The following is a 55,492-nucleotide window of genomic DNA, read 5'->3' on the forward strand; positions in this document are numbered from 1 at the left end:
GCGCGTGTTTGGAGCAATCTTCTCTTGGTCAAACTTAGTCGTCGCACTCATGTAGATGAGTTGGTGGTCACGAGGTGCGTAGTGAGTGATTTTCTCGACAAAGTGAATCTGAGAATCATCGAGCAATTGGTCAAATTCATCTAGAATGATGGTTTCGACATTCATCATCTTGATTTTTTTCAATTTAATCAACTCAAAGATACGGCCAGGAGTTCCAATTAGAATTTCTGGTCCTTTTTTGAGGCGTTCAATCTGACGTTTCTGACTTGAACCTGATAAGAAGAGCTGAGCAGTCAAACCGATAGCTTCTGCCCACGCTTTACATACATCAAAAATCTGTCCAGCCAGTTCTGTATTTGGTGCTAGTATCAAGAGTTGCTGGGCTTTTTTCTTTTGCAGTTTGAGAATACTTGGCAGGAGGTAAGCGAGGGTCTTACCAGTTCCTGTTGGGCTCACTCCTAGGAGGTTTTCTCCAGCAAGAATAGGTTCAAATAGTTGGGTTTGAATAGGCGTGAATTCTTGGAAACCGAGCTGGTCACTCAATTTCTGCCATTCAGTGGGTAGTTTGGTTTTCATTTTTTTGCCTCAAATCTAATGCCAGCAGTCTGGCGCATGGTATAGAGTAAATCATGAACAGAGCCTGCATCATCCAGCCAAGTCTGGTAGAGCGTCTGATCTGGTTGTTGGATCATCTGTGCAAATGCAGCGACTTCCTCAGTCATCGTATGAGGAGCCTGTTGGATAGGGAGTTGAGCTTGATTTCCTTGGTTGTCGGTAAAAATAGCTGAGCGGATATGCTCAATCGTGTTGAGGGTCAAGGTTCCATCTGCTGTGTAAATCTCGCAAGGAAGATTGGAAGTGATGTTTTTTCCAGCCTTAATGTGGATTTGAAATTCTGGGTAGAAGAGGATACCATCACCATTTAGGTCAATGCTATTGTCAAGCTGTTGAGCTTGATAAGTCGCGTCTTGAGCCTTTCCAAAGAGGCGAATAGCAGCATAGAGAGGATAAATCCCCAGGTCCATAAGGGCTCCACCAGCAAAACGGTCTGAAAAGACATTTGGCGTCTGTCCAGCCAACAAGTCCGGCATCTTGGAAGAATACTTGGCATAGTTGAAATCTGCTCCCAACACTTGCTTGTCTGCCAAAAAATTCTTGATAGTGGTAAAAGCTTCCTCGTGGTAATTACGAGCTGCCTCAAAGATAAAACAGTGTTTTTTCTCAGCTGTTTGTTTCAAATCTAGCCATTCTTGTGGCTGAGTGATAGCTGGCTTTTCAAGAATGACGTGCTTACCCGCAGACAGGGCAGCTTGTGCCTGAGCAAAATGCAAGGAGTTTGGACTGGCGATATAGACTACATCAAAGAAAGACTTAAAGAAGTCTTCTAATTGATCAAAGAGTTGGATATCTTGATAACGAGAAGCAAAGGTTGCGGCAGTTTCTCGTTTTCTAGAATAGACTGCGACCAGCTGGTATTCTCCGCTAGCATGGGCTGCTTCTATGAAATGATGGCTGATAGCCCCTGTTCCGATGACACCTAATTTAAGCATAGATACTCCTTTTCCGACTTCAAATCCTTCCTTCATTATAACATAGAAAAGAAGGACTATCCAACAGATGGTAAAAATTTTCAAATGGACTACGAATTTCTTGGAGAAAGTGGTACAATATTTAGATAAGTAGATGAAATAAGAAGGGGGAGAAAATGAGATTATTACCAATAAGAAAAATATCACGTCAGTCTAAGCGACTAGCGCTTTTTTTGACTTTTTGTGCAGGATATGTCGATGCTTATACTTTTATCGTGCGAGGGAACACCCTTGTGGCTGGACAAACTGGGAATGTGGTTTTTCTTTCTGTAGGACTCATTCAGCAGAATGTCTCGGATGCCAGTGCCAAAGTAATGACCTTGCTTTCCTTTATGATGGGTGTCTTTTTACTAACATTGTATAAAGAAAAATTACGAATAGTTAAAAAGCCGATTTTATCCTTGATTCCACTTGCAGTCCTGTCCCTAATTATTGGCTTTGTACCGAAAACGGTTGATAATATCTACCTAGTCCCACCTTTAGCCTTTTGTATGGGACTGGTGACAACAGCCTTTGGAGAAGTGTCAGGTATCGCCTATAATAATGCCTTTATGACAGGCAATATCAAACGAACCATGTTAGCTTTTGGAGATTATTTTCGGACCAAGCATACGCCTTTTCTACGAGAGGGATTGATTTTTGTTAGCTTGCTTAGCAGTTTTGTCTTTGGAGTTGTTTTTTCAGCCTATTTGACGATTTATTATCAGGAGAAGACAATTTTAGGTATTCCTCTCATGATGAGCATCTTTTACATTAGTATGCTTTTTGCTTCTTGGAGGAAAAAAGGGAAAGAAAAAGCTTAAATTTGATTGATTTTACTTGTAAGAAAAAAGAAGATATGCTATACTTGAAGAGTTGACTATGCACAGTCCTGTGCAACCGCACGAACATCGTTGCTCGTCGTATACAAAATTTAAACTTTGTTATACTTAGAGCTCTTCTTTTAAGTGGTTCGTCCCACGATGCTAGGCGAGTCTTCACAAAAATACGGGGAAACCCTAAAAATCATAGGAGGTGCATAATGAGCACATACGCAATTATCAAAACTGGCGGAAAACAAGTTAAAGTTGAAGTTGGTCAAGCAGTTTACGTTGAAAAATTGAACGTTGAAGCTGGTCAAGAAGTTACTTTTAACGAAGTTGTTCTTGTTGGTGGTGAAAACACTGTTGTCGGAACTCCACTTGTTGCTGGAGCTACTGTAGTTGGAACTGTTGAGAAACAAGGAAAACAAAAGAAAGTTGTTACTTACAAGTACAAACCTAAAAAAGGTAGCCACCGCAAACAAGGTCACCGTCAACCATATACAAAAGTTGTCATCAACGCGATCAACGCTTAATTTTAAGGAGAACACATGATACAAGCAGTCTTTGAGAGAGCCGAAGATGGCGAGCTGAGGAGTGCGGAAATTACTGGACACGCCGAGAGTGGCGAATACGGCTTAGATGTCGTGTGTGCATCGGTTTCTACGCTTGCCATTAACTTTGTCAATTCTATTGAGAAATTTGCAGGCTATGAACCAATCTTAGAATTAAACGAAGATGAAGGTGGCTATCTAAAGGTTGAAATACCAGCGGATCTTCCTTCGCACCAGAGAGAAATGACCCAGTTATTCTTCGAATCATTTTTCTTAGGTATGGCAAACTTATCGGAGAACTCTTCTGAGTTCGTCCAAACCAGAGTTATCACAGAAAACTAACACGGAGGAAAACATTATGTTAAAAATGACTCTTAACAACTTGCAACTTTTCGCCCACAAAAAAGGTGGAGGTTCTACATCAAACGGACGTGATTCACAAGCGAAACGTCTTGGAGCTAAAGCAGCTGACGGACAAACTGTAACAGGTGGATCAATCCTTTACCGTCAACGTGGTACACACATCTATCCAGGTGTAAACGTTGGACGTGGTGGAGACGATACTTTGTTCGCTAAAGTTGAAGGCGTAGTACGCTTTGAACGTAAAGGTCGCGATAAAAAACAAGTTTCTGTTTACCCAATCGCAAAATAAAAAGGTCCAGTGAACCTTTTTATCCCGAGCCTTGAAATGAAAAGGCGAGGAAGCTACAAGTAGCATAAAATCAGGCTTTCCGAGTTTTCGGAGAGCCTTTTTTTGTTTTGATACCCATTTTGAATTTAATAGAGAATAGTTAGATTTAAACTTGCGATGGACACTTTTTTCTTTTTTGGAAAAATTCTGAAATATGGTATAATGAACAGATAGAGAAGTTGGGGGTAAAAGATGAACATTCAACAATTACGCTATGTTGTGGCCATTGCCAATAGTGGTACTTTCCGTGAAGCTGCTGAAAAGATGTATGTTAGTCAGCCGAGTCTGTCTATTTCTGTGCGCGATTTGGAAAAAGAGTTAGGCTTTAAAATTTTCCGTCGGACGAGTTCGGGAACGTTTTTGACTCGTCGTGGTATGGAATTTTATGAGAAAGCGCAAGAATTAGTCAAAGGATTTGATGTTTTTCAAAATCAGTATGCCAATCCTGAGGAAGAAAAGGATGAATTTTCTATTGCCAGTCAGCACTATGACTTCTTGCCACCAACCATTACGGCCTTTTCAGAACGCCATCCTGACTACAAGAACTTTCGTATTTTTGAGTCTACCACAGTTCAAATATTAGACGAAGTAGCCCAAGGACACAGTGAGATTGGGATTATCTACCTCAACAACCAAAATAAAAAGGGCATCATGCAACGGGTTGAAAAGTTAGGTCTCGAAGTCATTGAGTTGATTCCTTTTCATACCCACATCTATCTGCGTGAAGGACATCCCTTGGCGGAAAAAGAAGAACTGGTCATGGAGGATTTAGCTGATTTACCAACAGTTCGTTTCACTCAGGAAAAGGACGAGTACCTATACTATTCAGAGAACTTTGTCGACACCAGCGCGAGCTCGCAGATGTTCAATGTGACGGACCGTGCTACCTTGAATGGTATTTTGGAGCGGACAGATGCCTATGCGACTGGGTCTGGATTTTTAGATAGTGACAGTGTTAATGGGATCACAGTCATTCGCCTCAAGGATAATCTAGATAACCGCATGGTCTATGTCAAACGGGAGGAAGTGGAGCTTAGCCAAGCTGGGACTCTTTTCGTTGAGGTTATGCAAGAATATTTTGATCAGAAGAGGAAATCATGAAAAAAAGAGGAATAGTAGCAGTCATTGTACTGCTTTTGATTGGGCTGGATCAGTGGGTTAAAGCCTATGTTCTCCAGCAGATTCCACTGGGTGAAGTGCGTTCGTGGATACCCAATCTTGTTAGCTTGACCTATCTGCAAAATAGAGGAGCAGCCTTCTCCATGCTGCAAGATCAGCAGTGGTTATTTGCTATCATAACCTTGGTTGTCATGGCAGGTGCCATATGGTATCTACATAAGCACATGGAGGACTCTCTCTGGTTGGTTTTTGGATTGACTCTAATTATCGCGGGAGGTCTGGGCAACTTTATCGACAGAATGAGTCAAGGTTTTGTGGTGGATATGTTTCACCTAGACTTTATCAACTTTGCGATTTTCAATGTTGCTGACAGCTATTTGACAGTTGGTGTCATTGTTTTATTGATTGCAATGCTTAAAGAGGAAGTAAATGGAAATAAAAATTGAAACTGGTGGGCAACGTTTAGACAAGGCTCTGTCTGATCTGACAGAATTGTCACGCAGTCTCGCTAATGAACAAATCAAGGCTGGACAAGTCTTGGTTAATGGGCAAGCCAAGAAAGCAAAATACACTGTCCAAGAGGGGGATATCGTCACCTACCATGTGCCAGAACCAGAGGTTTTAGAGTATGTTGCTGAGGAACTTCCTCTGGAAATTATCTACCAAGATGAGCATGTAGCCGTCGTCAACAAACCTCAAGGGATGGTGGTCCATCCGAGTGCCGGTCATACTAGCGGAACCTTGGTCAATGCCCTCATGTACCATATCAAAGACTTGTCGGGTATCAATGGGGTTCTTCGTCCAGGAATTGTTCACCGTATTGACAAGGATACGTCTGGTCTCCTCATGATTGCAAAAAATGATGAGGCCCACTTGGCGCTTGCCCAAGAACTCAAGGACAAGAAGTCTCTACGTAAGTACTGGGCGATTGTTCATGGCAATCTTCCCAATGATCGTGGTGTGATTGAAGCACCGATTGGTCGGAGCGAAAAAGACCGTAAGAAACAGGCTGTGACTGCTAAAGGGAAACCGGCAGTGACGCGTTTTCACGTCTTGGAACGTTTTGGTGATTATACCTTAGTGGAGTTGCAACTGGAAACAGGGCGTACCCACCAAATTCGTGTTCACATGGCTTATATTGGTCATCCAGTCGCTGGGGATGAGGTCTATGGTCCTCGAAAAACGCTGAAAGGACATGGACAGTTTCTCCATGCTAAAACTCTAGGATTTATCCATCCGAAAACAGGTGAAACCTTGGAGTTTACGGCAGATATTCCAGATATTTTTAAAGAAACCTTGGAGAGATTAAGAAAGAATTAGACGTGATAAAAGAGTTGAGATGCCTTGTCTCAACCTTTTTTATTTCAAGTCTTTTCTATTTTAAAACATTCATGTTATAATGGATAAATATGAAGAATCGGAGTGAGAATATGAAGTACAAACGAATCGTCTTTAAGGTAGGGACCTCCTCCTTGACAAATGAAGACGGGAGTTTATCAAGAAGTAAAGTAAAGGTAATTACCCAGCAATTAGCTATGTTGCATGAAGATGGACATGAGTTGATTTTGGTGTCATCTGGGGCAGTAGCGGCAGGGTTTGGAGCTTTGGGCTTTAAAAAACGTCCGACCAAGATTGCAGATAAGCAGGCTTCGGCCGCAGTAGGCCAAGGTTTGCTCCTAGAAGAATACACAACCAACCTCCTCATGCGCCAAATCGTTTCTGCACAAATCTTGTTGACACAGGATGATTTTGTAGATAAGCGTCGCTATAAGAATGCCCATCAGGCCTTGTCTGTATTGCTTCATCGTGGAGCGATTCCCATCATCAATGAAAATGACAGTGTCGTCATTGACGAACTCAAGGTGGGTGATAATGACACTCTGAGTGCCCAGGTAGCGGCTATGGTGCAGGCAGACCTTTTGGTTCTCTTGACGGATGTGGACGGTCTCTATACTGGAAATCCCAACTCAGATCCAACAGCCAAGCGTTTGGAGAAAATTGAGACTATCAATCGTGAGATTATTGATATGGCTGGTGGAGCTGGTTCGGCAAACGGTACTGGGGGTATGCTGACAAAAATCAAAGCGGCTACGATCGCAACGGAGTCAGGGGTACCAGTCTATATCTGCTCGTCCATGAAATCAGATGCCTTGATTGAGGCAGCTGAAGAAACTAGGGACGGTTCCTTCTTTGTTGCGCAAGAGAAGGGACTTCGTACTCAGAAACAATGGCTGGCTTTCTATGCTCAAAGTCAAGGAACGATTTGGGTAGATGGTGGAGCTGCAGAAGCACTTTCAAAAAACGGAAAAAGTCTCCTTTTATCAGGTGTGGTAGAAGTGGAAGGGAATTTCTCTTACCATGATATTGTCACAGTAGCAGATAAAGAAACAGGTCAATCTCTTGGAAAGGGACGTGTCCAATTTGGCGTCTCAGCCCTAGAAGATATGCTCCGTTCTCAAAAAGCTAAGGGAGTCTTGATTCACCGTGATGACTGGATTTCCATCACTCCTGAAATCCAGCTGCTCTTTACAGAATTTTAGAGGTGAACGATGGTAAGTACACAAGAACAATTTGAACAGGTACAGGCTGTTAAGAAATCAATCAATACTGCCAGCGAAGCAGTGAAAAACCAAGCCTTGCTAGCTATGGCTGATCATTTATTGGCAGCTACTGAGGAGATTTTAGCGGCCAATGCCCTCGATATGGCAGCGGCCAAGGGAAAAATCTCAGATGTTATGCTAGACCGTCTTTATTTGGATGCGGGACGTATAGAAGCGATGGCAAATGGGATTCGTGAAGTGGTTGCTTTACCAGATCCTATTGGTGAAGTCCTAGAAACAAGTCAGCTTGAAAATGGCTTGGTTATTACTAAGAAGCGTGTGGCTATGGGGGTCATCGGTATTATCTATGAAAGTCGTCCAAATGTGACATCTGATGCGGCTGCTTTGGCACTCAAGAGTGGGAATGCAGTTGTTCTTCGTAGCGGTAAAGATGCCTATCAAACAGCTCATGCTATTGTCACAGCCTTGAAGAAGGGTTTGGAGACGACTACCATTCATCCAGAGGTGATTCAACTGGTGGAAGACACCAGCCGTGAAAGTAGCTATGCTATGATGAAGGCCAAGGGCTATCTAGACCTTCTCATTCCTCGTGGAGGAGCTGGCTTGATCAATGCTGTGGTTGAAAATGCTATCGTACCTGTTATTGAGACAGGAACAGGCATTGTCCATGTCTATGTGGATAAGGATGCCGATGAAGACAAGGCTCTCTCTATCATCAACAATGCTAAAACTAGCCGTCCTTCTGTCTGCAATGCCATGGAGGTCTTGCTGGTTCATGAAGACAAGGCAGCAAGCTTCCTTCCTCGCTTGGAACAAGTTCTGGTTGCAGAGCGTAAGGAAGCTGGACTGGAACCAATTCAATTCCGCTTGGATAGCCAAGCAAGTCAGTTTGTTTCAGGTCGAGCAGCTGAGGCCCAAGACTTTGACACCGAGTTTTTAGACTATATCCTAGCGATTAAGGTTGTGAGCAGTTTAGAAGAAGCGGTTGCGCATATTGAAGCCCATAGTACCCATCATTCGGATGCCATTGTGACAGAAAATGCTGAAGCTGCGGCTTTCTTTACAGAGCAAGTGGACTCTGCCGCGGTTTATGTCAATGCCTCAACGCGTTTCACTGATGGTGGGCAGTTTGGTCTTGGATGTGAGATGGGGATTTCTACTCAGAAACTGCATGCGCGTGGACCAATGGGCTTGAAAGAGTTAACCAGCTACAAGTATGTCGTTACTGGTGACGGACAGATAAGGGAGTAAGAGATGAAGATTGGATTTATCGGTTTGGGGAATATGGGTGCTAGCTTGGCCAAGGCTGTCTTGCAGGGTAAGGCGGGTGCTCAGATTCTCCTTGCCAATCGTAGTCAAGCGAAAGTAGATGCTTTCATTGCCAACTTTGGTGGTCAGGCTTCCAGCAATGAGGAAATTTTTGCAGAAGCAGATGTGATTTTTCTAGGTGTTAAGCCTGCTCAGTTTTCTGAACTGCTTTCTCAATACCAGACCATCCTTGAAAAACGAGAAAGTCTTCTTTTGATTTCCATGGGGGCTGGATTGACCTTAGAAAAACTGGCTAGACTTCTTCCCAGTCACCACCGAATCATTCGCATCATGCCCAATACTCCAGTGGCTATTGGGCAAGGAGTGATTAGTTATGCCATGTCAGCAAACTGTCGTGCTGAGGACAGTGAACTCTTTTGTCAATTATTAGCCAAGGCTGGTCTTTTGGTTGAGTTGGGAGATAGTTTAATCGACGCGGCGACAGGTCTCGCAGGTTGTGGACCAGCTTTTGTTTATCTCTTTATCGAGGCTTTGGCAGATGCGGGTGTACAGACAGGATTACCACGAGAAATGGCTTTGAAAATGGCAGCCCAGACAGTAGTCGGCGCTGGACAAATGGTCCTCGAAAGTCAGCAACATCCTGGAGTATTGAAAGACCAAGTTTGTAGCCCAGGAGGTTCGACTATCGCTGGTGTAGCCAGTCTGGAAGAACATGCCTTTAGAGGCACGGTCATGGGCGCAGTTCATCGAGCCTATAAACGAACACAAGAACTAGGTAAATAAGAGGTTGGATGACTCCCAGCCTCTTTTATGGTCGAATGAATGGAGAAGACGCAAAAAGATTGTCACAAAAACCTATTTTTTTGATAGAATAGAAGGTAGAAAAAAAGAAATGAGTTAGACATGTCAAAAGGATTTTTAGTCTCTCTTGAGGGACCAGAGGGAGCAGGAAAAACCAGTGTTTTAGAGGCTCTGCTCCCAATTTTAGAGGAAAAAGGAGTAGAGGTGATGACGACCCGTGAGCCAGGTGGAGTCTTGATTGGGGAGAAGATTCGTCAAGTGATTTTGGATCCAAGTCATACTCAGATGGATCCTAAAACAGAGCTTCTTCTTTATATCGCTAGTCGCAGGCAGCACTTGGTGGAAAAAGTTCTTCCAGCACTTGAAGCTGGTAAGTTGGTCATTATGGACCGCTTCATCGATAGTTCCGTTGCTTATCAGGGATTTGGTCGTGGCTTGGATATTGACGCCATTGACTGGCTCAATCAGTTTGCGACAGATGGCCTCAAACCCGATTTGACACTTTATTTTGACATTGAGGTGGAAGAAGGACTGGCTCGCATAGCTGCTAATAGCAATCGTGAGGTCAATCGTTTGGACTTGGAAGGGTTGGACTTGCACAAAAAAGTCCGTCAAGGCTACCTTTCTCTTCTGGACAGAGAAGGGAATCGTATTGTCAAGATTGATGCCAGTCTTCCTTTGGAGCAAGTTGTGGAAACGACCAAGGCTGTCTTGTTTGAGAGAATGGGATTGGCAAAATGAAACAAGAACAACTAAAGGCTTGGCAACCAGACCAGTTTGACCGCTTTGTCCGTATTTTAGAACAAGACCAGCTCAATCACGCCTATCTCTTTTCAGGTTTCTTTGGAAGCTTGGAAATGGCGCAGTTTTTGGCTAAGAGCCTCTTTTGTACGGATAAAGTAGGCGTTCTACCATGCGAGAAATGCCGAAACTGCAAGCTGATTGAGCAGGAAGAATTTCCCGATGTTACTTTGATTAAGCCAGTCAATCAGGTTATCAAGACAGAACGCATTCGAGAATTGGTGGGTCAGTTTTCCCAAGCAGGGATTGAAAGCCAGAAACAGGTCTTTATTATTGAGCAGGCGGAAAAGATGCATCTCAACGCAGCCAATTCTCTGCTCAAGGTTATCGAAGAACCCCAGAGTGAAGTTTACATTTTCTTCTTAACTAGCGATGAGGAAAAGATTTTACCGACCATCCGTAGTCGGACGCAGATTTTCCATTTTAAAAAGCAAGAGGAAAAGCTCATCCATCAATTAGAACAAGCAGGTCTGGTCAAGAAAAAAGCGACTCTCTTAGCCCAGTTTTGTCAATCACGAGCTGAAGCTGAAAAGTTGGTAAATCAGGCAAGTTTTTGGACCTTGGTCGATGAAAGTGAACGCCTGCTGACCTGGTTATTAGCAAAGAAAAAAGAAAGCTATCTACAAGTTGCTAAATTAGCCAACTTGGCAGATGACAAGGAAAAACAAGATCAGGTCTTGCGAATCCTCGAAGTTCTTTGTGGACAGGATCTCTTGCAAGCAAGGATTCGACAGATTCTACAAGATTTGCTAGAAGCTAGAAAAATGTGGCAGGCTAATGTCAGCTTTCAAAATGCCATGGAATATCTGGTCTTGAAAGAAATATAAACTCAATGAAGAATAAAGAAAGGAAAGGGCTGATTTATGGATAAGAAAGAATTATTTGATGCGCTGGATGATTTTTCCCAACAGCTATTGGTGACCTTGGCCGATGTGGAAGCCATCAAGAAAAATCTCAAGAGTCTGGTAGAGGAAAATACAGCTCTTCGTTTGGAAAATAGTAAGTTGCGCGAACGCTTAGGTGAGGTGGAAGCAGATGCTCCCGTCAAGGCCAAGCATGTTCGTGAAAGCGTTCGTCGGATCTATAAGGACGGGTTTCACGTATGTAATGATTTTTATGGACAACGCCGAGAGCAGGACGAGGAATGTATGTTCTGTGACGAGTTGTTATACAGGGAGTAGGCATGCAGATTCAAAAAAGTTTTAAGGGTCAGTCTCCCTATGGCAAGCTTTACCTAGTGGCAACGCCGATTGGCAATCTGGATGATATGACCTTTCGTGCTATCCAGACCTTGAAAGAGGTGGACTGGATTGCTGCTGAGGACACGCGCAATACTGGTCTCTTGCTCAAGCATTTTGACATTTCGACCAAGCAGGTCAGTTTTCATGAGCATAATGCCAAGGAAAAAATTCCTGATTTGATTGGTTTCTTGAAGGCGGGGCAAAGCATCGCTCAGGTCTCCGATGCGGGTCTGCCGAGTATCTCGGATCCTGGTCATGATTTAGTCAAGGCAGCGATCGAGGAAGAGATTGCAGTTGTCACAGTTCCAGGTGCCTCTGCAGGGATTTCTGCCTTGATTGCCAGTGGTTTGGCGCCACAACCACATATCTTTTACGGTTTCTTACCGAGAAAATCAGGTCAGCAAAAGCAATTTTTCGAAGCCAAAAAAGCCTACCCAGAAACTCAGATTTTCTATGAATCGCCCCATCGTGTAGCGGATACGTTAGAAAATATGCTAGAAGTCTACGGTGACCGCTCGGTAGTCTTGGTCAGAGAATTGACCAAAATCTATGAAGAATACCAACGAGGCACCATTTCTGAGTTATTAGAAAGCATAGCTGAAACGCCGCTCAAGGGCGAGTGCCTTCTCATCGTTGAAGGTGCCAGTCAGGATGTGGAGGAAAAGGACGAGGAGGACTTGTTTTCAGAAATCCAATCTCGTATCCAGCAAGAAATGAAGAAAAATCAAGCCATTAAGGAAGTTGCAAAACTCTACCAGTGGAATAAAAGCCAGCTCTACGCTGCCTATCACGATTGGGAAGAAAATCAATAAAATGACTAAACAGGGAAGTTTTCCTTCTTCCCTTTTTTTGTTATACTAGTAAAAGAAAAATTAGAAAGATTTGTGGGTGTCAAACAATCCAGTAGCTTGTTTTTACTTGGACTTAGTTTCCACCCAAAGAGGTATTAGTGTCGTGTCTCAATCTTATATTAATGTTATCGGTGCAGGTTTGGCAGGTTCTGAAGCAGCCTACCAAATCGCAGAACGTGGTATTCCAGTTAAACTCTATGAAATGCGTGGTGTCAAGTCAACACCTCAGCACAAAACAGACAATTTTGCTGAATTGGTTTGTTCCAATTCTCTTCGTGGCGATGCTTTGACCAATGCAGTTGGGCTTCTCAAGGAAGAAATGCGTCGCTTGGGTTCTGTTATCTTGGAATCTGCTGAAGCGACACGTGTTCCTGCGGGCGGTGCCCTTGCGGTGGATCGTGACGGTTTCTCCCAAATGGTGACCGAAAAAGTGGCCAACCATCCCTTGATTGAAGTGGTTCGTGATGAAATTACAGAATTGCCGACGGATGTTATTACGGTTGTCGCGACTGGTCCTTTGACCAGCGATGCCCTAGCTGAGAAGATTCATGCCCTTAATGATGGGGATGGATTCTATTTCTATGACGCGGCGGCGCCGATTATTGACGTTAACACCATCGATATGAGCAAGGTCTATCTCAAGTCTCGTTATGACAAGGGAGAGGCGGCCTACCTCAATGCTCCAATGACCAAGCAAGAGTTTATGGATTTCCATGAAGCCTTGGTCAATGCGGAAGAAGCACCGCTCAATTCCTTTGAAAAAGAAAAGTACTTTGAAGGTTGTATGCCAATCGAAGTCATGGCAAAACGTGGCATTAAAACCATGCTTTATGGCCCTATGAAACCAGTTGGTCTGGAGTATCCAGATGACTACACAGGCCCTCGTGATGGAGAATTTAAAACACCGTATGCGGTTGTCCAACTTCGTCAGGACAATGCGGCTGGTAGTCTCTACAATATCGTCGGTTTCCAGACCCACCTCAAATGGGGAGAACAAAAGCGTGTCTTCCAAATGATTCCAGGTCTTGAAAATGCGGAGTTTGTCCGTTATGGGGTCATGCACCGCAATTCTTACATGGATTCACCAAATCTTCTCGAGCAAACCTATCGTTCTAAGAAACAGCCCAACCTCTTCTTTGCTGGTCAAATGACGGGTGTGGAAGGCTATGTTGAGTCAGCAGCGTCAGGCTTAGTTGCAGGTATTAACGCGGCTCGACTCTTCAAGGGTGAAAGTGAAGCTATCTTCCCAGAGACCACAGCGATCGGAAGTCTGGCTCATTACATCACTCATGCGGACAGCAAACATTTCCAACCAATGAATGTCAACTTCGGGATTATCAAGGAGTTGGAAGGCGAGCGTATCCGTGATAAGAAGGCTCGTTATGAAAAAATTGCAGAGCGTGCTCTTACCGACTTAGAGGAATTTTTAACGGTTTAATTTTTTTGAAAGAATTGCTCATGATACTATAAAAATCTTAGAAATTGTGATAAAATAGGTAGGATAAAAAAAGGAGAGTAAAAATGGCGAACCCCAAGTATAAACGTATTTTAATCAAGTTATCAGGTGAAGCCCTTGCCGGTGAACGTGGCGTAGGGATTGATATCCAGACAGTTCAAACAATCGCAAAAGAGATTCAAGAAGTTCATAGCTTAGGTATCGAAATTGCCCTTGTTATTGGTGGAGGGAATCTCTGGCGTGGGGAACCTGCTGCAGAAGCAGGAATGGACCGTGTTCAGGCAGATTACACTGGAATGCTTGGGACCGTTATGAATGCTCTTGTGATGGCAGATTCATTGCAACAAGTAGGTGTCGATACGCGTGTGCAAACTGCCATTGCTATGCAACAAGTGGCAGAGCCTTACGTACGTGGACGTGCCCTTCGTCACCTTGAAAAAGGCCGTATCGTTATCTTTGGTGCCGGAATTGGTTCACCTTACTTCTCAACCGATACAACAGCGGCTCTTCGTGCAGCTGAAATCGAAGCAGATGCTATTCTCATGGCTAAAAATGGCGTTGACGGTGTTTACAATGCCGATCCTAAGAAAGACAAGACAGCCGTTAAGTTTGAAGAATTGACCCACCGTGATGTTATCAACAAAGGTCTTCGTATCATGGACTCAACTGCTTCAACCCTCTCAATGGACAACGACATTGACTTGGTTGTCTTTAACATGAACCAACCAGGCAACATCAAACGTGTCGTATTTGGTGAAAATATCGGAACAACAGTTTCAAACAATATCGAAGAAAAGGAATAGGAAAGATTATGACTAACGCAATTATTGAAAAAGCGAAAGAAAGAATGACCCAGTCTCACCACTCACTTGCTCGTGAATTTGGTGGTATCCGTGCCGGCCGTGCCAATGCAAGCTTGCTTGACCGTATCCACGTAGAATACTATGGAGTAGAAACTCCTCTTAACCAAATCGCTTCAATTACCATTCCAGAAGCGCGTGTCTTGTTAGTGACACCATTTGACAAGTCTTCATTGAAAGACATCGAACGTGCCTTGAACGCTTCTGATCTTGGTATTACACCAGCTAATGACGGCTCTGTGATCCGCTTGGTTATCCCTGCCCTTACAGAAGAAACTCGTCGTGACCTTGCTAAAGAAGTGAAGAAGGTCGGTGAAAATGCTAAAGTAGCTATTCGTAACATCCGTCGTGATGCTATGGACGAAGCTAAGAAACAAGAAAAAGCAAAAGAAATCACTGAAGACGAATTGAAGACTCTTGAAAAAGATATTCAAAAAGTAACAGACGATGCTGTTAAACACATCGACGACATGACTGCCAATAAAGAAAAAGAACTTTTGGAAGTCTAAAAATAAACAGAAAAACTCAGTTGGCATTGCTGGCTGAGTTTTATTCGAAAGAAGGAAATATGAATACAAATCTTGCAAGTTTTATCGTTGGACTTATCATCGATGAAAATGACCGTTTTTACTTTGTGCAAAAGGATGGTCAAACCTATGCACTTGCCAAGGAAGAAGGTCAACATACAGTAGGGGATACGGTCAAAGGTTTTGCCTACACGGATATGAAGCAAAAACTTCGCTTGACAACTCAAGAAGTGACTGCCACTCAGGATCAATTTGGTTGGGGAACTGTAACGGAAGTTCGTAAGGACTTGGGTGTTTTTGTTGATACCGGTCTACCTGATAAAGAAATCGTTGTGTCACTCGATATCCTCCCTGAGCTCAAGGAACTCTGGCCTAAGAAAGGTGATAAACTTTACATCCGTCTTGAGGTGGACAAGAAAGACCGAATCTGGGGACTCTTGGCTTATCAGGAAGACTTCCAACGTCTGGCTCGTCCTGCTTACAACAACATGCAGAACCAAAACTGGCCAGCCATTGTTTACCGTCTCAAGCTGTCAGGGACCTTTGTCTATCTGCCAGAGAATAACATGCTTGGTTTCATTCACCCAAGTGAGCGCTACGCAGAGCCACGTTTGGGACAAGTTTTAGATGCGCGTGTCATCGGTTTCCGTGAAGTGGACCGCACTCTGAACCTCTCCCTTAAACCGCGTTCTTTTGAGATGTTGGAAAATGATGCCCAGATGATTTTGACCTACTTGGAAAGCAATGGCGGTTTTATGACCTTGAATGATAAGTCATCCCCTGAGGATATCAAGGCAACCTTTGGAATTTCTAAAGGTCAGTTCAAGAAAGCACTCGGAGGCTTGATGAAGGCTGGCAAAATCAAGCAAGACCAGTTTGGTACAGAGTTGATTTAGGGAGGCATATGAGAAAATCATTTTACACTTGGCTCATGACCGAGCGAAATCCTAAAAGTAATAGCCCCAAAGCCATCTTGGCAGACCTCGCTTTTGAGGAGACAGCCTTCCCAAAACACACGGATGATTTTGATGAGGTGAGTCGCTTCTTGGAGGAGCATGCCAGTTTCTCTTTCAACCTAGGAGACTTTGACGCCATCTGGCAAGAATACTTAGAACACTAGAGACAATGAGATGAGGCTAGTATTTTATTGTTCTCTTTGCTATAATAAAAAGAAATAAAAGGATTAGAGAGGTTCTTTATTTGAAGGAACATTCAATAGACATTCAACTGAGTCATCCAGATGACCTGTTTCATCTTTTTGGTTCCAATGAACGCCATCTTCGTTTGATGGAAGAAGAGCTTGATGTTGTGATTCATGCCCGTACGGAGATTGTGCAGGTTTTGGGAGAAGAAGCTGCATGTGAAGAAGCCCGTCAGGTTATCCAAGCCTTGATGGTTTTGGTGAATCGTGGGATGACAGTAGGGACGCCAGATGTGGTGACGGCGATTAGCATGGTCAAAAACGATGAAATCGACAAGTTTGTCGCCCTTTACGAAGAAGAAATCATCAAGGACAATACAGGGAAGCCTATTCGTGTCAAAACCTTGGGTCAAAAGCTTTATGTGGACAGTGTCAAACAGCATGATGTGACCTTTGGAATTGGGCCTGCAGGGACAGGGAAGACCTTTCTTGCAGTGACCTTGGCAGTGACTGCCCTTAAACGTGGGCAAGTCAAGCGGATTATCCTGACTCGTCCAGCAGTGGAGGCAGGTGAGAGTCTAGGTTTTCTTCCGGGTGATCTCAAGGAGAAGGTGGATCCTTATCTTCGACCAGTTTATGATGCCTTGTATCAGATTCTCGGCAAAGACCAAACGACTCGTCTTATGGAGCGTGAGATTATCGAAATTGCGCCCCTTGCTTACATGCGTGGTCGGACCTTGGACGATGCTTTTGTCATTCTCGATGAGGCACAAAATACGACCATCATGCAGATGAAGATGTTCCTGACTCGTTTAGGATTTAATTCGAAGATGATTGTCAATGGAGATATCAGTCAGATTGACCTGCCGCGTAATGTCAAGTCCGGTTTGATTGATGCCCAAGAAAAGCTTAAGAACATTCACCAAATCGACTTTGTTCATTTTTCAGCTAAGGATGTGGTTCGTCATCCAGTTGTCGCTCAGATTATCCGAGCTTATGAACCAGCTCCAGTTAAGGTTGAAGAAAAGAAGGAAGAAACAGAATAGCAAAAAAAGCAGTTCAGATGTGAACTGCTCTTTTTTAATGAGTGTCTAGCTTTAAACAAGTTCGTCGATAGAAGTATGATCTTTATTGAGGCCTTGAGCAACTGGGAGGCTGGTCAAGTAACCTTGATAAGTGGTTACACCTTGACGCAAGCCCTCATCTTCAGCAATTGCTTGTGCGAATCCTTTGCCAGCCAAAGCATCGATATAAGGAAGAGTGACATTGGTTAGGGCGATGGTTGAAGTACGGGCAACCGCACCAGGGATATTGGCAACGGCATAGTGGAGAACACCGTGTTTTTTATAAACAGGCTCATCGTGCGTTGTCACACGGTCAGCTGTTTCGATAACGCCACCTTGGTCAACAGCAACGTCAACGATGACAGATCCTGGACGCATTTGTTTGACCATCTCATCTGTCACCAATTTCGGTGCTTTGGCACCAGGGATGAGAACTGCACCAATCACCACATCAGCATCTCTCACACTTGCTTCGATGTTGAATGAATTGGACATAAGAGTTTGGATTTGGTTTCCAAAGACTTCTTCTAGAACTGAGAGTCGTTTGGCACTGATATCTAAAATAGTCACTTGAGCACCGAGTCCAAGGGCAATGCGGGCAGCATGTGTACCGACGACACCACCACCGATGATGGTTACTTTTCCTTTTGAAACACCGGGCACACCACCTAGTAGGACACCAGAGCCACCAGCTTGCTTAGTAAGGAAGTGAGCTCCGATTTGAACCGCCATACGACCTGCAACCTCACTCATAGGAACGAGGAGAGGTAGTTGTCCTTGATTATCACGAACAGTTTCATAGGCAATTCCTGTTGTTTTGGCTGCTAACATAGCATCTGCTAATTCTGGAGCAGCTGCCATGTGCAAGTAGGTGAAGAGGAGAAGATCATTACGCAAATAACCGTATTCAGAAGCTAGTGGTTCTTTTACTTTCACGACTAATTCGGCAGCCCATGCTTCAGCAGCAGTAGCGACAATCTCAGCTCCTTGCTTTTGATAGTCAGCATCAGTAAATCCTGAACCGAGACCAGCATTTGTTTCGATGAGGACACGATGTCCACGACTAACTAAACTATGGACGCCAGCAGGAGTGAGGGCAACGCGGTTTTCATTATTTTTAATTTCTTTTGGGATTCCGATTAACATAGAGATAACCTACCTTTCAATTGACGGGATTGTTTTAGTTGTCACATTTCGGTTCATAAACCAAAAATGTGATGGTTTTATTGTATATGAAACCGCTTCAAAAATCAAGAAAAACTTGTCATCCAAATTTATTTATGCTAGACTAGTGAGAATCAAGATTTAATGGAGGGAAAAGTATGGAATCAATATTTGTGAAATTTGCCCAGTATCCATCTATAGAAACGGAGCGTTTATTGCTCCGACCTGTAACCTTGGATGATGCGGAAGCTATGTTTCAGTATGCCTCAGACAGAGAAAATACACACTACACTTTTCCAACAAATCAAAGCTTAGAAGAAACCAAGAACAACATCGCTCAGTACTACTTGGCCAATCCCTTGGGACGCTGGGGAATCGAACTAAAAAGCAATGGTCAGTTTATCGGAACCATTGACTTACACAAGATTGATCCTGTTCTGAGGAAGGCAGCTATTGGCTACATTATCAATAAAAAGTATTGGAATCAAGGATTGACGACAGAAGCCAATCGTGCGGTGATTGAGCTGGCTTTTGAGCAGATAGGCATGAACAAGTTGACTGCCCTTCACGATAAGGATAATCCCGCATCAGGCAAGGTCATGGAGAAATCAGGTATGCGTTTTTCCCACGAAGAACCTTATGCCAGAATGGACAAAAAAGAGCCAGGACGAATCGTCACAAGAGTTCATTATGTCTTGACCAAGGAAGACTATTTTGCAAATAAATAAGCAGTTGAAAAGAAATTTTCGACTGTTTTTTCTTCCTCTTACGAATAATCTAAGAGAGGAGAAAATATGGAAGCAATTATCGAGAAAATCAAAGAGTATAAAATCATTGTCATCTGTGCAGGTTTGGGTCTGGCCTTAGGCGGCTTTTTCTTGTTAAAACCAACTTCACAAACACCTGTGAAAGAAACAAATTTACAGGCAGAAGTTGCATCTGTTTCAAAGGATTCAACTTCTGAAAAAGAAGTGAAGAAGGAAGAAAAGGAAGAGTCTCCTGAACAAGATTTGATTACAGTAGATGTCAAAGGTGCTGTTAAATCGCCAGGGATTTATGATTTGCCAGTAGGGAGTCGGGTTCATGATGCCGTTCAGAAAGCTGGTGGATTGACAGAGGGGGCAGATAGCAAATCGCTAAATCTCGCTCAGAAAGTCAGTGATGAGGCTCTTGTCTATGTTCCAACTAAGGGAGAAGAAGCAGCTAGTCAGCAGGCTGCCTCTGAAACGACTCCCTCGACAAGTAAAGGAAAGAAGGTCAACCTCAATAAAGCTAGTCTGGAAGAACTCAAGCAGGTCAAGGGACTGGGTGGCAAACGAGCTCAGGATATTATTGACCATCGTGAGGCAAATGGCAAATTCAAGTCGGTAGATGAACTCAAGAAAGTCTCTGGCATTGGCGCTAAGACCATAGAAAAGCTAAAAGATTATGTCACAGTGGATTAAGAATTCCCCTATCCCCCTAATCTATCTGAGTTTTCTGTTACTCTGGCTTTACTATGCCATTTTTGGAGCGTCCTATCTCGCACTGCTAGGTTTTGTTTTTTTGCTTGTCTGTCTCTTTTTCCAATTTCCTTGGAAATCGGCTAGAAAAGTTCTAGCTATTTGTGGAGTTTTTGGATTTTGGTTTCTGTTTCAAACTTGGCAACAGACACAAGCTAGTCAAAACCTAGTGGATTCTGTTGAGAGGGTACGGATTTTGCCTGACACTATTAAGGTCAATGGAGATAGTCTGTCCTTTCGGGGCAAGGCTGAAGGCCTCACCTTCCAAGTTTACTATAAACTCCAGTCCGAGGAAGAGAAAGAGCACTTTCAGGCCTTAACAGATCTTCATGAGATTGAACTAGAAGGAAAACTGTCCGAGCCAGAAGGGCAGAGGAATTTTGGTGGATTTGACTACCAAGCCTATCTGAAAACTCAAGGGATTTACCAGACACTGACTATCAAGAGCATCCAGTCACTTAAAAAAGTTAGCAGTTGGGATATAGGTGAAAATTTGTCGGCTTTACGTCGAAGGGCTGTAGTTTGGATCAAGACGCACTTTCCAGACCCCATGCGCAACTATATGACGGGGCTCTTGCTGGGACATTTGGACACGGACTTTGAGGAGATGAATGAGCTTTATTCCAGTCTAGGAATTATCCATCTCTTTGCCTTGTCGGGTATGCAGGTGGGCTTTTTCATGGATGCCTTTAAGAAACTCCTCTTACGATTGGGCTTGACCCAAGAAAAGTTGAAGTGGCTGACTTATCCCTTTTCTCTTATCTATGCTGGTCTGACAGGATTTTCAGCATCGGTCATTCGCAGTCTCTTGCAAAAGTTACTGGCCCAACATGGCTACAAGGGCTTGGATAATTTTGCCTTAACAGTCCTTGCCCTCTTTATCATCATGCCCAACTTTTTCTTGACAGCTGGAGGGGTTTTGTCCTGTGCCTACGCCTTTATCTTGACCATGACCAGCAAAGAAGGGGAGGGGCTCAAGGCTGTTGCCAGAGAAAGTCTGGCCATTTCTTTAGGAATATTGCCCCTTTTATCCTTCTATTTTGCAGAATTTCAACCTTGGTCAATTCTCTTAACCCTTGTCTTTTCCTTTCTGTTTGACTTGGTATTCTTACCACTTTTGTCCATCTTATTTATCCTGTCTTTTGTTTACCCAGTCACTCAGCTTAACCTTGTCTTTGAATGGTTGGAGGACATCATTCGCTTGGTATCGCAGATGGCAAGCAGGCCCTTGGTCTTTGGACAACCCAACGCATGGCTTTTGATTCTTCTCTTAGTTTCATTAGCCTTGGTCTATGATATGAGGAAAAACATCAAAAGACTAGCAGGATTCAGTCTCTTTATTGTGGGGCTCTTTTTCCTGACCAAGCATCCACTGGAAAATGAAATCACCATGCTGGATGTGGGGCAAGGTGAAAGCATTTTTCTACGGGATGTAACTGGTAAAACTATGCTTATAGATGTGGGGGGCAAGGCAGAATCTGATAAGAAAATCGAGGCTTGGCAAGAAAAGGCAACGACTAGCAATGCCCAGCGAACCTTGATTCCCTATCTAAAAAGTCGAGGAGTAGATAAGATTGATAAGCTGATTTTGACCAACACAGATAGGGAACATGTTGGAGATTTACTGGAGGTGACCAAGGCTTTCCATGTCGGAGAGATTTTAGTATCAAAAGGAAGTCTGACACAGAAGGAATTTGTGGCAGAATTAGAAGTAAGCCAAACTAAGGTACGCAGTGTGACAGCAGGGGAGAATTTACCGATTTTTGGCAGTCACTTAGAAGTCCTATCTCCAGGGAAGATTGGAGATGGGAAGCGTGATAATTCTCTGGTTCTTTATGGAAAACTTTTGGATAGGCACTTTCTCTTCACAGGAAATTTGAAAGAGGAAGGAGAGAAGGACTTGCTGAAGCAATATCCTGACCTAGATGTGGATGTCTTGAAAGCAGGCCAACATGGTGCTAAAACCTCATCAAATCCAGCTTTCCTAGAAAAACTCAAACCAGAAATTACTTTCATTTCAGTTGGAAAAAACAATCGTGCGAAACTCCCCCATCAGGAAACCTTGACACGACTAGAAAGTATCAAGAGTAAGATTTACCGAACTGACCAGCAAGGGGCTATCCGCTTTACAGGGTGGAATAGTTGGCGAATTGAAAGCGTTCGTTAGGAAGAAAAATGTTATATATTAGTTAAATAAACTAAAAATCTGTTGCATAATACTGAGAAAAACGATATAATGAAAGTGCTTTCAATAGTAGTGATATAAATGCAATGTAAACATGAAGAATCAGCAAAAGTCGTTTTATTAGCTAGTTTGTTATCTATTGGTCTTTTTCAGTCCAGTGTATCTGCTGTGAGAGTCACTAAGAGTTATTGGTATGATTGGAATACCGTGTGGGAATATAGTACCAACTATCACGACCATCAATATGCTTGGATTCCGTCATGGTCTCGTTATGAAGGCTATTCTGAGTATAAAATTGGTTCTGGCTGGAATTACGATCGTTATGAAGTCATAAACTACTACAGCGGAGGTTATTAATCGTTAAAGAGTGAGAAAAAGGAGGGCTGTATATGATAACTCTTACTCATGTTGCCTTAAAAACGCGACAAGTCATCTTGCAAGATGCGGATTTCACCTTTAAAAAAGGCAGGATTTATGGCCTTCTTGCTATCAATGGCTCGGGAAAGACGACCCTGTTCCGAGCTATGAGCAAGCTACTTCCCCTTAGTAGTGGACATATCGCAGCCCCTCCTTCTTTGTTTTATTATGAGAGCGTTGAATGGCTGGATGGAAACCTAAGTGGGATGGACTACCTTCGTCTTATAAAAAACATCTGGAAGTCAGACCTGAACTTGAGGGATGAAATTGCCTATTGGGAAATGTCTGACTATATCAGTCTTCCCATTCGCAAGTATTCCTTAGGCATGAAGCAACGCTTGGTGATTGCTATGTATTTCCTCAGTCAGGCGAAATGCTGGCTCATGGATGAGATAACAAATGGCTTAGATGAGTATTATCGACAGAAGTTTTTTGATAGGCTGGCACAAATCGATAGAAAAGAACAGCTGGTTCTTTTGAGTTCCCACTACAAAGAGGAGTTAATGGAGATTTGCGATAGCATCGTAACCATTCGTCAGGGGCAGATAGAAGAGGTTCCGTTATGAAAGATATTAGCCTATTTTTGTTAAAGAAAGTTTTCAAAAGTCGCTTAAACTGGATTATCTTAGCTTTATTTGTATCTGGACTCGGTGTTACCTTTTATTTTAATAGTCAGACTGCAAACTCCGTCAGCTTGGAGAGAGAGTTGGAAACTAGTCTTGTAGACCGTGAGAGAGTCATCAATGGATATGAAGAGAAACTCTCCCAAATATCTGACATCAGCTCGGAGGAATACCAGATTGCTGAAAGTAATTTAGAATTGCAAAAAAATCTTTTGACTCAAAAGAAAGAAATTCTGGCTTTGTTAAAAGAAGGACGCTGGAAAGAAGCCTACTATTTGCAGTGGCAAGCTGAGGAAAAGAGTTATGAAATTGTATCGAAGCAACCGACTTCTAGCTCTGACTTTAAAATGGCGGTTGACCGCGAACGAAAGACTTACCAAGCCCTATATCCCTTGAACATAAAAGCCCACAATTTAGTTTATCCGACCCACGGGATTGATCAGATTGTCTGGATTTTAGAGCTTATCATCCCAAGCTTGTTTGTGGTTGCTATTATTTTTATGCTAACACAACTGTTCGCAGAAAGATATCAAAATCATCTCGATACAGCTCAGTTATATCCTTTTTCAAAAGCGACATTTGCCATGTCCTCTCTTGGAGTTGGGGTGAGCTATGTAACCGTGCTGTTTATTGGAATCTGTGGATTTTCTTTTCTAGTGGGAAGTCTGATAAGTGGTTTTGGACAGTTAGATTATCCCTACCCTATTTATAGCTTAACCAATCAAGAGGTAACTATTGGAAAAATACAAGATGTGTTATTTCCTAGCTTGCTATTAGCTTTCTTAGCCTTTATCGTCATTGTGGAAGTCGTCTACTTGATTGCTTACTTTTTCAAGCAAAAAATGCCTGTTCTCTTTCTTTCACTCATTGGGATTGTTGGCTTGTTGTTTGGTATCCAAACAATCCAGCCTCTTCAGAGTATTGCACATCTGATTCCCTTTACTTACTTGCGTTCAGTAGAGATTTTATCTGGAAGATTACCTAAGCAAATTGATAATATCAATCTAAATTGGAGCATGGGGATGGTCTTACTTCCTTGCCTGATTATCCTTTTGTTAGTGGGGATTCTATTTATTGAAAGATGGGGAAGTTCACAGAAAAAAGAATTTTTTAATAGATCCTAGCTTTCCTATAGGGAAAATAAGTAAAAACTAACATAGAGAGGGAATCAACTTGATTCTCTCTTTTTGATGTGGACATCAAGAAGAAAACAGAAAGTTTTTAAAAAATTGACTTTTTATCTTGACAAGGGATAGAAAACTTGGTATCATATAAAAGTTGAGAAAAGCAGAAGTGAGAGCTTCTCGCCTTGTGACATCAAGTTGCCTGGCCCTACGGATGAAAAGTTTCTAAGAAACGCTATCATAACGTGCGGGCTTGTATTATTACGAGTCCGCTATTGTTTTTCTCTAATAATAAAAAAGAGGTGAAAACCATAGCAAAGCAAGACTTATTCATCAATGATGAAATTCGTGTACGTGAAGTTCGCTTGATCGGTCTTGAGGGAGAACAGCTAGGCATCAAGCCACTCAGCGAAGCGCAAGCATTGGCTGATAGTGCAAATGTTGACTTAGTATTGATTCAACCCCAAGCAAAACCGCCTGTTGCTAAGATTATGGACTACGGTAAGTTCAAATTTGAGTATCAGAAAAAGCAAAAAGAACAACGTAAAAAACAAAGTGTTGTTACTGTGAAAGAAGTTCGTCTGAGTCCAACTATTGACAAGGGTGACTTTGACACAAAACTTCGCAATGCACGCAAGTTCCTTGAGAAGGGAAATAAAGTTAAGGTATCTATTCGCTTTAAGGGTCGTATGATTACCCATAAAGAGATTGGTGCAAAAGTTTTAGCTGAGTTTGCTGAAGCAACACAAGATATTGCAATCATCGAACAACGAGCTAAGATGGATGGACGCCAAATGTTCATGCAGTTGGCGCCAGCAACTGACAAAAAATAATTGTCAGAAAGTTAAATAAAGGAGAAAAAATCATGCCAAAACAAAAAACACACCGCGCATCAGCTAAACGTTTCAAACGTACAGGTTCTGGTGGACTTAAACGTTTCCGTGCTTACACTTCTCACCGTTTCCACGGAAAAACTAAGAAACAACGTCGTCATCTTCGTAAAGCATCTATGGTGCATTCAGGAGATTTCAAACGTATCAAAGCAATGCTTACTCGCTTGAAATAATAGCCTAACAGTAAGTAAACAATTCTAGGAAATATTTGGAGGAAATAAAACATGGCACGTGTTAAAGGTGGCGTTGTATCACGCAAACGTCGTAAACGTATTCTTAAATTAGCAAAAGGTTACTATGGAGCTAAACACATCTTGTTCCGTACTGCAAAAGAACAAGTAATGAACTCTTACTACTATGCATACCGTGACCGTCGTCAGAAAAAACGTGACTTCCGTAAATTGTGGATCACTCGTATCAATGCGGCAGCTCGTTTGAACGGACTTTCATACTCACAATTGATGCATGGTTTGAAATTGGCTGAAATCGAAGTTAACCGTAAAATGCTTGCTGACTTGGCTGTTAACGATGCAGCAGCTTTCACAGCTCTTGCAGATGCAGCTAAAGCAAAACTTGGTAAATAATCACTTTTAAGACTGGTACAGGATTGTCCCAGTCTTTTTTGACATAAAGGAGAGAAAGATGGCTTCAAAAATGCTACATACGTGTTTGCGAGTAGAAAATCTTGAAAAATCAATCGCATTTTATCAAGACGCTTTTGGTTTTAAAGAATTACGTCGCAAGGATTTTCCAGATTATGCCTTTACCATTGTCTATCTAGGACTTGAGGGTGATGACTACGAGTTGGAATTGACCTATAACTATGACCACGGCCCTTACGTGGTAGGAGATGGCTTCGCCCATATCGCCCTCAGTACACCTGATCTTGAAGCTCTTCATCAAGAACATAGTGCTAAAGGCTATGAGGTTACAGAGCCAAAAGGCCTACCAGGAACCCCACCAAACTATTACTTTGTCAAGGATCCTGATGGCTACAAGGTCGAAGTCATTCGTGAAAAATAACCCAGTGAAGTCAAGTAGAATGTTCGTTTTCTACTTGACTTTTTTTCTTTGAAAGAGTATACTAATAAAAATTTAACCTTTAAGGGGAGTCCAGAGAGACTCACAAGGTGTCAGATAAAAGGGATAGGGAACTCTCTGTGGGGACTTTTTTTAGTGTACGCATGAGTTCTAGCCTAACCTAACTGAGGCCTTGCTACTGCAAGGCCTTTTCTTTATCTGGTCCCCTTAAATTTAAGGAGGAAAAGTCATGAATCCCACATGTAAAAAACGTTTGGGTGCCATTCGTTTGGAAACCATGAAGGTGGTTGCACAAGAGGAAATTGCGCCAGCAATCTTTGAATTAGTCCTAGAAGGGGAGATGGTTGAAGCCATGCGAGCCGGCCAATTTCTTCATCTGCGTGTGCCTGATGACGCCCATCTCTTGCGCCGTCCTATTTCAATTTCGTCTATCAATAAGGATAAGAAGCAGTGTCATCTCATTTATCGGATTGAGGGTGCTGGTACAGCTATTTTTTCAACCTTACGTCAGGGAGATACTCTTGACGTGATGGGGCCTCAGGGAAATGGTTTTGACTTGTCTGATTTAGACAATCAGAGCCAAGTTCTCCTCGTTGGTGGTGGGATTGGTGTTCCACCCTTGCTTGAGGTGGCTAAGGAATTGCATGCGCGTGGGGTGACAGTAGTGACAGTCCTCGGTTTTGCGACTAAGGATGCTGTTATTCTCGAAACCGAATTGGCCCAATATGGTCAGGTATTTGTAACGACAGATGATGGTTCTTATAGCATCAAGGGAAATGTTTCTGTTGTCATCAATGATTTAGACAGTCAATTTGATGCTGTTTACTCATGTGGGGCTCCGGGAATGATGAAGTACATCAATCAAACCTTTTATGATCATCCAAGAGCCTATCTATCTTTAGAATCTCGTATGGCTTGTGGGATGGGTGCTTGCTATGCCTGCGTTCTAAGAGTGCCAGATAGTGAGACGGTCAGCCAACGTGTCTGTGAAGATGGCCCTGTTTTCCGTACAGGAACGGTTGTATTATAAGGAGAAAGTCATGACTACAAATCGTTTACAAGTTTCTCTACCAGGATTGGATTTGAAAAATCCCATCATTCCAGCATCAGGCTGTTTTGGTTTTGGTCAAGAGTATGCTAAGTACTATGATTTAGACCTTTTAGGCTCTATTATGATCAAAGCAACGACACTTGAACCCCGTTTTGGCAATCCAACTCCAAGGGTGGCAGAGACACCTGCTGGTATGCTCAACGCAATCGGCTTGCAAAATCCGGGTTTAGAAGCTGTTTTGGCTGAAAAACTTCCTTGGTTGGAAAGAGAATACCCAAATCTTCCTATCATCGCTAATGTAGCTGGCTTTTCAAAACAAGAGTACGCTGCCGTTTCTCGAGGAATTTCCAAGGCAGCCAATGTAAAAGCTATCGAGCTCAATATCTCTTGTCCGAATGTAGATCACGGCAATCATGGACTTCTGATTGGGCAAGATCCTGACTTGGCTTATGAAGTGGTAAAAGCGGCTGTGGAAGCCTCTGATGTGCCAGTCTATGTCAAGCTTACTCCTAGTGTAACAGATATTGTCACCGTCGCCAAAGCCGCAGAAGATGCAGGGGCAAGTGGCTTAACCATGATCAATACTCTAGTCGGTATGCGCTTTAACCTCAAAACTCGCAAACCAATCTTGGCCAATGGAACGGGTGGAATGTCTGGCCCAGCAGTTTTTCCAGTAGCCCTCAAACTCATCCGTCAAGTTGCCCAAACAACAGACCTGCCCATCATTGGAATGGGAGGAGTGGATTCGGCAGAGGCTGCACTAGAAATGTATCTGGCTGGAGCGTCTGCCATCGGAGTTGGAACAGCCAACTTTACCAATCCTTATGCCTGTCCTGATATCATCGAAAATTTACCAAAAGTTATGGACAAATATGGCATTAGCAGTTTGGAAGATCTCCGTAAGGAAGTCAAAGCCAGTCTGAGATAAGCTAGGTCTTCCTTATTGTCAACAAGAAATAGAATCTTCATCAATTTGTAATATTTCCGTCGGTTAACTATGTTACAATAGGGTTTAGAAAACGTTATTGGAGTATTTAAATGAAACGATGGAAAGTGGCCCTAGTAAGTGCTGGTTTATTGGGGTGTTTTTTTACTGTAGTGGAGACAGCAAGAGCTGAAGAAGGTACATGGCAAGGAAAGACCTACCTCAAAGCAGATGGGAAGCCAGCAACCAAGCAATGGCTTTTTGACCAAACGCATCAGAACTGGTTTTATCTTAAAGATGATGGTCAACGTGCGGAAAACGGTTGGTTGACTGTTGCTGGTAAGGACTACTATTTTGATGCTAATGGAATCTTGGCTACAAATACTTGGGTCAACCAATATTATGTCAATGCTAATGGTGCCAAGGCCAAGGACCAGTGGCTTTTTGACCAAGAAGGACAGAGCTGGCTTTACCTTAAGGCTGATGGTCAGAGAGCTAAAAACGAGTGGATTACTCAAGGACAGGAAAAATATTACCTTAAAGAAGATGGCAAGATGGCCAAAGATGAATGGGTCACTCAAGGTGAGAACCAATACTACGTTAATTCTCAAGGTAAAATGCTGAAAAGTACTTGGCTTGGTAAGAACTATTTGTCAGAAAATGGTAAAAAGGTCAAACAAGGTTGGATCCATGATGACAACTATAGCAGTTGGTTCTACATTCAACAAGATGGTACCTATGCTGAAAATGGCTGGCAAACCATAGATGGAAAGGACTACCATTTTAAATCAGGCGGTTATCTTTCTACCGAGCGTTGGATTGATCGCTTCTATGTTGCTAAAAGTGGAGCTAAATTGAAATCGGAATGGCTCTTTGATAAGAATTACGATTCTTGGTTTTACTTGAAAGCAGACGGTAGCTATGCCGAAAAAGGCTGGGAAACGATTAAAGGTAAAGATTACCATTTCAAATCAGGCGGTTATCTTTCAACTGAGCGCTGGATTGACCGCTTCTATGTTGCTAAAAGTGGAGTTAAGCTGAAATCGGAATGGCTCTTTGACAAAAATTATAACTCTTGGTTTTACTTGAAAGCTGACGGAACCTATGCTGAAAAAGGTTGGCAAATCATCAAAGGTAAGGATTACCATTTCAAATCCGGTGGCTACCTCTCCACAGAAACTTGGATTGACCGCAGCTATGTGACGAGTAGTGGAGCAAAAGCTGGTAAAGGTTGGCTCTTTGACAAGAATTATAACTCATGGTTCTATATCAACTCTGATGGAAATTATGCCAATAAAGAATGGATCTGGGATAATGGTTACTACTATCTCAAATCTGGCGGTTATATGGCTGCAAGTGAGTGGGTGTGGTACAAGAACAATTGGTTCTACCTCAAGTCAAATGGGAAGATGGCTGAGAAAGAATTAATCTACGATTCATCCGATCAATCATGGTACTACCTTAAATCAGGCGGTTATATGGCAAAAAACGAGACTGTAGATGGTCATACCTTGGATGCCTCAGGTAAATGGCATGTTGCGGATAAAACCAAGTATTATAAGGTAAAACCAATCACGGCTTATGTCTATAGTGCATCTGGAGATATCTTGAGTTACATTAATCAGGGAAGCATCGTTTCACTGGATAGCTTGACGCGAAAAGGTGGCCGACTTGCAGTTTCGATTTCTGGCTTGTCTGGCTATATGAATCAAAGTGATTTGACAGCAGTGGATGAAGGAAGCGAGTTTATCCCTCATTATACTAGTGATGGGAAATTCCTCTACCATGAACTCTCTCCTTACACGAGTATCAAAGTAGCTCCACACACATCTGCTATGGTTATTGGTAAGAAGTACTACTCAACTGATGGGGAACATTTTGACGGCTTTACCATTAAAAATCCTTTCCTTTATAAAAACCTGAGAGAACCAAGTAATTATAGTGCAGCTGAATTGGATAAACTGTATTCGATGATGAACTTGCAGGATAGTCCTCTTGCGGGTAAAGGAGCGACTTTCAAAGAAGCTGAGGAACGCTATGGTGTCAATGCCCTTTACCTAATGGCCCATAGTGCCCTTGAAAGTGCGTGGGGACGCAGTCAAATTTCCAGAGATAAGAACAACTTCTTTGGTATTGCGGCTTATGATACTAGCCCATATCTTTCAGCTAAGAGCTTTGATGATGTGGACAAAGGGATTCTCGGAGCGGCCAAGTGGATCCGTGAGAATTACATTGACTACGGCAGAGACCACCTTGGAAATAAAGCAACCGGGATGAATGTTCGCTATGCTTCTGATCCATACTGGGGTGAGAAGATAGCCAGCATCATGATGACTATCAACAGCAAACTTGGTTGGAAAGACTAATCAAAAGAAATCAGCGGTAACTACTGAAAAGTAGTTATCGTTTTTGTTTTGGACATTGGAGGAGAAATAGTATAATAACAGTCTCTTTATTCTTGAACAATTAACAAAATGATAGTAAAATGTAATAGGAGATATTAATCTAATTACTATATAAAAAGGAGAATTTTATGAAAAAGTTACTATCCTTCTCAATTGCCTTGCTTTCAATCACAACACTAGTTGCTTGTTCTGGACATAAGGCGGAATCAAAGGTCCCAGAAGAAAAAATTGAACAGAAGCAAATCAAGTTTGATGAGAAGTTGTTTAAAGAAGCTGGACTCTTGCCTTTTAAAAATGAAAAGCAGCTAGAACTTGGGGAATTGGATTCTAAATCACGCGCAACGGGTGCTCATATTCAACTTAAGGACAGCGATGAGCCAACTGAGAAGAGAGAGCCTAAGATAAGTTATAACCCGGTTGGTTGGCATAACTATAATTTTTACTATGGAGATGGTTCTAAAAAGGCATGGTTAATGAATCGAGGTCATTTGATTGGGTACCAGTTTAGTGGATTGAATGATGAAAAGAAAAACTTGGTTCCTATGACTAACTGGCTCAATGCTGGAACATATTATGGAACAGATAACACTAATCAAGAAAGCATGCTTTACTATGAAAATCGATTGGACTCCTGGTTGGCCAATCACCCAAACTACTATCTTGATTATAAGGTGACCCCAATCTATCAAAAGGACGAATTGATCCCGAGACAGATTGAATTGCAGTATGTGGGAATAGATGAAAATGGCAAACTCTTGGAAATCAAGGTGGGTGGTAGTAAAGAAAAGGTTGATCAGTATTCAGTGACGCATGTCGTTTTAGACAATGTTTCAGCTAATGCGGAAATCAATTATTTGGATGGTACTGCCAAAAATACAGTTGAAAACAAAGAAGAAAAAGCTAAGAAAGAAGCTGAGGAAAAAGCCAAGAAGGAAGCTGAGGAAAAAGCCAAGAAAGAGGCTGAGGAAAAAGAAGCAGCTGAAAAGAAAGCAAAAGAAGAAGAGCAAGAAAAAGCTCGCCAAGCCGCACAAGAAAAGGAAGAAAGCCAGGAATCAAACTCGCAATCAACAAATTCAGGTGGCTACTTCAGAGATAGAAAAGGGAGATGGCACAGACCAAATGGTAAATTTGCTTCTAAGAAAGAAATCAGAGAAGCTGGATTGCAGTGGTAGGAAGAATTTAGTAGATATACAGTCAAAAAGCCGTTGGGAAACGGTTTTTTTGTTGCTTGTTTTGATGTATTGATGTATTATAGTAAAATTGTGAAGATATTAAATACTTTTTGGAGATTGAAATGAAGAAAAAATAATGATATTGTCAATGTGTCTCATCATAGGAATTTCTGGTCTAGGATACTATTTCTTATCCTATGCACCACATCAAGCTGCTGTAACTAAGTTTGAAGATGTAGTAAAGGATTTAAATGAAAAAAATAAAGAAGTTGAAGATCAAATAGCTGAGGCTGAAAAGGTTGTTGATAATGATGAAGAACCTCTTGATTCTAAGACATTGGAAGAATTGAAATCAACTATAAAGGATAGCAAAGATTCACTTCGTAAAGTACCAGAAATGGAGAAAGCGACTGCTAAGATTGAGAAGCAAATTGAAGAATTAAGTCAACCATTAGATTATAGTGAAACAAAAAAGAATTTATCTGAAAAATTGATTCACTATCAAAATAGCATTCTTCAATTAAAACAAATTACAAATCCTTCAAGTTCTTTTATTGAAGAAAGACTCAAAGAAATTGAATCAATTACTGGAGTACAATCTGTTACGGAGGATAATGACCCTAATAAAAAATTAAATAAACAAGGTGGGTATACAGCGTCTGTATATTTTGTTGACAAGCAAGTGAATGAATCTGTAGAAGGCTCAGATATTGTTCAAAAAGGTAATGATGCTGGTGGAAATATAGAGGTTTATAAGACAAAAGAAGATGCAGAAAAGCGCAATACTTATATTAGTGCTTTTGATGGAACTGCTTTAAATCCGGGATCACACTATGTTTATGGAACTGTATTAATTCGCACCTCGCACCATCTAACAGGAACGCAACAGAAAGAACTGACTGAGAAAATCTACAATAAATTAATTGAACTGAAATAATAAAAAAATTGGATAGCTATTAATTTTATTGAACTAAGATACCGTCAAAAAGCCGTTGGGAAACGGTTTTTTGTTATAATTAAATTAATAATGTAGCATTAAAGGAGAACATCATGACTTTTGAAGAAATCTTGCCTGGATTAAAGGCTAAGAAAAAATATGTACGAACTGGTTGGGGAGGGGCTGAAAACTATGTGCAGCTTTTTGACATCATCGAGCAAAATGGGGTTGCACTTGAAGTGACGCCTTATTTCCTAATCAACGTGTCTGGAGAAGGGGAAGGTTTTTCCATGTGGAGCCCGACACCTTGTGATGTTTTGGCGACGGATTGGGTAGAAGTGCATGACTAGACGTGTATTGATTACGGGAGTGAGCTCAGGTATCGGACTTGCTCAAGCTCGCCTCTTTTTAGAGAAGGGTTATCAAGTTTATGGTGTAGATCAGGGAGAAAATCCAGTTTTAGATGGTGATTTCCACTTTTTACAGAGGGATTTGACATTAGACTTGAAACCTGTTTTTGACTGGTGTCCTCAGGTGGATGTTTTGTGCAATACTGCTGGAGTTTTGGATGCTTACAAACCACTTTTGGAACAGACAGCGCAGGAAATTCAAGAAATCTTTGAAATCAACTATGTGACTCCAGTTGAGATGACACGACATTATTTGACACAAATGCTGGAAAGTAAAAAGGGAATCATTATCAATATGTGTTCGATTGCTTCTAGCCTAGCTGGTGGAGGTGGTCACGCCTATACCTCGTCTAAGCATGCCTTAGCTGGCTTTACCAAGCAGTTGGCTCTAGACTATGCAGAAGCTGGGATTCAGGTCTTTGGTATCGCTCCGGGAGCGGTCAAGACAGCTATGACCGCTGCGGACTTTGAGCCAGGTGGGTTGGCTGACTGGGTAGCCAATGAAACGCCAATAAAGCGCTGGATTGAGCCAAGTGAAATTGCAAAAGTCAGTCTCTTTTTAGCTAGCGGTCACGCATCTGCCATGCAAGGACAAATTCTGACCATTGATGGTGGTTGGAGTTTGAAGTGATGCTTTGGTACAGTTTGCATTGTTCACTATTGGAGGTTAAAGATGGAACAAGATATATTTGGATTTGAGTTTCCAAGTTTCTACCATCAGTTTTTATTGGAATGGGACGAAGTAGATCCTTATGAGATTGGTGACTCAGGTATCTGTTTATATGCTAAGGAGGATCTCTTAGAGTGTAATGAGACCTATCAGATAGAAGTAGATGAACCAGACTTCTTTATGATTGGTCAAGAGGGAGATTTGGCCTACTTTATCAAGAAAAATGCTGATGATTGCATTTATGAAAATGATTTGGGTGCTTTGGGCTCTTTAGAAATGCAAAAAGTTGCTGCAACTGTCTATGACTTTATTGACAAGGTCTTAGAAGAAAGATTGTAAAAATCGGAGGGATAATTATGCTGAGAGCAACAGATGCGAATGAGGCAATTACAAGAGAAGACCTTTTACAATTTGAGGAGAACCTTGGAAAGAAATTGCCGGAAGCCATGTTAAACTTTTATCTCAAGTACAATGGTAGTCAATCTTGTGTGTCTGGTGTTCATGATGACAAACATCTCTTTCCTTTTAATGCTTTTTATTCACTAGAGGAGATGGAGAAGGCCCTCAACTGGTTTGATGATGAGGTTGTTCCAGCAGGATTTAAGGCTAAAGACCTCCTTCATTTTGCCTATGATCCTGGGTCTGGCAACTATGCTCTGTCTCTAAGGGAAGAAGATTATGGCAAGGTTTACTACTATGTTTTAGAAGAAAGAGCCGAAATTTTTGGTCAATGGTTTTCATTTGAGGAATTTTTAAACTCTTTTGTGGAAGATGAGTAGAAATAAAAAGAGCAATCATGCGTAAACACCAATTTTTTTCACTAGCAGATATTTTAGAGCAAGTTAAGTTAGAACAATGTACTCAAGATGACTTTTGCCTCTATGGCAATGATGAAGGGAATTTGGATCTCGATAGCCTTTATTTTGGTGTCGGATTATCCAGTTGTAGTTGATGATAAAGATGTTTACCCTGTGGAAGTAGTAGAGAGAAATCTTAATCTGGTATATTATGGTGAGCATCTGATAGATGTCCTTCTAGTGCATTGGATGAAAAGCCAGACGCAAGCCCTGAATACTTGGTCGATGCCTTAATTTATTATAATCAACATGATACTTTTATTCCCTTTGCCTAGTAACTAAGCTGGATTTGCATAGTTCTATTAAACATAAGCGAATACAGTAAGGAGTCAAGAAATGATAGATTACAAAATGGTAAATAAAAAAATTTCACCTTTTAAATTTTTAGTCCATGATGAAGAGACACAAAGTGTTCGAGGGTCGCTCATTTATTATCCTGGTGGAGAATACAGACAGGAAGTATTCGACACTCGGGAAGATGAGGGATTCGAAGGAAATGGATACGATTGGGCATCTCTTGCTTTGATATTTTTAGAGGAAAAAATGCCTGAATTAAGCGAATCTATTGACTTTGATCCAGAAGGAAGTATGTTTTGTGCCTATTCTTCCAATATTGATGCCTTAGCAACATTTGCTTTAGGTTTTAAGGAGTTTTGCGACGATTCTGAGTCTATGATAGACTTGTTTAGTCGAGCAGAGTTAGATTAGCTGATTAGAAAAGCTTTAACTACTAGATATTTGACTAGGGAAAAGACACAAAGGAGTTAAGATGAAGCTGATAGAAGTATTTGAGCTAGTGGAAAATCATCCAGATTTAAAACCCTATGTAGAAAAGATTTTAAAAAAGCACATGAAGACCAACTGTTCCTATCTTGAGTCTCTTAATCACCTTGCTTATTTACTCTATCTAGATGGTCAAAAAGAACTAGCTAAAAAGTTGTTAGATATTTTGCTACAAATTCCCTTTGAAGGAGATTATAATAGTTGGACCTTTGTTGAGAGTTCAATAGTCTTGTTGGCCTATATGGAAAAGCAGACGGAAAATCAGGTATCCATCTATCAAAATCTCCTTTTAAGTCCACTAGATTCTGGGGAGGAAACAACTAGAAAAATAAGAAGGAGAGTACATCAGAGATTTTTGAATGGTGATACCTTGGAACAAAAGCTTGCAAAAATCGAGCAAGCTTCGACCTTTACATCTGAAATTGAATGGCGCTTACTTTACTTAGCAGACTTGTTAAAACTCCAGTTGTTTAGTGCGGAATCAACTCTGGACGAGGCGGATATCCAGTCTAAAATAGAAGAACAAATCGAAAGATTACAAAGCTTTATCAAGGAGCAAGGTATTGTTAGCCTTTTCCCTTTTAAGGGATGAGGAAGTGTGGCTAAATTTGAAGGATGGAAAGAGGTGAATGGCTATGAAAAACCAGCTAGCCCTTAGTGGCGAGAAAATCGCTGAAAAAGTTTATCCTCAACTATTTCACCACATTGGCATGATTCGTGGGGAATACTTGTTGAGAGAGCTCAACCAAAACATCCTGTTACCAAGTTGTCAGCAATTTGTAAAAGATTATCTAGACACTATTTGCTCCTTGTATTCAGATGAAGAGGTATGGTATCGTTTTTCAGAATTAACGAATACAGAAGCCAATTGTTTAGTGGGAACTAAAGAGTTTTTGGATGAAAATCATCCCTTGTTTGGATACAGAGGAACTAGGCGTTTACTGGCGTGTCCGGATGAATTTCAGGCTGAGGCAAATGTCGTTACAGAAGTTTATCAAACCAATCCCAATCTGTCTGTTATTTTTCCTTTTGTCAATGATGCCGACCAATTAAAACAAGCTATTAGAGTATTGCGTGAGTATGGTTTTACCGGGAAAATCGGCACAATGATTGAATTACCGTCAGCTTATTTTGACTTGGACAGGATACTGGAAACTGGTATTTCAAAGATTATAGTTGGAATGAATGATTTGACTTCTTTTGTTTTTGCGACTGTGAGAAATAGTCAATGGCATGATATAGAAAGTCCGATTATGTTAGATATGCTGAGACAGATGCAGGATAAAGCAAGGATGAAAAAAATTGACTTTGCTGTAGCAGGCTATCTGAATGCCTCTTTCATACAACAAATGAATCAGATGGGTATCAAATGCATTATCCACTACAGTTCTATTCCAGAGATTTTTAATTTAGAGATTGACCATCCAGAACACCTCAAACGTGTAAAAAAAGTAAGTAAAAAATTACAAAGGAGCAACCTATGACACCGCAAGAAATGTGGAATGCCTACAAGAAAATCAACCCATCGATCGGAGATGAAATCGATGCTTGGGCTTTTGGAGTGGAAGCCGATCTCTTGGCAGATTTGGTTTTAAAAGGCGAAAAGACTGCAACCGCCTCAGCCTATGATCTTTATTCAGTTGATAACGAACCCCTGCCACAAGAAGGGACCTTTGACATCATTTTAGATAGCCAAGATCGGGCTGTATGTATTATCGAAATTACAAAGGTTTCCGTTCAGCCTTTTCATCAAGTGTCAGCTGACCATGCCTTCAAAGAAGGGGAAGGTGACAAATCCCTAGCCTATTGGCGTCAGGTTCATGAGGACTGTTTCGCTGAGTGGCTGAGAGAGGCAGGACTGACTTTTACACCTGAAAGCAAGGTTGTTTTAGAAGAATTTCGCAAGGTCTACCCACTGTAGACTGTTAGACGGAAGAAAGTTTTGGAAATCACCGTCCAATCCTTTTTTCTTAAGCAAAACATGATATAATAAGTTTGTTTGAAGAAGAGCAGCAGCTCTTAAACTTAGAATAGGAGAAAACTATGCAAGCAGTTGAACATTTTATTATGCAATTTGTTCCTGAACACTATGATTTATTTCTAGACTTGAGTCGTGAGACCAAGACCTTTTCTGGGAAGGTGACCATCACTGGTCAAGCAAAAAGTAATCGTATTTCCCTTCACCAAAAAGACTTGGAAATCGCTTCTGTAGAAGTTGTGGGTCAAGCACGTCCATTTACTGTTGACCATGACAATGAAGCCCTTCATATTGAATTGGCTGAGGCTGGTCAAGTTGAACTGGTTATTGCTTTTTCAGGAAAAATCACAGACAACATGACAGGGATTTACCCTTCTTATTACACAGTTGATGGTGTCAAGAAGGAAGTCTTGTCTACTCAGTTCGAGAGCCATTTTGCGCGTGAAGCTTTCCCATGTGTGGATGAGCCCGAAGCCAAAGCAACCTTTGACCTCGCTCTTCGTTTTGACCAAGCAGAAGGTGAATTGGCCTTGTCAAACATGCCAGAGACTGACGTTGAAAACCGCAAGAAAACAGGCATCTGGAAGTTTGAAACAACACCTCGCATGTCTTCTTACTTGTTAGCCTTTGTAGCAGGCGATTTGCAAGGGGTGACCGCTAAAACTAAAAACGGTACCCTCGTAGGTGTCTACTCAACCAAAGCTCACCCATTATCTAACCTTGATTTCTCACTAGATATTGCCGTTCGCTCAATCGAGTTTTACGAAGATTACTACGGAGTTAAATACCCAATCCCTCAATCTCTTCATATCGCCCTCCCTGACTTCTCAGCAGGTGCTATGGAAAACTGGGGTCTGGTGACCTACCGTGAAGTTTACTTGGTTGTGGATGAGAACTCAACCTTTGCTAGCCGTCAACAAGTTGCCCTAGTTGTAGCACATGAGTTGGCTCACCAATGGTTTGGTAACCTCGTGACTATGAAATGGTGGGATGACCTCTGGCTCAATGAAAGCTTCGCTAACATGATGGAATACGTCTGTGTCGATGCCATCGAACCAAGTTGGAATATCTTTGAAGACTTCCAAACAGGTGGTGTTCCAGCGGCACTTAAACGCGATGCGACTGATGGCGTTCAGTCTGTTCACGTTGAAGTCAAACACCCGGATGAAATCAATACTCTCTTTGACGGAGCTATCGTCTATGCCAAAGGAAGCCGTCTCATGCACATGCTTCGTCGTTGGCTCGGCGATGCTGATTTTGCTAAAGGTTTGCATGCCTACTTTGAAAAGCACCAATATGGAAATACCATTGGTCGTGACCTTTGGAATGCCCTTGGACAAGCGTCAGGCCGTGATGTCGCAGCCTTCATGGATTCTTGGTTGGAGCAACCTGGTTACCCAGTCCTTACTGTCAAAGTTGAAAATGATGTCTTGAAGATTTCACAAAAACAATTCTTTATCGGTGAGCACGAAGACAAGAACCGTCTCTGGGTTGTGCCACTCAACAGCAACTGGAAAGGTTTGCCAGATACACTCGAAACTGAAAGTATTGAAATCCCTGGCTACGCAGCTCTTCTTGCTGAAAATAAAGGAGCTCTTCGTCTCAACACTGAAAATACAGCCCACTACATTACCGACTATCAAGGAGACTTGTTAGATGCCGTTCTTGCTGATCTAGAGACACTTGATAACACAAGCAAACTGCAAATCGTTCAAGAACGTCGTTTGTTGGCTGAAGCAGGGCACATTTCTTATGCAGACTTGCTTCCAGTCCTTGATAAACTTGCTAAAGAAGAGTCTTACTTGGTAGTTTCAGCTGTTTCTCAAGTGATTTCTGCCCTTGAGCGCTTTATCGATGAAGGAACAGAAACTGAGAAAGCCTTTAATACACTCGTTGCTAAATTGGCTTGTCACAACTATGACCGTCTTGGTTTTGAAGCCAAAGATGGTGAATCAGATGAAGACGAATTGGTTCGTCAGTTGACCATTTCCATGATGATTCGGTCAAATGATGCAGAAGCTAGTCAAGTCGCTAGCCAAATCTTTGCAGCTCACAAGGATAATCTTGCAGGACTTCCAGCAGCAATCCGTGCTCAAGTTCTCATCAATGAAATGAAACACCATGAGACCAAGGACTTGGTCGCAACTTATCTGGACCTCTACACTCATGCGACGGATGCGGTCTTTAAACGTCAGTTGGCAGGAGCTCTTGCATACAGTACAGATGCTGACAATATCCAAACCTTGATTGGTTCATGGAAGGATAAATTTGTAGTGAAACCACAAGACCTTTCTTCATGGTACCTCCATTTCCTCGGACACCAAGCTACTCAAGAAACTGTTTGGGTATGGGCGCGTGAAAACTGGGATTGGATTAAGGCGGTTCTTGGTGGAGACATGAGCTTTGATAGCTTTGTTATCCTTCCTGCTCATGTGTTTAAGACAGAGCAACGCTTGGTAGAATACAAGGCCTTCTTTGAACCACAACTTTCTGACCTCGCTCTTAGTCGAAACATCCGTATGGGAATCAAGGATATTGCAGCGCGTGTTGACTTGATTAAGCGTGAGAAAGCGACAGTAGAAGCTGTTGTAGCCCAATATGCTAAAGCTTAATTCGTTCGAAATGTAAATAAAAAACTCAACTTTCTATCTTAAAAGAAGAGAGAGTTGAGTTTTTTTTAAGGCAATTTTGGTATAATAATCATAACAAGGAGGAGTTTCTGATGATAAAAATCTTATTAGTAGAGGATGACCTAGGCCTGTCGAACTCAGTATTTGACTTTTTAGATGATTTTGCAGATGTCATGCAGGTCTTTGATGGAGAAGAAGGTCTCTACGAAGCTGAAAGTGGCGTCTATGACTTGATTTTGCTTGACCTGATGTTGCCTGAAAAAAATGGCTTCCAAGTCTTGAAAGAGTTGCGCGAAAAAGGAATTACGACACCAGTCCTTATCATGACTGCTAAGGAAAGTTTGGATGACAAGGGACATGGTTTTGAGTTGGGAGCGGATGACTACCTCACCAAACCTTTCTATCTAGAAGAACTCAAAATGCGGATCCAAGCCCTTCTCAAACGTTCAGGTAAGTTTAACGAAAACACCTTGACCTATGGGGATATTGTCGTCAACCTTTCAACGAATGAAGTGAAGGTGGAAGATACTCCTGTGGAACTACTCGGAAAAGAGTTTGAGTTATTGGTTTACTTCCTTCAAAATCAAAATGTTATTCTTCCCAAGACGCAAATTTTTGACCGCCTATGGGGATTTGATAGCGATACGACGATTTCCGTTGTAGAAGTCTATGTCTCAAAAGTTCGTAAGAAACTGAAGGGTACAGCTTTTGCTGAAAATCTTCAAACATTGCGTAGTGTCGGGTATATTTTAAAAGATGTTCAATAAACTAAGAAAAACATGGTATGCAGATGATTTCAGCTATTTCATTCGAAACTTTGGAGTGTTCACTCTGATTTTCTCTGCTATGACCTTGATTATCCTCCAGGTCATGCACTCGAGTCTCTACACTTCTGTAGATGAAAAACTACAAGCCCTTAGCACTAGCCCTCAAGCTGTTATCCAATTAGCCCTTAATCGGGCAACTGAGGAAGTCAAGGATATTCAACCAGCAACAGCGGATGCCAGCAAGGCTGAAATCAAGCCCAATGTTAGCTCCAATACAGAAGTTTTGCTTTTTGACAAGGATTTTAACCAACTCTTACTGGGCAATCGCTTTTTAGGCTTGGACAAAATCAAGCTGGACAAGAAAGAGTTGAATCACATTCGGCAAATTCAAGTTGTCAATAGCTACGGTCAGGAAGAAACCTACCGGATGATCTTGATGGAAACCAATTCATCCACTGTTTCAAGTAATGTCAAATATGCGGCGGTTTTAATCAATACTAGCCAGCTTGAGCAAATCAGCCAAAACCACGAGCATTTAATTGTTGTAGTGATGGCTAGTTTCTGGCTTCTGTCTTTAATTGCCAGTGTTTACCTGGCACGTGTCAGTGTCAAACCTTTACTGGAAAGTATGCAAAAGCAGAAGTCCTTTGTTGAAAATGCGAGCCACGAACTGAGAACACCTTTGGCCGTTTTACAAAATCGTTTAGAGACTCTCTTTCGAAAACCAGAAGCGACGATTATGGAATCCAGCGAAAGCATTGCTTCTAGTCTTGAAGAAGTTCGCAACATGCGTTTCCTCACGACAAATCTTCTCAATCTTGCACGTCGAGATGATGGAATCAAACCTGAAATAGCAGAAGTTTCTCCGCAATTCTTTAAAACAACTTTTGCTAACTATGAGTTGATTGCTTCTGAAAATGATCGTGTTTTTGAATATGAAAATCGGATTTATCGTCCCTTCATGACCGATCAGTTGCTCCTAAAACAGCTCATGACTATCTTGTTTGATAATGCTATCAAGTATACTGAAGAAGATGGGAAAATTGAGTTTGTGGTCCATGCTACGGATCGCCACCTCTATCTATCAGTAACGGATAACGGAATTGGGATCTCAGCTGCCGATAAGAAGAAAATCTTTGACCGCTTTTATCGTGTAGACAAGGCGAGAACCCGTCAGAAAGGTGGGTTTGGTCTAGGACTATCTTTGGCCAAGCAGATCGTAGATGCCTTACGAGGAACGATTACCGTTAAAGATAACAAACCTAGAGGAACGATTTTTGAAGTTAAAATTGCTATCCAATCTCCTCCCAAACGTAAGAATAAATAAAAAGACAGTTTTAAAACTGTCTTTTTTGTTAACTAGAAAAGAGGTTGGTAGTGGTACCAACCTTTATTTTGAAATTTTTCGTTTAATAATCTTTCGTTGGAGTTGGAGGAGTGTCAAGCTTGCCCCCATAGCAGCAACAAATGATAAAGCTGTGTTCAATTTTAAGGCTAAAAAGATAAAACTAAAAAATACCATAAAAATACAAAAACAAGCAATATTTACAAAAAATAAAATCTCTTTTAAATTGGAGCTAACAGGTGCTTCCAGTGTATAGTCTTGATAAAGCGGAGTTTGATTCGATTCGGGAGTTTGTTCAAACTCATAAGCTTCTAATTTTCTTGCGGGCATGATTCTCTCCTTAACAGTACATAACTATTTTATCATTTTTTATGCAGAGAATTATTACAGAATTGTTACAAAACTACTAAAGTCTCTTATCATCTTCTAAGTCACTCTTCTTGACACCCACTGGGGAAAGTGATAGCATAGATGTTACACTTAAAACAGATGACCCGACCTTCTCTATTATAAATATACTGAGAAAGGAAAGGATAACTTATATAAATTGATAGCAAGCTGAGGCTTTTTCCTAAGATGATTTGTTAAGTTGCTACCTGGATACTTTTGAAGAGTATTGGTAGGAGTTGTTTTGAATGGATGGAAGGACAGAGATTCTGTCTATTGGACTGGGTGGCCTTCTTGCTACCTCTGGGGAAAGTTAAAGGAGATAAGCATGTATCTTGCTATCAAAGAAATAGTACGAAACAAACTTCGATATAGTTTGATTCTAACTACCATTTTTCTTATCGCTTTTATGGTCTTTTTTATGACCAGTCTAGCTCTTGGTCTTGTGCGAAACAACCGAGCCGCTATTGATAATTGGCAAGCGACGGGTGTCGTTTTATCCGACTACGCAAATGATAATTTGACAGCATCCTTTATTCCTGAAAAGGACTACAAGGATAAAAATTCTGAAGAGGCTGCTCTATTGGGCTATATGTTCGCTGTGACCAATCTAGTCAATGGTAGTGAAAAGGTCAATGTTTCCATTTTTGCTCAAGACTGGGACGCTTTTATCTCACCTAGTTTGACGGAGGGTCGTTATCCTGAAGGAGATGATGAGGTTGTCGTGGATCAGTCTTTTGAGAACTATGGGATTAAGCTAGGCGATGCCATTCAGCTCAATGGAAGCGATACAAGTTACAAGATCGTAGGCTTGACTCAAGGAAATAAATTTTTCACTGAGCCTGTTGTCTTTACGAGTCTGACGACTTATTGGACCTTACAAGGAACCTTGAAAGCCAATCGTTCTATCTCTGCCTTGGTATTGAAAAATGATATAGAAGTGGCTGGCGATGGACTGAAACAGATTTCCATCCCAAAAATGATATCGAAAATTCCTGGTTACACACCTCAGGTTAATGTATTTTCAGGAATGATTCTTGCTATGATTGTTATCACAGGCTTGATTGTGGGTATTTTTGTTTATATCATTACCATCCAAAAACTAGGACTTTATGGAATAATGCGAGCTCAGGGAATACAGATCAAAACCATTGTATGGTCTCTTTTCTGTCAAATCTTCCTCCTAGCTGGTATGGGGATTGCTTTAGCCTTGCTTGCTATTGGTGGAGTGATTTTAGTCTTACCAGCTACCTTCTTTTTCTATCCAAGTTGGATAGCCTACTCTGTCCTAAGCTTGGTAATTTCCTTGATGGCCCTTCTAGGTGGTGTCATTTCACTTCCACGCTTGCTAAAGGTGGACCCGATTACTGCGATTGCAGAGTGATAAGGAGAATAGTATGACAGCATTGATTGAAATGACTCAAGTGACAAAAACCTACGGGGAAGGAAAGATGAAAGTCGTTGCCCTGCATGAGACGAATTTTCAGCTAAATGCGGGAGAGTTCGTAGCTATTGTTGGGCCTTCTGGCTCTGGAAAGACGACCTTTCTAACAACTCTAGGACAACTTCAGGAAGCATCGAGTGGAAAGATTCTAGTCAAGGGGAAGGAAACAGGTAGTTTGACGGAGAAGGAGAAAACAGACCTCCGTTTTAGAGAGTTTGGTTTCATTCTCCAGGCTTCAAACCTAATTCCTTTTCTAACGGTCAAGGAACAGCTGGACTTGATAGACAGACTGGATAAGGGAAAAAATAGTAAAAGTGACCGAAAAGAGCTCTTTGAGTTGTTGGATTTGGAAAAAGTAAAAGATCATTATCCCAAGGCCCTATCGGGTGGCGAACGTCAGCGTGCGGCAATAGCTAGAGCGCTCTATAACAATCCAAGCATCGTGCTTGCAGATGAGCCAACGGCCAGTCTGGATACCCAGCGTGCCTACCAAGTAACGGAAATGTTGGCTACTATTGCCCACGAACAAGGTAGAGGAGTTGTTATGATTACTCATGATACACGTCTTCTTGATAAGGTTGACCGTATTTATGTTATGAATGATGGCCACCTAGTTGAAAAAACACAAGTATAAAAAAGAAAGTGGACGGTTCTGGTTACTGTTCACTTTTTGATTGCAAACTTCAAAAATGACTTTGACTTTTTATAAAACTCTTAGTATTCATAGCTGATTTTTGAGAATTGTGGTATAATTTTCCTTATGGAAAAGATTATCATTACAGCAACTGCTGAAAGTATTGAACAAGTTGAACAACTACTCGAAGCTGGCGTAGACCGTATCTATGTCGGTGAGAAAGATTTTGGCCTCCGTTTGCCAACGACCTTTAGTTATGAAGAGTTGCGAGAAATCGCTAAGCTCGTTCATGATGGGGGTAAGGAATTGATCGTTGCAGTCAACGCCCTCATGCACCAAGACATGATGGATCGTATTAAGCCCTTCTTAGACTTCTTGGAAGAAATCAAGACAGACTATATTACAGTAGGAGATGCGGGTGTCTTTTACGTAGTCAACCGTGATGGTTATTCCTTTAAGACCATCTATGATGCTTCAACTATGGTGACAAGCAGTCGCCAGATTAACTTCTGGGGACAAAAGGCTGGCGCATCTGAGGCTGTTTTGGCGCGTGAAATTCCATCAGCTGAACTTTTCAAAATGCCAGAGATTTTGGAAATTCCTGCTGAAGTTTTGGTTTATGGAGCTAGCGTCATCCATCATTCTAAGCGTCCGCTCTTACAAAACTACTATAACTTCACGCATATCGATGACGAAAAGACGCGTAAACGTGATCTCTTCTTGGCAGAACCAAGTGACCCAGAAAGCCATTATTCTATCTTTGAAGATAATCATGGTACCCATATCTTTGCCAACAATGACCTTGATTTGATGACCAAATTGACAGAATTGGTGGAGCATGGTTTTACTCACTGGAAACTTGAGGGACTTTACACCCCAGGTCAGAATTTTGTAGAAATTGCTAAACTTTTTATTCAAGCGCGTGGCTTGATCCAAGAGGGGAATTTCAGCCATGACCAAGCTTTCTTGTTAGATGAGGAAGTGCGCAAGTTACACCCTAAAAACCGTTTCCTCGACACAGGATTCTATGATTACGATCCAGATATGGTTAAATAGGACACCAAAACCCGAAATAAAAATGTTCGGGTTTTTCAAGTGTATGCATGAAATAAAAACGGATACATGTTATAATAAAAGTAGCTCTTTAATGGAGGTGTTTAAGTGGAGAATCTGAAAAAGATGGCAGGTATCAAGGCTGCTGAGTTTGTCAAGGATGGTATGGTAGTCGGTCTGGGAACTGGCTCTACTGCCTACTATTTCGTAGAAGAAATTGGTCGTCGGATGAAGGAAGAAGGTTTGCAGATTACTGCTGTAACGACTTCCAGTGTGACCAGTAAACAGGCTGAAGGTCTTAACATCCCGCTCAAGTCGATTGATCAAGTGGATTTTGTTGATGTGACGGTTGACGGGGCGGATGAAGTAGATAGCCAGTTTAACGGAATCAAAGGCGGTGGTGGTGCCCTTCTCATGGAGAAGGTTGTAGCGACACCATCGAAAGAATATATTTGGGTGGTGGATGAAAGCAAACTGGTAGAAAAACTAGGTGCTTTTAAATTGCCTGTAGAAGTGGTTCAGTATGGATCAGAACAGGTCTTTCGTCGGTTTGAGCGAGCTGGCTACAAACCAAGTTTTCGTGAAAAAGATGGTCAACGTTTTGTGACAGATATGCAGAACTTTATCATTGACCTAGCCTTGGATGTCATTGAAGATCCAATTGCCTTCGGGCAAGAATTGGATCATGTCGTTGGTGTCGTAGAGCATGGCTTGTTCAACCAAATGGTGGATAAGGTCATCGTAGCGGGACGAGATGGGGTTCAGATTTTAACTTCAACAAAAGCAAGATAACTAAAATAATAAGGAGATACACTATGTCAAAATTTAATCGTATTCACTTGGTAGTACTGGATTCTGTAGGAATCGGTGCGGCACCAGATGCCAATAACTTTGTCAATGCAGGGGTTCCAGACGGTGCTTCTGACACACTAGGACACATTTCCAAAACAGTTGGTTTGAATGTGCCAAACATGGCTAAAATCGGTCTAGGAAATATTCCTCGCGAAACACCTCTGAAGACTGTGCCATCTGAAAGCAACCCAACAGGTTATGTAACGAAATTGGAAGAAGTATCACTTGGTAAGGATACCATGACTGGACACTGGGAAATCATGGGACTCAACATTACGGAGCCTTTTGATACCTTCTGGAAAGGATTCCCAGAAGAAATTTTGACAAAAATCGAAGAATTCTCAGGACGCAAGGTCATTCGTGAAGCCAATAAACCATACTCAGGTACAGCTGTTATCGATGACTTTGGACCTCGTCAGATGGAAACTGGGGAGTTGATTATCTATACTTCAGCTGACCCTGTTTTACAAATTGCTGCCCACGAAGACATCATTCCTTTGGATGAATTGTACCGTATCTGTGAATACGCTCGTTCAATTACACTTGAACGTCCTGCCCTTCTAGGCCGTATCATTGCCCGTCCTTATGTGGGTGAGCCAGGTAACTTCACTCGTACGGCAAATCGTCGTGACTTGGCCGTTTCTCCGTTTGCCCCAACTGTTTTGGATAAATTGAATGAAGCTGGTATCGATACTTATGCTGTTGGTAAGATCAACGATATCTTTAACGGCGCGGGCATCAACCATGACATGGGCCACAACAAGTCAAACAGCCATGGAATTGATACATTATTGAAAACCATGGGACTTGCTGAGTTTGAAAAAGGATTCTCCTTCACAAACTTGGTTGACTTTGATGCCCTTTACGGCCACCGTCGCAATGCTCATGGTTACCGTGATTGCTTGCATGAGTTCGATGAACGCTTGCCTGAAATTATCGCAGCTATGAGAGAAAACGACCTTCTCTTGATTACAGCGGACCATGGAAATGACCCAACCTATGCTGGAACTGACCACACTCGTGAATATATCCCACTTTTAGCTTACAGCCCTGCCTTTAAAGGAAATGGTGTCATTCCAGTTGGACATTTTGCAGATATCTCAGCTACTGTTGCCGATAACTTTGGTGTTGAAACCGCCATGATTGGGGAAAGTTTCTTAGATAAATTGGTATAAGATGACGCGGTATGCTTTACTGGTTCGAGGCATTAATGTCGGAGGGAAAAATAAGGTCGTCATGGCGCAACTTCGTCAAGAATTGACAGAGTTGGGACTGGAAAAGGTTGAAACCTACATCAACAGTGGCAACATTTTCTTTACTTCGACAGCTCCCAAGGCCCAATTGGTTGAAAAGTTAGAGGCTTTCTTTGAAGTCCATTATCCATTTATTCAGAGCTTTTCTTTGCTGAGTCATGAAGAATATGAAGCAGAGCTGGAGAATCTGCCAGATTGGTGGACCAAAGACTTAGCTCGAAAAGATGTCCTCTTCTATACGGAGGGCTTGGATGTGGATCAAGTCATCGAGAAAGTGGACAGTTTGGTACTGGAAGATGAAGACGTTCATTTTGGAAAACTTGGTATTTTCTGGGGGAAATACTCCGAAGAATCATACTACGAAACAGCTTATCACAAGTACTTACTTAAGATGCCTTTCTATCGCAACATCACCATTCGCAATGCAAAAACCTTTGACAAAATCGGTCAAATGCTAAAAAAATAATGAAGGAGATACAGAATGACATTTTTAGATAAAATCAAGGAAACAGCTGCTTTTCTGAAAGATAAAGGAATCCAAGCACCTGAATTTGGTTTAATCCTTGGATCAGGTCTTGGAGAATTGGCAGAAGAAATCGAAAATCCCGTTGTAGTAGACTATGCAGACATTCCAAACTGGGGCCGTTCAACAGTAGTTGGTCACGCTGGTAAATTGGTATATGGAGAACTTGCAGGTCGCAAGGTCTTGGCTCTTCAAGGTCGTTTCCATTTCTACGAAGGAAATCCTCTTGAAGTCGTGACTTTCCCAGTTCGTGTGATGAAAGTCCTTGGCTGTGAAGGTGTCATTGTTACTAATGCTGCAGGAGGTATCGGCTACGGTCCTGGTACTTTGATGGCTATCTCAGACCATATCAACATGACGGGGCAAAATCCATTGATGGGTGAAAACTTGGATGACTTTGGTCCACGTTTCCCTGATATGTCTAAAGCCTACACACCAGAATACCGTGCTACTGCCCATGAAGTGGCTAAGAAACTTGGGATTAAGCTTGATGAAGGTGTCTATATCGGTGTAACTGGTCCAACTTATGAAACGCCTGCAGAAATTCGTGCTTATAAGGTACTGGGAGCAGATGCAGTTGGTATGTCTACTGTTCCTGAAGTGATTGTCGCAGCCCACTCTGGCTTGAAAGTTCTTGGTATCTCATGTATTACTAACCATGCTGCTGGTTTCCAAGAAGAACTCAACCACGAAGAGGTTGTGGAAGTAACAGAACGTGTCAAAGGTGATTTCAAAGGCTTGCTGAAAGCGATTCTTGTTGAATTGTAAGATTATGAAAGCACGACTCCAAAGACTGCCCTACGGATGGCGTTTGCTTTTTGCGACTCTCGCTTTGGGAGTAGGTACGGGTCTAGTAGGAATTGCCTGTCATTATCTGCTAGAAGGCGTGCAAATGTTGGCTTTTGGCCAAGAGCAATCTGATCTGCTCCAGCAATTTCAAGAAGCTGGAGGGCTTCGTAGATTTCTTGTCTTATGTGTGACAGGGATTTTGGCAGCAGGTTTCTGGTATTTTCTACAAGAGCGTTATAAAATTCTCTCTATTCGCAGGCAAATCGACCTGGTTGGAGATAGAGATCCAGCGCCCCTAGCCCACCTCCTTCATGCAACTATGCAGGTTGCGATTGTTGGAGCTGGCGCTTCGGTCGGAAAAGAAGGAGCCCCACGTGAGGTTGGGGCTCTTCTAGCTGGTCGTTTGGGGAAAGTCTTGTCCTTGACGATCAAAGAGCGAAGAGTTTTGATTGCTTGTGGAGCAGGAGCCGGTTTGGCTGCGGTTTATCAGGTTCCCTTTGCCAGTAGCTTGTTTGTCTTTGAGACATTAGGGTTGGCCTATCACTGGAAAAATATCTTACTGGTCTTGTCTAGTACTTATTTGGCGACTTGGGTTGCCCAGCCAATCGTTGGACATAGTGCTATATATCACATGTCGCCAGTTCATTGGTCAACCAGTAGTTTTATCCAGACTGTCATAGTGGCTCTATTGCTTACTCCTTTGGCACTGGCCTTTCGTTTTCTAGCCAATCGGGCTAGTCGCAAACGGCGGAAGGATTGGACCATTCTTTTGGCTCTGCCTGTAGCCTTTATGGTGTTCGCTGGCATTGTGATCTTTTACCCGATTTTTATGGGAAATGGACAGGTTCTAGCCCAAGCCCTCTTATCAGGCCAGCCACTTTCTAGTCTAGCCTTGACCTTGGCCGTAAAAGGGTTCCTGACCTATCTCCTCTTACGAAATGGGGCTTACGGAGGGACCTTGACACCGTCATTTGCCTTGGGGATTGGATCTGGCTACTTAGCGAGTTTGCTTTTGACAGTTGTTGGCATTCACCTAGATCCTGGTCTAGGAATGCTACTTGGAGCGACGGTCTTTTTAGGGACGACTTTACAAGCTCCCTTGACTGCCATTGCCCTAAGTCTTGGTTTTACAGGACAGAGCTGGGCCTTGGTTCTACCGCTGGCACTAGCTGCTGGTGTATCTTATGTGATTCAAAATAGATGGGAGAATAAACGATGAGGGTGCATTTTGTCTTGCACGAAACTTTTGAAGTACCGGGTGCTTATCTCAAGTGGGCGCAGGAGCGTGGTCATCAGGTGACGATGTCCAAGGTCTACGAGCGAGAAGCTCTACCTGACACAGTGGATGAGATCGATTTTTTGATTGTCATGGGAGGACCTCAATCACCAGATGAGGATCGCGCAACCTTCCCTTACTATGATCCGCAAGCTGAGATTAAACTTATTCAAAAAGCAATGAAGGCGGATTGCTACATCGTTGGTGTCTGTCTGGGTGCGCAGCTCCTGTCTGTTTCTTATGGTGCGGAGTATGAACACAGTCCAGAGCGGGAAATTGGAGTGTATCCTGTGGATCTAACGCCTGGAGGATTGGCGGATCCGCATGTCAGCTTGTTTGGCGCCAGCTTTGATTCTGGTCACTGGCATGGTGATATGCCGGGATTGACGGATGATGCCGTTGTCCTTGCGACCAGTCAAGGTTGTCCACGTCAGATTGTCCGTTTTTCTCCCAAGCACTATGCCTTCCAAGCCCACTTGGAATTCGATCCAGAAGCAGTCAATCTCTTGATTGCGTCTGACGGTGAGGCTGCTTTGGAGGAACAAAGTCAACAATTGCCATTTGTCGAAAAACCTGAAGCTATTCGTGCTTACGATTATCAAGAAATGAATGCAAAATTGTACGCATTTTTGGATTCATTAACAAACTAAATAAAAAAGAAAGGAAGAGTATATGTTCTAATTTGAACACGAGCGGAAAGCTTGGAAAATAGATAATCTTCCTAGATGCGGGGCATCTTCGTCAGATTCCTAATTTTCAATCGCTTTCTTCTCGCTCTTTGTGTCATAAATTATGTCTATCCATATTGCTGCTCAGCAGGGTGAAATTGCTGATAAAATTCTTCTTCCTGGGGATCCTCTTCGTGCGAAATTTATTGCGGAGAATTTCCTTGAAGATGTTGTTTGTTTTAACGAAGTGCGTAACATGTTTGGCTACACTGGTACTTACAAGGGTCACCGTGTATCTGTCATGGGAACTGGTATGGGAATGCCATCCATTTCTATTTATGCGCGTGAGCTGATTGTTGACTATGGTGTGAAAAAATTAATCCGTGTCGGAACTGCAGGTTCTTTGAATGAGGATGTTCATGTCCGTGAATTGGTTTTGGCGCAAGCAGCTGCAACCAACTCAAACATCATCCGCAATGACTGGCCACAGTACGATTTCCCACAAATCGCAAGTTTTGACTTGCTAGACAAGGCCTACCATATCGCCAAAGAACTTGGTATGACCACCCACGTTGGGAACGTTTTATCATCAGATGTCTTTTATTCAAACTACTTTGAAAAGAATATCGAGCTTGGTAAATGGGGAGTCAAGGCTGTGGAAATGGAAGCAGCAGCCCTTTACTACTTGGCTGCCCAACACCACGTCGATGCACTTGCTATCATGACCATTTCTGATAGCTTGGTCAATCCTGATGAAGACACTACTGCAGAAGAACGCCAAAATACCTTCACCGATATGATGAAGGTTGGTTTGGAAACCTTGATTGCAGAGTAAACATCGTATTACTTTGAGATTAGGTTATTTCTAAGATTGATTCAAATGCTTTAATCTCAAATACATAAGTAATGATAAAGGAAGAGTTGAAAATCAGATTGCTGGAGCTATTGGTTTTCAACTTTTTTAGAACCCAGCTTAAGGAGAAATGTGATGGATAAAATTGAACAATTACAAGACTTGATAGATCAAAGCCAACGGATTGTTTTCTTTGGAGGGGCAGGAGTGTCAACCGAGTCTAATATCCCAGATTTTCGTAGTTCAGATGGTGTTTATAGTCATCAGTTAGGCCGTCATTTTACGGCAGAGCAACTCGTTTCTCGAACCATGTTTGAGCGCTATCCAGAAGATTTTTTTGACTTCTATAAAAAATACCTGATTTATCCAGAAGCAAAGCCTAATGCTGCTCACACTTATCTGGCTACTTTGGAAAAGACAGGTAAGCTAAAGGCTGTTGTGACACAAAATATCGATAGTCTTCATGAAATGGCTGGCTCCCAAAAAGTCTTTAAATTGCATGGGAGTGCGGACCGGAATTACTGCCTAGGTTGTCAACATTTCTATGACTTAACTGCTTTTCTTGCCCTCGAGGGACCTGTTCCCCACTGCTTAGACTGTGGCAAGGTGGTCAAGCCTGACGTGACCTTGTACGAAGAATCACTTGACATGGATGTTTTTAGTCAAGCTGCACAAGCTATTCGGCAAGCAGACTTGCTGATTATTGGTGGGACTTCCTTGGTTGTTTATCCTGCAGCTAGCCTAGTAAACTATTTTTCTGGGACAAATCTGGTCCTTATCAATAAAACCAGTATTCCACAAGACAGCCAAGCTACATTGGTCATTGAAGGCAAGATTGGGGAAGTCTTTTCGAAATTGAGACAATAAAAGAATTTTAGAAGATAGCAACAAAACCTTGTTACTTGAAAGAGAAAACTATCTCATTTATTGACCACTATCTCGCTCTTTTAGAGTTATTAAAAACTGGCTGAGAAAATCAAAACACCTTCACCGATATGATGAAGGTTGGTTTGGAAACCTTGATTGCAGAGTAAATTTGTAATAGAAAATCCTGATCTCAAGTGAAATCAGGATTTTTTCATGGATGCGATTTTTTCTGGGTCTGGTGTAACGCGGAGAGTCTTTTGTCCAGTATAGGTTACAAAACCTGGTTTTCCACCAGTTGGTTTGTTGAGTTTTTTCACTTCAATCATATCCACTTGCACGAGATTTGACAAGCGCCCTTTGGAGAAGTAGGCAGCCAGTTCGGCCGCATCTGTCTTCACTTCGTCAGAAGGATTGAGATTGCCTGAGATGACGACGTGACTTCCTGGAATGTCCTTGGCGTGGAACCAAAGTTCTTCCTTGCGAGCCATTTTAAAGGTTAGCTCTTCATTTTGCAAGTTGTTTCGACCAACATAAATGATGGTCTTGCCATCGCTCGCCAGATACTGTTCTGGCTTTTTGCGCTTGTGAATTTTCTCTCGCTGTCTTCTACGGATAAAGCCTGTTTGGATTAATTCTTCACGGATTTCAGCGATTTCTTCCAGTCCAGCTTGGTTGAGAACGGTCTCCACGCTTTCTAGATAGAGAATGGTAGCCTTGGTTTCTTCGATCAACTCAGTAAGGTATTTGACAGCTTCTTTGAGTTTCTGGTAGCGTTTAAAATAGCGTTGAGCATTCTGGTTGGGAGTCAAGGCCTTATCCAGCGCAATGGTGATAGGCTGATTGGTGTAGTAGTTGTCCAAGGTAACCTGGTCTTGGTCATTAGGCACTTGGTGGAGGAAGGTTGTCAGCAATTCTCCTTTTTGACGAAATTCCTCAGCATTGTCTGTCGCCAGTAACTCTTTTTCTTGTTTTTTCAGCTTATGTCGATTTTTCTGAAGTTCATTTTCAACACGGCGAATCAGTTCACTGGCTTGTTGTTTGACACGGTCCCGTTCAGCCTTGTCCTTATAGTAGGTGTCCAGCAAGTCAGAAAGGCTGGCAAAAGTTTCTCCTACATGATTCGCAAAAGGAACTGGACTGAAGGAAGTCTCCGTTAGGTAAGGCTTGGTTTCTTGACCGAAAAAGTTACGGAAAGTAGATAGTTTATCACTGACCAAGAGCCTTTCCAATTCGTTTGCCGTATCACGACCTAAACCTTGAAAGAGACTTTGAAGATTTTTTGCTGTTAGTTCTTGGGTTTGCAGAATTTCAAAGAGCTTTTCATCCTTGACAGTAAAAGGATTGAGAGACTCGGTGCTTGGCGGAGCGATATAGGTCGATCCAGGAAGCAAGGTACGGTAGCTATTTTGTGAAAAGCCGACGTGTTTGATGACTTCGAGGATTTTATGGCTACTTTTATCCACGAGGAGAATATTGCTGTGTTTGCCCATAATCTCGATAATCAAGGTAGCCTGAATATGGTCCCCAATCTCGTTTTTATTGGAAACTGTAATTTCCACAATACGGTCATTTTCGACTTGCTCAATTGACTCAATCACGGCGCCTTGTAAATACTTTCTCAAAACCATGATAAAAGTAGAAGGTTGGGCTGGATTTTCAAAAGTCGTTTGGGTCAGCTGGATGCGCCCAAAAACGGGATGGGCAGAGAGGAGCAGGCGATGGCTTTGGCGATTGCTGCGGATTTGCAAGACCAACTCTTGTTCAAAAGGCTGATTGATTTTCTGAATGCGACCATTGACCAACTGACCTCGCAATTCCTCAACCATGTGGTGTAAAAAAAATCCGTCAAATGACATCGTTCTCTCCTTGTGATTGTATTCCATAGTATTATATCAAAAAGGTAGAATAAAATCATGGAAATGTGGTATAATAAAGCCAAGTAAAGAGAATCGAGAAGTACATGTATATTGAAATGGTAGATGAAACTGGTCAAGTTTCACAAGAAATCCTGCAACAAACCCAAGAAATTTTGGAATTTGCAGCCCAAAAAATAGGAAAAGAAGACAAGGAGATGGCAGTCACTTTTGTGACCAACGAGCGTAGCCACGAACTCAACCTCGAGTACCGTGATACGGATCGTCCGACAGATGTCATTAGCCTTGAGTATAAACCAGAGTTGGACATTGCCTTTGACGAAGAGGATTTGCTTGAAAATCCTGAATTGGCAGAAATGATGTCTGAGTTTGATGCCTACATTGGGGAGCTTTTTATCTCTATCGATAAAGCGCATGAGCAGGCTGAGGAATACGGCCACAGCTTTGAGCGTGAGATGGGTTTCTTGGCAGTACACGGCTTTTTACACATTAACGGCTATGATCACTACACTCCGGAAGAAGAAGCGGAGATGTTCGGTTTACAAGAAGAAATTTTGACAGCCTATGGACTCACAAGACAATAAACGAAAATGGAAAAATCGTGACCTGGTATCCAGTTTAGAATTTGCTTTGACAGGTATTTTTACCGCTATCAAGGACGAACGCAATATGCGCAAACATGCAGTGACGGCACTAGTAGTCGTCCTTGCAGGTTTTGTTTTTCAGGTGTCACGAATCGAATGGCTCTTTCTCCTAATGAGCATTTTCTTGGTAGTAGCCTTTGAAATTATTAATTCTGCTATTGAAAATGTAGT

Annotated in this window: 64 protein-coding genes, 2 pseudogenes and 2 other annotated features (2 of these 68 running past the window's edge); of the genes and pseudogenes, 60 read left to right on the forward strand and 6 right to left on the reverse strand. The window is 42.0% G+C overall.

Annotated elements, in window-relative coordinates; translation table 11 throughout:
* Together HMPREF9188_RS04230 and HMPREF9188_RS04235 are read right to left on the reverse strand one after the other, a co-directional pair.
* A protein-coding gene (locus HMPREF9188_RS04230; protein WP_009730004.1) for a DEAD/DEAH box helicase crosses the window boundary here: on the reverse strand, positions 1-576 show its 5' portion. Its footprint begins 507 nt before the window's first position; the window shows 576 of its 1,083 coding nt (coding positions 1-576); its start codon is at positions 574-576; its stop codon lies beyond the left edge, outside the window.
* Positions 573-1,550, reverse strand: a complete 978-nt coding sequence (locus HMPREF9188_RS04235) for a Gfo/Idh/MocA family protein (protein ID WP_009730005.1) — start codon at positions 1,548-1,550, stop codon at positions 573-575. Before HMPREF9188_RS04235 ends, HMPREF9188_RS04230 begins: the two co-directional genes overlap by 4 nt.
* Before the next feature lie 155 nt (positions 1,551-1,705).
* Between HMPREF9188_RS04235 and HMPREF9188_RS04240 the strand changes: the two genes are divergently transcribed.
* The 4 genes from HMPREF9188_RS04240 to rpmA all read left to right on the forward strand — a co-directional run bounded on the left by HMPREF9188_RS04240 (position 1,706) and on the right by rpmA (position 3,595).
* The gene (locus HMPREF9188_RS04240) at positions 1,706-2,392 is read left to right on the forward strand and encodes a YoaK family protein (RefSeq protein WP_009730006.1); all 687 of its coding nucleotides are present in this window, start codon (positions 1,706-1,708) and stop codon (positions 2,390-2,392) included.
* Positions 2,393-2,456: 64 nt separating this feature from the next.
* Positions 2,457-2,576 (forward strand) — a sequence feature (ribosomal protein L21 leader region).
* Positions 2,577-2,610: 34 nt separating this feature from the next.
* Positions 2,611-2,925 (forward strand): 50S ribosomal protein L21, encoded by a 315-nt coding sequence (gene rplU / locus HMPREF9188_RS04245; RefSeq protein ID WP_000109141.1) that lies wholly within the window; start codon positions 2,611-2,613, stop codon positions 2,923-2,925.
* A gap of 15 nt (positions 2,926-2,940) precedes the next feature.
* Complete coding sequence (locus HMPREF9188_RS04250; protein WP_000613705.1) at positions 2,941-3,285, forward strand: ribosomal-processing cysteine protease Prp; 345 nt, start codon at positions 2,941-2,943, stop codon at positions 3,283-3,285.
* A gap of 16 nt (positions 3,286-3,301) precedes the next feature.
* Entirely contained in the window at positions 3,302-3,595 is a 294-nt protein-coding gene (gene rpmA / locus HMPREF9188_RS04255) for a 50S ribosomal protein L27 (protein ID WP_000916509.1), read from the forward strand.
* A gap of 143 nt (positions 3,596-3,738) precedes the next feature.
* Here rpmA and HMPREF9188_RS10585 read toward each other — a convergent pair.
* A pseudogene (locus tag HMPREF9188_RS10585) lies at positions 3,739-3,834 on the reverse strand (AraC family transcriptional regulator); the annotation flags it as partial.
* Between HMPREF9188_RS10585 and HMPREF9188_RS04260 the strand changes: the two are divergent.
* From HMPREF9188_RS04260 to HMPREF9188_RS04335, 16 genes are all read left to right on the forward strand, one after another.
* Positions 3,827-4,735 carry a LysR family transcriptional regulator gene (locus HMPREF9188_RS04260; protein ID WP_009730007.1) on the forward strand — a complete coding sequence of 303 codons (909 nt, stop codon included), beginning with the start codon at positions 3,827-3,829 and terminating at the stop codon, positions 4,733-4,735. The pseudogene HMPREF9188_RS10585 and the gene HMPREF9188_RS04260 sit on opposite strands and share 8 nt — an antisense overlap.
* Positions 4,732-5,199 (forward strand): signal peptidase II, encoded by a 468-nt coding sequence (lspA, locus tag HMPREF9188_RS04265; protein ID WP_009730008.1) that lies wholly within the window; start codon positions 4,732-4,734, stop codon positions 5,197-5,199. Before HMPREF9188_RS04260 ends, lspA begins: the two co-directional genes overlap by 4 nt.
* A complete protein-coding gene (locus HMPREF9188_RS04270) occupies positions 5,183-6,073 on the forward strand; it encodes an RluA family pseudouridine synthase (protein ID WP_009730009.1) in 891 nt (296 codons plus the stop codon). The genes lspA and HMPREF9188_RS04270 overlap by 17 nt, the downstream gene beginning before the upstream one ends.
* Positions 6,074-6,183: 110 nt before the next feature.
* The gene (gene proB, locus HMPREF9188_RS04275) at positions 6,184-7,293 is read left to right on the forward strand and encodes a glutamate 5-kinase (RefSeq protein WP_009730010.1); all 1,110 of its coding nucleotides are present in this window, start codon (positions 6,184-6,186) and stop codon (positions 7,291-7,293) included.
* 9 nt (positions 7,294-7,302) lie between these two features.
* Positions 7,303-8,565 (forward strand): glutamate-5-semialdehyde dehydrogenase, encoded by a 1,263-nt coding sequence (locus HMPREF9188_RS04280; protein ID WP_009730011.1) that lies wholly within the window; start codon positions 7,303-7,305, stop codon positions 8,563-8,565.
* Between the two features lie 3 nt (positions 8,566-8,568).
* On the forward strand, positions 8,569-9,366 hold the full coding sequence (proC, locus tag HMPREF9188_RS04285; RefSeq protein WP_009730012.1) for a pyrroline-5-carboxylate reductase: 798 nt from the start codon (positions 8,569-8,571) through the stop codon (positions 9,364-9,366).
* 120 nt (positions 9,367-9,486) lie between these two features.
* Positions 9,487-10,125: a dTMP kinase gene (gene tmk, locus HMPREF9188_RS04290; RefSeq protein WP_009730013.1), complete on the forward strand. Its 639-nt coding sequence runs from the start codon at positions 9,487-9,489 to the stop codon at positions 10,123-10,125.
* Positions 10,122-11,012: a DNA polymerase III subunit delta' gene (locus HMPREF9188_RS04295; RefSeq protein ID WP_009730014.1), complete on the forward strand. Its 891-nt coding sequence runs from the start codon at positions 10,122-10,124 to the stop codon at positions 11,010-11,012. Before tmk ends, HMPREF9188_RS04295 begins: the two co-directional genes overlap by 4 nt.
* Before the next feature lie 36 nt (positions 11,013-11,048).
* A complete protein-coding gene (gene yabA / locus HMPREF9188_RS04300; protein ID WP_000358227.1) occupies positions 11,049-11,366 on the forward strand; it encodes a DNA replication initiation control protein YabA in 318 nt (105 codons plus the stop codon).
* 2 nt (positions 11,367-11,368) lie between these two features.
* Positions 11,369-12,238 (forward strand): 16S rRNA (cytidine(1402)-2'-O)-methyltransferase, encoded by an 870-nt coding sequence (rsmI, locus tag HMPREF9188_RS04305; protein WP_009730015.1) that lies wholly within the window; start codon positions 11,369-11,371, stop codon positions 12,236-12,238.
* A gap of 142 nt (positions 12,239-12,380) precedes the next feature.
* Positions 12,381-13,715, forward strand: coding sequence for a methylenetetrahydrofolate--tRNA-(uracil(54)-C(5))-methyltransferase (FADH(2)-oxidizing) TrmFO (gene trmFO, locus HMPREF9188_RS04310; RefSeq protein WP_000083710.1), 1,335 nt, complete (start codon positions 12,381-12,383; stop codon positions 13,713-13,715).
* Between the two features lie 83 nt (positions 13,716-13,798).
* Positions 13,799-14,536, forward strand: coding sequence for a UMP kinase (gene pyrH, locus HMPREF9188_RS04315; RefSeq protein WP_000002996.1), 738 nt, complete (start codon positions 13,799-13,801; stop codon positions 14,534-14,536).
* A gap of 8 nt (positions 14,537-14,544) precedes the next feature.
* Positions 14,545-15,102: a ribosome recycling factor gene (frr, locus tag HMPREF9188_RS04320; protein WP_009730016.1), complete on the forward strand. Its 558-nt coding sequence runs from the start codon at positions 14,545-14,547 to the stop codon at positions 15,100-15,102.
* A gap of 59 nt (positions 15,103-15,161) precedes the next feature.
* Positions 15,162-16,016, forward strand: a complete 855-nt coding sequence (gene cvfB, locus HMPREF9188_RS04325; RefSeq protein WP_009730017.1) for an RNA-binding virulence regulatory protein CvfB — start codon at positions 15,162-15,164, stop codon at positions 16,014-16,016.
* Between the two features lie 8 nt (positions 16,017-16,024).
* Positions 16,025-16,240, forward strand: a complete 216-nt coding sequence (locus tag HMPREF9188_RS04330) for a YozE family protein (RefSeq protein WP_009730018.1) — start codon at positions 16,025-16,027, stop codon at positions 16,238-16,240.
* A gap of 80 nt (positions 16,241-16,320) precedes the next feature.
* Positions 16,321-17,307 (forward strand): PhoH family protein, encoded by a 987-nt coding sequence (locus tag HMPREF9188_RS04335; protein WP_000658174.1) that lies wholly within the window; start codon positions 16,321-16,323, stop codon positions 17,305-17,307.
* A 51-nt stretch (positions 17,308-17,358) separates the two neighbouring features.
* On the opposite strand, the gene ald is transcribed toward HMPREF9188_RS04335, so the two are convergent.
* Positions 17,359-18,471: an alanine dehydrogenase gene (gene ald, locus HMPREF9188_RS04340; RefSeq protein WP_009730019.1), complete on the reverse strand. Its 1,113-nt coding sequence runs from the start codon at positions 18,469-18,471 to the stop codon at positions 17,359-17,361.
* A 176-nt stretch (positions 18,472-18,647) separates the two neighbouring features.
* On the opposite strand from ald, the gene HMPREF9188_RS04345 reads away from it, so the two are divergent.
* From HMPREF9188_RS04345 to HMPREF9188_RS04475, 27 genes are all read left to right on the forward strand, one after another.
* The gene (locus HMPREF9188_RS04345) at positions 18,648-19,217 is read left to right on the forward strand and encodes a GNAT family N-acetyltransferase (protein ID WP_000443758.1); all 570 of its coding nucleotides are present in this window, start codon (positions 18,648-18,650) and stop codon (positions 19,215-19,217) included.
* A 66-nt stretch (positions 19,218-19,283) separates the two neighbouring features.
* A complete protein-coding gene (locus HMPREF9188_RS04350) occupies positions 19,284-19,934 on the forward strand; it encodes a helix-hairpin-helix domain-containing protein (RefSeq protein WP_000387314.1) in 651 nt (216 codons plus the stop codon).
* On the forward strand, positions 19,918-22,158 hold the full coding sequence (locus tag HMPREF9188_RS04355; protein WP_009730020.1) for a DNA internalization-related competence protein ComEC/Rec2: 2,241 nt from the start codon (positions 19,918-19,920) through the stop codon (positions 22,156-22,158). The genes HMPREF9188_RS04350 and HMPREF9188_RS04355 overlap by 17 nt, the downstream gene beginning before the upstream one ends.
* 186 nt (positions 22,159-22,344) lie before the next feature.
* Positions 22,345-22,533 carry a hypothetical protein gene (locus HMPREF9188_RS04360; RefSeq protein ID WP_050542166.1) on the forward strand — a complete coding sequence of 63 codons (189 nt, stop codon included), beginning with the start codon at positions 22,345-22,347 and terminating at the stop codon, positions 22,531-22,533.
* Between the two features lie 32 nt (positions 22,534-22,565).
* Positions 22,566-23,159 (forward strand): ATP-binding cassette domain-containing protein, encoded by a 594-nt coding sequence (locus tag HMPREF9188_RS04365; RefSeq protein ID WP_009730022.1) that lies wholly within the window; start codon positions 22,566-22,568, stop codon positions 23,157-23,159.
* The gene (locus tag HMPREF9188_RS04370) at positions 23,156-24,340 is read left to right on the forward strand and encodes a hypothetical protein (RefSeq protein WP_009730023.1); all 1,185 of its coding nucleotides are present in this window, start codon (positions 23,156-23,158) and stop codon (positions 24,338-24,340) included. The genes HMPREF9188_RS04365 and HMPREF9188_RS04370 overlap by 4 nt, the downstream gene beginning before the upstream one ends.
* A 155-nt stretch (positions 24,341-24,495) precedes the next feature.
* Positions 24,496-24,627 (forward strand) — a sequence feature (ribosomal protein L20 leader region).
* Positions 24,628-24,642: 15 nt separating this feature from the next.
* A complete protein-coding gene (gene infC / locus HMPREF9188_RS04375) occupies positions 24,643-25,173 on the forward strand; it encodes a translation initiation factor IF-3 (RefSeq protein WP_000848184.1) in 531 nt (176 codons plus the stop codon).
* A 32-nt stretch (positions 25,174-25,205) separates the two neighbouring features.
* Positions 25,206-25,406, forward strand: a complete 201-nt coding sequence (gene rpmI / locus HMPREF9188_RS04380; RefSeq protein WP_001125942.1) for a 50S ribosomal protein L35 — start codon at positions 25,206-25,208, stop codon at positions 25,404-25,406.
* 51 nt (positions 25,407-25,457) lie between these two features.
* A complete protein-coding gene (gene rplT, locus HMPREF9188_RS04385; RefSeq protein WP_000124830.1) occupies positions 25,458-25,817 on the forward strand; it encodes a 50S ribosomal protein L20 in 360 nt (119 codons plus the stop codon).
* A gap of 58 nt (positions 25,818-25,875) precedes the next feature.
* Positions 25,876-26,256 carry a lactoylglutathione lyase gene (gene gloA, locus HMPREF9188_RS04390; protein WP_000157143.1) on the forward strand — a complete coding sequence of 127 codons (381 nt, stop codon included), beginning with the start codon at positions 25,876-25,878 and terminating at the stop codon, positions 26,254-26,256.
* A 247-nt stretch (positions 26,257-26,503) separates the two neighbouring features.
* Positions 26,504-27,304 (forward strand): dihydroorotate dehydrogenase electron transfer subunit, encoded by an 801-nt coding sequence (locus HMPREF9188_RS04395; protein ID WP_009730024.1) that lies wholly within the window; start codon positions 26,504-26,506, stop codon positions 27,302-27,304.
* A complete protein-coding gene (locus HMPREF9188_RS04400) occupies positions 27,267-28,253 on the forward strand; it encodes a dihydroorotate dehydrogenase (protein WP_198006244.1) in 987 nt (328 codons plus the stop codon). The genes HMPREF9188_RS04395 and HMPREF9188_RS04400 overlap by 38 nt, the downstream gene beginning before the upstream one ends.
* Positions 28,254-28,363: 110 nt before the next feature.
* Entirely contained in the window at positions 28,364-30,616 is a 2,253-nt protein-coding gene (locus HMPREF9188_RS04405; RefSeq protein WP_009730026.1) for a glucosaminidase domain-containing protein, read from the forward strand.
* 167 nt (positions 30,617-30,783) lie between these two features.
* Positions 30,784-31,827: a DNA/RNA non-specific endonuclease gene (locus HMPREF9188_RS04410; RefSeq protein WP_009730027.1), complete on the forward strand. Its 1,044-nt coding sequence runs from the start codon at positions 30,784-30,786 to the stop codon at positions 31,825-31,827.
* A 136-nt stretch (positions 31,828-31,963) separates the two neighbouring features.
* Positions 31,964-32,764, forward strand: coding sequence for an EbhA (locus HMPREF9188_RS04415; RefSeq protein WP_156811828.1), 801 nt, complete (start codon positions 31,964-31,966; stop codon positions 32,762-32,764).
* Positions 32,765-32,877: 113 nt separating this feature from the next.
* Complete coding sequence (locus HMPREF9188_RS04420) at positions 32,878-33,114, forward strand: DUF2829 domain-containing protein (RefSeq protein WP_009730029.1); 237 nt, start codon at positions 32,878-32,880, stop codon at positions 33,112-33,114.
* Positions 33,107-33,805: a 3-oxoacyl-ACP reductase gene (locus HMPREF9188_RS04425; RefSeq protein ID WP_009730030.1), complete on the forward strand. Its 699-nt coding sequence runs from the start codon at positions 33,107-33,109 to the stop codon at positions 33,803-33,805. Before HMPREF9188_RS04420 ends, HMPREF9188_RS04425 begins: the two co-directional genes overlap by 8 nt.
* A 42-nt stretch (positions 33,806-33,847) precedes the next feature.
* Positions 33,848-34,183, forward strand: coding sequence for a hypothetical protein (locus HMPREF9188_RS04430; RefSeq protein ID WP_009730031.1), 336 nt, complete (start codon positions 33,848-33,850; stop codon positions 34,181-34,183).
* A 17-nt stretch (positions 34,184-34,200) separates the two neighbouring features.
* Complete coding sequence (locus HMPREF9188_RS04435) at positions 34,201-34,623, forward strand: SMI1/KNR4 family protein (RefSeq protein WP_009730032.1); 423 nt, start codon at positions 34,201-34,203, stop codon at positions 34,621-34,623.
* A 17-nt stretch (positions 34,624-34,640) separates the two neighbouring features.
* Positions 34,641-34,796 carry a hypothetical protein gene (locus HMPREF9188_RS10590; protein ID WP_002883126.1) on the forward strand — a complete coding sequence of 52 codons (156 nt, stop codon included), beginning with the start codon at positions 34,641-34,643 and terminating at the stop codon, positions 34,794-34,796.
* Between the two features lie 241 nt (positions 34,797-35,037).
* On the forward strand, positions 35,038-35,409 hold the full coding sequence (locus HMPREF9188_RS04445) for an Imm51 family immunity protein (protein ID WP_000568347.1): 372 nt from the start codon (positions 35,038-35,040) through the stop codon (positions 35,407-35,409).
* A 61-nt stretch (positions 35,410-35,470) separates the two neighbouring features.
* Complete coding sequence (locus HMPREF9188_RS04450; RefSeq protein ID WP_009730033.1) at positions 35,471-36,076, forward strand: DUF6707 family protein; 606 nt, start codon at positions 35,471-35,473, stop codon at positions 36,074-36,076.
* Positions 36,077-36,119: 43 nt separating this feature from the next.
* Positions 36,120-36,968, forward strand: a complete 849-nt coding sequence (locus HMPREF9188_RS04455) for a putative PEP-binding protein (protein ID WP_009730034.1) — start codon at positions 36,120-36,122, stop codon at positions 36,966-36,968.
* On the forward strand, positions 36,965-37,405 hold the full coding sequence (locus HMPREF9188_RS04460; protein ID WP_009730035.1) for an ASCH domain-containing protein: 441 nt from the start codon (positions 36,965-36,967) through the stop codon (positions 37,403-37,405). Before HMPREF9188_RS04455 ends, HMPREF9188_RS04460 begins: the two co-directional genes overlap by 4 nt.
* Positions 37,406-37,527: 122 nt before the next feature.
* On the forward strand, positions 37,528-40,074 hold the full coding sequence (locus HMPREF9188_RS04465) for a M1 family metallopeptidase (RefSeq protein ID WP_009730036.1): 2,547 nt from the start codon (positions 37,528-37,530) through the stop codon (positions 40,072-40,074).
* 110 nt (positions 40,075-40,184) lie between these two features.
* On the forward strand, positions 40,185-40,859 hold the full coding sequence (ciaR, locus tag HMPREF9188_RS04470) for a two-component system response regulator CiaR (RefSeq protein WP_000590630.1): 675 nt from the start codon (positions 40,185-40,187) through the stop codon (positions 40,857-40,859).
* Positions 40,849-42,186 (forward strand): sensor histidine kinase, encoded by a 1,338-nt coding sequence (locus HMPREF9188_RS04475; protein ID WP_002876158.1) that lies wholly within the window; start codon positions 40,849-40,851, stop codon positions 42,184-42,186. Before ciaR ends, HMPREF9188_RS04475 begins: the two co-directional genes overlap by 11 nt.
* Positions 42,187-42,249: 63 nt before the next feature.
* Here the strand turns inward: HMPREF9188_RS04475 and HMPREF9188_RS04480 are convergent, their stop codons facing one another.
* Positions 42,250-42,534: a DUF3270 domain-containing protein gene (locus tag HMPREF9188_RS04480; protein ID WP_009730037.1), complete on the reverse strand. Its 285-nt coding sequence runs from the start codon at positions 42,532-42,534 to the stop codon at positions 42,250-42,252.
* A 385-nt stretch (positions 42,535-42,919) separates the two neighbouring features.
* On the opposite strand from HMPREF9188_RS04480, the gene HMPREF9188_RS04485 reads away from it, so the two are divergent.
* The 11 genes and pseudogenes from HMPREF9188_RS04485 to HMPREF9188_RS04535 all read left to right on the forward strand — a co-directional run bounded on the left by HMPREF9188_RS04485 (position 42,920) and on the right by HMPREF9188_RS04535 (position 52,803).
* Positions 42,920-43,975: an ABC transporter permease gene (locus HMPREF9188_RS04485; protein WP_009730038.1), complete on the forward strand. Its 1,056-nt coding sequence runs from the start codon at positions 42,920-42,922 to the stop codon at positions 43,973-43,975.
* Positions 43,976-43,988: 13 nt separating this feature from the next.
* Positions 43,989-44,669 carry an ABC transporter ATP-binding protein gene (locus HMPREF9188_RS04490; RefSeq protein ID WP_009730039.1) on the forward strand — a complete coding sequence of 227 codons (681 nt, stop codon included), beginning with the start codon at positions 43,989-43,991 and terminating at the stop codon, positions 44,667-44,669.
* A 126-nt stretch (positions 44,670-44,795) separates the two neighbouring features.
* On the forward strand, positions 44,796-45,725 hold the full coding sequence (locus tag HMPREF9188_RS04495; RefSeq protein WP_009730040.1) for a peptidase U32 family protein: 930 nt from the start codon (positions 44,796-44,798) through the stop codon (positions 45,723-45,725).
* Between the two features lie 105 nt (positions 45,726-45,830).
* Positions 45,831-46,514 carry a ribose-5-phosphate isomerase RpiA gene (rpiA, locus tag HMPREF9188_RS04500; RefSeq protein ID WP_009730041.1) on the forward strand — a complete coding sequence of 228 codons (684 nt, stop codon included), beginning with the start codon at positions 45,831-45,833 and terminating at the stop codon, positions 46,512-46,514.
* A 23-nt stretch (positions 46,515-46,537) separates the two neighbouring features.
* Positions 46,538-47,749, forward strand: a complete 1,212-nt coding sequence (locus tag HMPREF9188_RS04505; RefSeq protein WP_009730042.1) for a phosphopentomutase — start codon at positions 46,538-46,540, stop codon at positions 47,747-47,749.
* A 1-nt stretch (position 47,750) separates the two neighbouring features.
* Positions 47,751-48,312: pseudogene (locus tag HMPREF9188_RS04510) on the forward strand (DUF1697 domain-containing protein).
* Positions 48,309-49,118, forward strand: a complete 810-nt coding sequence (locus tag HMPREF9188_RS04515) for a purine-nucleoside phosphorylase (protein ID WP_009730044.1) — start codon at positions 48,309-48,311, stop codon at positions 49,116-49,118. The pseudogene HMPREF9188_RS04510 and the gene HMPREF9188_RS04515 overlap by 4 nt, the downstream one beginning before the upstream one ends.
* Positions 49,119-49,122: 4 nt before the next feature.
* Complete coding sequence (locus HMPREF9188_RS04520; protein WP_009730045.1) at positions 49,123-50,358, forward strand: chloride channel protein; 1,236 nt, start codon at positions 49,123-49,125, stop codon at positions 50,356-50,358.
* Entirely contained in the window at positions 50,355-51,065 is a 711-nt protein-coding gene (locus HMPREF9188_RS04525) for a glutamine amidotransferase-related protein (RefSeq protein ID WP_009730046.1), read from the forward strand. The genes HMPREF9188_RS04520 and HMPREF9188_RS04525 overlap by 4 nt, the downstream gene beginning before the upstream one ends.
* 142 nt (positions 51,066-51,207) lie before the next feature.
* A complete protein-coding gene (gene deoD, locus HMPREF9188_RS04530; protein WP_009730047.1) occupies positions 51,208-51,918 on the forward strand; it encodes a purine-nucleoside phosphorylase in 711 nt (236 codons plus the stop codon).
* A gap of 153 nt (positions 51,919-52,071) precedes the next feature.
* The gene (locus HMPREF9188_RS04535; protein WP_009730048.1) at positions 52,072-52,803 is read left to right on the forward strand and encodes an NAD-dependent protein deacylase; all 732 of its coding nucleotides are present in this window, start codon (positions 52,072-52,074) and stop codon (positions 52,801-52,803) included.
* Between the two features lie 200 nt (positions 52,804-53,003).
* Here HMPREF9188_RS04535 and pavA read toward each other — a convergent pair whose 3' ends face one another.
* Positions 53,004-54,659, reverse strand: a complete 1,656-nt coding sequence (gene pavA, locus HMPREF9188_RS04540) for an Rqc2 family fibronectin-binding protein PavA (RefSeq protein WP_009730049.1) — start codon at positions 54,657-54,659, stop codon at positions 53,004-53,006.
* Positions 54,660-54,763: 104 nt separating this feature from the next.
* Between pavA and ybeY the strand changes: the two genes are divergently transcribed.
* Together ybeY and HMPREF9188_RS04550 are read left to right on the forward strand one after the other, a co-directional pair.
* Positions 54,764-55,261, forward strand: a complete 498-nt coding sequence (gene ybeY / locus HMPREF9188_RS04545) for an rRNA maturation RNase YbeY (protein WP_000275169.1) — start codon at positions 54,764-54,766, stop codon at positions 55,259-55,261.
* On the forward strand, positions 55,242-55,492 hold the 5' portion of the coding sequence (locus HMPREF9188_RS04550) for a diacylglycerol kinase family protein (protein WP_009730050.1). It continues 145 nt past the right edge of the window; 251 of the gene's 396 nt are visible here — the first part of the coding sequence; the start codon lies at positions 55,242-55,244; the stop codon falls past the right edge of the window. Before ybeY ends, HMPREF9188_RS04550 begins: the two co-directional genes overlap by 20 nt.

The sequence above is a fragment of the Streptococcus sp. F0441 genome, assembly GCF_000314775.2.
Classification (GTDB): Bacteria; Bacillota; Bacilli; order Lactobacillales; family Streptococcaceae; genus Streptococcus.

Bases quoted from the DNA above. Each gene is read 5' to 3' on its own strand.
- HMPREF9188_RS04485 (WP_009730038.1), top strand. From the start codon at position 42,920: ATGTATCTTGCTATCAAAGAAATAGTACGAAACAAACTTCGATATAGT.
- HMPREF9188_RS04240 (WP_009730006.1), top strand. From the start codon at position 1,706: ATGAGATTATTACCAATAAGAAAAATATCACGTCAGTCTAAGCGACTA.
- HMPREF9188_RS04365 (WP_009730022.1), top strand. From the start codon at position 22,566: ATGATAACTCTTACTCATGTTGCCTTAAAAACGCGACAAGTCATCTTG.
- gloA (WP_000157143.1), top strand. From the start codon at position 25,876: ATGGCTTCAAAAATGCTACATACGTGTTTGCGAGTAGAAAATCTTGAA.
- HMPREF9188_RS04400 (WP_198006244.1), top strand. From the start codon at position 27,267: ATGGCCCTGTTTTCCGTACAGGAACGGTTGTATTATAAGGAGAAAGTC.
- HMPREF9188_RS04525 (WP_009730046.1), top strand. From the start codon at position 50,355: ATGAGGGTGCATTTTGTCTTGCACGAAACTTTTGAAGTACCGGGTGCT.
- HMPREF9188_RS04465 (WP_009730036.1), top strand. From the start codon at position 37,528: ATGCAAGCAGTTGAACATTTTATTATGCAATTTGTTCCTGAACACTAT.
- HMPREF9188_RS10590 (WP_002883126.1), top strand. From the start codon at position 34,641: ATGCGTAAACACCAATTTTTTTCACTAGCAGATATTTTAGAGCAAGTT.
- HMPREF9188_RS04270 (WP_009730009.1), top strand. From the start codon at position 5,183: ATGGAAATAAAAATTGAAACTGGTGGGCAACGTTTAGACAAGGCTCTG.
- pyrH (WP_000002996.1), top strand. From the start codon at position 13,799: ATGGCGAACCCCAAGTATAAACGTATTTTAATCAAGTTATCAGGTGAA.
- HMPREF9188_RS04235 (WP_009730005.1), bottom strand. From the start codon at position 1,550: ATGCTTAAATTAGGTGTCATCGGAACAGGGGCTATCAGCCATCATTTC.
- HMPREF9188_RS04420 (WP_009730029.1), top strand. From the start codon at position 32,878: ATGACTTTTGAAGAAATCTTGCCTGGATTAAAGGCTAAGAAAAAATAT.
- HMPREF9188_RS04330 (WP_009730018.1), top strand. From the start codon at position 16,025: ATGAGAAAATCATTTTACACTTGGCTCATGACCGAGCGAAATCCTAAA.
- HMPREF9188_RS04475 (WP_002876158.1), top strand. From the start codon at position 40,849: ATGTTCAATAAACTAAGAAAAACATGGTATGCAGATGATTTCAGCTAT.
- HMPREF9188_RS04455 (WP_009730034.1), top strand. From the start codon at position 36,120: ATGAAAAACCAGCTAGCCCTTAGTGGCGAGAAAATCGCTGAAAAAGTT.
- ciaR (WP_000590630.1), top strand. From the start codon at position 40,185: ATGATAAAAATCTTATTAGTAGAGGATGACCTAGGCCTGTCGAACTCA.
- HMPREF9188_RS04295 (WP_009730014.1), top strand. From the start codon at position 10,122: ATGAAACAAGAACAACTAAAGGCTTGGCAACCAGACCAGTTTGACCGC.
- HMPREF9188_RS04395 (WP_009730024.1), top strand. From the start codon at position 26,504: ATGAATCCCACATGTAAAAAACGTTTGGGTGCCATTCGTTTGGAAACC.
- HMPREF9188_RS04410 (WP_009730027.1), top strand. From the start codon at position 30,784: ATGAAAAAGTTACTATCCTTCTCAATTGCCTTGCTTTCAATCACAACA.
- HMPREF9188_RS04445 (WP_000568347.1), top strand. From the start codon at position 35,038: ATGATAGATTACAAAATGGTAAATAAAAAAATTTCACCTTTTAAATTT.
- deoD (WP_009730047.1), top strand. From the start codon at position 51,208: ATGTCTATCCATATTGCTGCTCAGCAGGGTGAAATTGCTGATAAAATT.
- yabA (WP_000358227.1), top strand. From the start codon at position 11,049: ATGGATAAGAAAGAATTATTTGATGCGCTGGATGATTTTTCCCAACAG.
- HMPREF9188_RS04435 (WP_009730032.1), top strand. From the start codon at position 34,201: ATGCTGAGAGCAACAGATGCGAATGAGGCAATTACAAGAGAAGACCTT.
- HMPREF9188_RS04460 (WP_009730035.1), top strand. From the start codon at position 36,965: ATGACACCGCAAGAAATGTGGAATGCCTACAAGAAAATCAACCCATCG.
- HMPREF9188_RS04520 (WP_009730045.1), top strand. From the start codon at position 49,123: ATGAAAGCACGACTCCAAAGACTGCCCTACGGATGGCGTTTGCTTTTT.
- cvfB (WP_009730017.1), top strand. From the start codon at position 15,162: ATGAATACAAATCTTGCAAGTTTTATCGTTGGACTTATCATCGATGAA.
- lspA (WP_009730008.1), top strand. From the start codon at position 4,732: ATGAAAAAAAGAGGAATAGTAGCAGTCATTGTACTGCTTTTGATTGGG.
- frr (WP_009730016.1), top strand. From the start codon at position 14,545: ATGACTAACGCAATTATTGAAAAAGCGAAAGAAAGAATGACCCAGTCT.
- HMPREF9188_RS04350 (WP_000387314.1), top strand. From the start codon at position 19,284: ATGGAAGCAATTATCGAGAAAATCAAAGAGTATAAAATCATTGTCATC.
- pavA (WP_009730049.1), bottom strand. From the start codon at position 54,659: ATGTCATTTGACGGATTTTTTTTACACCACATGGTTGAGGAATTGCGA.
- HMPREF9188_RS04495 (WP_009730040.1), top strand. From the start codon at position 44,796: ATGGAAAAGATTATCATTACAGCAACTGCTGAAAGTATTGAACAAGTT.
- ald (WP_009730019.1), bottom strand. From the start codon at position 18,471: ATGTTAATCGGAATCCCAAAAGAAATTAAAAATAATGAAAACCGCGTT.
- HMPREF9188_RS04415 (WP_156811828.1), top strand. From the start codon at position 31,964: ATGATATTGTCAATGTGTCTCATCATAGGAATTTCTGGTCTAGGATAC.
- HMPREF9188_RS04450 (WP_009730033.1), top strand. From the start codon at position 35,471: ATGAAGCTGATAGAAGTATTTGAGCTAGTGGAAAATCATCCAGATTTA.
- HMPREF9188_RS04370 (WP_009730023.1), top strand. From the start codon at position 23,156: ATGAAAGATATTAGCCTATTTTTGTTAAAGAAAGTTTTCAAAAGTCGC.
- rplU (WP_000109141.1), top strand. From the start codon at position 2,611: ATGAGCACATACGCAATTATCAAAACTGGCGGAAAACAAGTTAAAGTT.
- HMPREF9188_RS04535 (WP_009730048.1), top strand. From the start codon at position 52,072: ATGGATAAAATTGAACAATTACAAGACTTGATAGATCAAAGCCAACGG.
- tmk (WP_009730013.1), top strand. From the start codon at position 9,487: ATGTCAAAAGGATTTTTAGTCTCTCTTGAGGGACCAGAGGGAGCAGGA.
- HMPREF9188_RS04260 (WP_009730007.1), top strand. From the start codon at position 3,827: ATGAACATTCAACAATTACGCTATGTTGTGGCCATTGCCAATAGTGGT.
- HMPREF9188_RS04490 (WP_009730039.1), top strand. From the start codon at position 43,989: ATGACAGCATTGATTGAAATGACTCAAGTGACAAAAACCTACGGGGAA.
- rplT (WP_000124830.1), top strand. From the start codon at position 25,458: ATGGCACGTGTTAAAGGTGGCGTTGTATCACGCAAACGTCGTAAACGT.
- rpmA (WP_000916509.1), top strand. From the start codon at position 3,302: ATGTTAAAAATGACTCTTAACAACTTGCAACTTTTCGCCCACAAAAAA.
- HMPREF9188_RS04405 (WP_009730026.1), top strand. From the start codon at position 28,364: ATGAAACGATGGAAAGTGGCCCTAGTAAGTGCTGGTTTATTGGGGTGT.
- rsmI (WP_009730015.1), top strand. From the start codon at position 11,369: ATGCAGATTCAAAAAAGTTTTAAGGGTCAGTCTCCCTATGGCAAGCTT.
- HMPREF9188_RS04425 (WP_009730030.1), top strand. From the start codon at position 33,107: ATGACTAGACGTGTATTGATTACGGGAGTGAGCTCAGGTATCGGACTT.
- HMPREF9188_RS04250 (WP_000613705.1), top strand. From the start codon at position 2,941: ATGATACAAGCAGTCTTTGAGAGAGCCGAAGATGGCGAGCTGAGGAGT.
- HMPREF9188_RS04355 (WP_009730020.1), top strand. From the start codon at position 19,918: ATGTCACAGTGGATTAAGAATTCCCCTATCCCCCTAATCTATCTGAGT.
- HMPREF9188_RS04515 (WP_009730044.1), top strand. From the start codon at position 48,309: ATGACATTTTTAGATAAAATCAAGGAAACAGCTGCTTTTCTGAAAGAT.
- HMPREF9188_RS04480 (WP_009730037.1), bottom strand. From the start codon at position 42,534: ATGCCCGCAAGAAAATTAGAAGCTTATGAGTTTGAACAAACTCCCGAA.
- proC (WP_009730012.1), top strand. From the start codon at position 8,569: ATGAAGATTGGATTTATCGGTTTGGGGAATATGGGTGCTAGCTTGGCC.
- HMPREF9188_RS04280 (WP_009730011.1), top strand. From the start codon at position 7,303: ATGGTAAGTACACAAGAACAATTTGAACAGGTACAGGCTGTTAAGAAA.
- HMPREF9188_RS04505 (WP_009730042.1), top strand. From the start codon at position 46,538: ATGTCAAAATTTAATCGTATTCACTTGGTAGTACTGGATTCTGTAGGA.
- ybeY (WP_000275169.1), top strand. From the start codon at position 54,764: ATGTATATTGAAATGGTAGATGAAACTGGTCAAGTTTCACAAGAAATC.
- HMPREF9188_RS04345 (WP_000443758.1), top strand. From the start codon at position 18,648: ATGGAATCAATATTTGTGAAATTTGCCCAGTATCCATCTATAGAAACG.
- rpmI (WP_001125942.1), top strand. From the start codon at position 25,206: ATGCCAAAACAAAAAACACACCGCGCATCAGCTAAACGTTTCAAACGT.
- HMPREF9188_RS04430 (WP_009730031.1), top strand. From the start codon at position 33,848: ATGGAACAAGATATATTTGGATTTGAGTTTCCAAGTTTCTACCATCAG.
- proB (WP_009730010.1), top strand. From the start codon at position 6,184: ATGAAGTACAAACGAATCGTCTTTAAGGTAGGGACCTCCTCCTTGACA.